The organism is [Bacillus] enclensis, assembly GCF_001456935.1.
Taxonomy (GTDB): Bacteria; Bacillota; Bacilli; order Bacillales; family Bacillaceae_B; genus Rossellomorea; species Rossellomorea enclensis.
On sequence record NZ_KQ758483.1, the window covers coordinates 519044 to 576714 of the forward strand.

Consider the following 57671-nt stretch of genomic DNA (forward strand, 5'->3'; position numbering starts at 1 on the left):
GGAAGAGCATCTCATTTTTATCTGCGGGCATTATGAGGGATATGATGAAAGAATCAGGGAACATGTCGTCACCGATGAGATTTCGATTGGAGACTATGTGCTGACAGGCGGGGAGCTGGGCGCGATGGTTGTCATCGACAGTGTCGTCAGGCTTCTCCCGGGGGTCCTGGGTAACGAAGATTCGCCTGTGAAGGATTCCTTCTCATCCGGACTTCTGGAGCATCCCCATTATACGCGTCCTGCTGATTTCAGGGGAATGAAAGTCCCTCCTGAGCTGATCTCCGGCAACCATCGCCTGATAGAAGAGTGGAGAGAGAAAGAAAGCTTCAGGAGGACATTTGAAAGAAGACCTGACCTATTGGAAAACCAAACTTTATCCGAAAAACAAAAACGATGGATAGAGGAATGGGAAAAGTCTAGATAATCTATTGCATCCTGATATTCAGTATGTTAATATATTCTTTGTGGCTTGAGGGCTATTTCTCAAATCACTGATCCCGATGTTCCGCTGCAATCCATCGCTTTTGTAAGAGCATCTGTTGGAAGGAGTTGAATAAGATGCACAAATTAATCGAAGATATTACTAAAGAACAGCTTCGCTCTGATCTACCATCTTTCCGTCCTGGTGATACAGTACGTGTACACGTTAACATCGTTGAGGGTACTCGTGAACGTATTCAGGTATACGAAGGTGTAGTAATCAAACGCCGCGGAGGCGGTATCAGCGAAACATTCACTGTTCGTAAAATTTCTTACGGTGTAGGTGTTGAACGTACTTTCCCGGTACACACACCTAAGATTGCTAAGTTGGAAGTTATTCGTCGCGGTAAAGTCCGTCGTGCGAAACTTTACTACTTGCGTAACCTTCGCGGTAAAGCGGCTCGTATTAAAGAAATTCGATAATCAAGATTGTTTGAAAAGGAGCTTGGAGACAAGCTCCTTTTCTTCTTGTTTAACCGCTCATATCTAAAGGGATGAGTCCGACGGGGGCCAGGTGCGCACCCTGCTGGACAGATCCGGTCTGCAATCGATGAACTGTAAGATTGGGGCTAATGGAGTAATTCCACCTTTTATAATGAGAAAAAAAGGATTTTCTAGTAGAATAGAAAAAGATAGGAAATTACATTGGGTGGTGGATGTGTTGGTTAAAGAGAAAAACGAATGGTGGGAGTGGATGAAAGCCCTCTTGATTGCGGTGGGTCTGGCAGCTATTATCAGATATTTTTTATTTGCACCGATCGTGGTAGACGGCTTATCTATGACACCTACTTTGGAAAATGGGGACCGTATGATTGTCAACAAGCTTGGTGATCCGGACCGTTTCGATATCGTCGTTTTTCATGCCCCGGAGCACAAGGATTATATCAAACGTGTGATAGGGCTTCCTGGAGATAAAATAGAGTATAAAAACGATACATTATATGTGAATGGCAAGGCTATTAAAGAACCTTATTTGCAAGAATATAAAGATCAGGTCAGCGAAGGGCCTTTAACGGAAGATTTCTCCCTGAAGGACATTATTGACAGGGAAACCGTACCGGAAGGCGAAATTTTCGTAATGGGTGATAACCGGAGATTCAGCAAGGACAGCCGTCATATCGGGACTGTTCCTTTTGAAGAGGTAATCGGCGACACCAAGTTCATCTATTGGCCTGTTAAAGATATAGGAATAGTGGAATAATAGTAAAAATGTAAGTTTGGAGGTGGTCATATGACGATTCAATGGTTTCCTGGACATATGGCTAAAGCCCGCAGGCAGGTAACAGAGAAATTAAAGCTGGTCGATATCGTCATCGAACTGGTGGATGCACGCATCCCTTTATCATCGAGGAACCCCATGATTGAAGAAATCATAGGCCAGAAACCGCGTCTGGTCCTGCTTAATAAAGCAGATATGGCCGATCCCGTGAAAACAGAACAGTGGATTACATATTTTGAGGAACAGGGCATCAAAGCACTTGCTGTCAACGCGCAGGGCGGTAAAGGGCTTCATTCCATCGTCCAGTCAGCGAAAGATATACTCAAAGAAAAGTTTGACCGCATGAAATCCCGCGGTATGAGACCGCGTGCCATAAGAGCGATGATTGTCGGTATACCCAATGTCGGTAAATCAACTTTAATCAATCGTCTGGCGAAAAAGAATATTGCCAAGACAGGGAATACCCCGGGGGTGACGAAAGCCCAGCAATGGATTAAAGTGGGCAAGGAACTCGAACTTCTTGATACCCCTGGAATATTGTGGCCGAAATTTGAAGATGAAAGAGTAGGCTATAAACTTGCTCTCACAGGGGCAATAAAAGATACGATTTTGAATTTACAGGATATCGCTTTATTCGGATTGAATTTCCTTGAGGCCAACTATCCTGAGCGCTTGAAAGATCGCTACAGCCTGGATGAGATACCCGAAGAGATCCTGGCGAAATTCGATGCAGTCGGTAAGAAGCGCGGATGCCTGATGGCTGGAGGAGAAGTTGATTATGACAAGACTTCCGAAGTCATCATCCGGGATATAAGGAATGTTCAGCTTGGTCCGATGACGTTTGACAAGATTGAAGAATTGGAAAGTGACGATATATAATAAACAGAGGCTCTTTAAAGAGATGAACGCTCTTTTTGGAAGCCTCTTTATTTTATTGAATCATTTCCGATAATAAGAAAAGGAGAACGACCTAATTGGATATCAACAGTATGACAATAAATGAAATCAAGTCGCTAGTGGAAAATATATCTTCAAATGATCCACTATTTGAGCAATTACATAGTGATAATAGAAAAGGTGTACAAAAAATTTTAGAAAGCCGTAATCGCAAACTCCAAAAGCTGAAAAAAGAAAAGGAAGAGTTTGTAAAGCTGACTTTATTTGAAAAAAAGCTTTTTAATGAAGGTTTTTCGTTGATTGCCGGTATAGATGAAGTCGGCAGGGGCCCGTTGGCAGGGCCTGTGGTTGCCGCTGCGGTTATATTGCCCGGCGAGTTTTATCTGCCAGGTCTGAATGACAGTAAAAAGCTGTCTGAATCAAAACGGGACGAGTATTTCCAAATCATACAGGAAAAAGCTCATTCCATTGGAATCGGAATGATTGAGCCAGGGGAAATCGATACAATCAATATTTATGAGGCGACTAAGAAAGCAATGCTTCTTGCCATTTCAAATCTTGATTGCAATCCTGATTATCTTTTAATCGATGCGATGAAACTTCAGACGCCATACCCGCAGGAATCGATCATCAAAGGTGATTCTAAAAGCATTTCAATCGCCGCAGCTTCGGTCATTGCCAAAGTCACACGTGACAATCTGATGAAAGAATACGCCGCGCAATACCCAGGCTATGGGTTTGAACAAAATGCAGGTTATGGGACGAGAGGGCATTTAGAAGGACTTCGTTTAAAAGGAATCACACCGATACACAGAAGGAGTTTTGCTCCTGTTAAAGATTATGAACTAAAAGGGTGAGGGAGTAATGAAAATGAATGATATTCAAGGCGCATACAATTCTCAAGCTTCATCCAAAATGACCAGCGGACCGTTTGCTCTTCAAAACGGAAGAATCCTTCATGTTACTGTAGGGAAGCTCCTTGGTGAAGGGATGGCGGAGGTGTCGGCAGCAGGACGGAAATTCATCGCGAAGCTCGATGCACCTCTAGAGGCAGGCAGGGAGTACTGGATGAGAGTACAACAGACCGAGGATGTATTGAGCCTGAATGTGATTCAACGAATTTCAGGAATGAAAGATAGTATGGAAGCGGCGCAAGCATTGATCCGTCAATTTCAATATCAGACATCTGACAAAACACTACTGGATTCAGTCAGTAAATTGATTGACAACGACATTCCGATCACAGGTGAATTGATGAAGTTTATATCTGAAAAAGTAAATGGGGAAAACGCGAATATAAGGCTTCCCGTATTGATGCATATGCTGAAAGCCCGTCTGCCATTGTCAGATAAGGTGTTGTTATCCCTTGAGGCAGGAAAGGGTCAGGAAACAATCAGCGGGCTCCTGAACAGACTGAAAGAACGTCTGTCAGCCTTGGGAGGCGCTCATGATACTCTGGAGCTGATTAAAAGGATCCAGAACCCACTGGGATCATACTTTTCCAAGCAAATGACGGTTAAAGCAATGGTGAATGCTTTGAATCAGTCTGAACCCTTTTCCGTAAGGCATGCGAGTTATGAATTATTACAATCCCTTGGTATCCTGCCCAAGGGTACAAGCTTTCAGAATATGGAAACAGCGTTGAACCATGCTCTTTCATCCTCCATTCAGAAAAACGGAGCAACTCCCAAACAGATTCTAGATTTAATCGGCAGCATGAGGGATCTGCTTTCTCACCCGCTGAATGGTGCCCGGCAGCATGATATTGATGGGGTGATTTCTGCATTAACCAAGGAATCCGGCAGGGGAGGCAAGGCAAATAAGGCCATGGTAGATCTAGCGTTGAACACCATCCACAGGCATTCACCCGCACTCTCAAAAGAAGGTGCAATGGAAAGGATTATCGGAAATTTAGTGGATTTGATGAAAGGTTCAGATAAGCAGCTTCTGGAAAAGAATTATTCTGCTATGCTTTTAAAATGGGAGATGAGTCCCTCTCTTTCGAATGAAGGAAAGATATTCAACATGCTGAATGCAGGTATTGAAGAAGGAATGATGTCCACCCTGAAAGGTAAAGAGCTGGGGCAGGTCTTAAAAAGGATGATTCAGACTCTCGGTTTGAATTTTGAATCACAGCTCCATAGTCAGCCGGATGCTGATTTTCAACCTCTTAAAGAGAAACTGATCAGGCTGATCATTCAGAACCCTGTCCCGGAAGTACGGGAGCTTGCAGAAAAGCTTGTCCATAAATTGAATCATCCTGCATTGGTGTCATGGGAGCAGTCATCCGTATTGAATATCATCCAGCAGTTCCCGCTCTATTTATTCGGTCGGCAGACAGATATTACTGTACAGTGGACGGGCAGGGAGAAGGAAAAAGGCAGGATAGACAGTGACCACTGCCGAATTCTGTTTTATCTTCATTTGGGAAATTTAAATGAAACGCTTGTTGATATGAACGTTCAAAATAGAATCATTTCCCTGACAATCTGGAATGAAAATGAAGGAATGAACGATTTAGCCCAATCATATATTCCAGTCCTTAAGGAATCCCTTCAACCGATGGATTATCAACTTACTTCAGTGAAATTCAAGAAAGTGAATGACCAGGACTCCATATCCCAAAAAAGAATACACGAGATGCAGGCAATCACTTATTCGGGAGTTGATATGAAAATATGACATCATTTCCAAGAAAAGAAGCAGTCGCACTCGGCTATGATCAATCCTCGGAGTCAGCGCCGAGAGTGTTGGCCAAAGGGAAAGGGATCATTGCCGAGAATATCATTTTGAAGGCAGCTGAAAACGGTGTTGCTATTCAGGAAGATGAAAGCCTGTTAGCATTGTTGGGCAAGATCGATGTCGGCGAATCGATACCTGAAGAGCTTTATGGGGCTGTAGCCGAGGTATTTGCTTTTGTATATAAATTGGATAAAGAAATCGGGAAAAGAAAAACCTGATAATTGGAAATAGTGAAAAAAAGGCGAAAAATAACTTTACAAGTATAATAAAATGCTGCAAAAATTAACTAATTAACCCGGTAAATATTGTGAAAAAGTGCAATCTCTGTTCAGAATTTTTAAATTAATATAATATTTTTAGCATAATGGTAGACAGATAATCTGTCATTTTATACAATGAAAGCGCAGTCTATTTTTTGAAGAGTTTGATAGGAGGATGGAAAATGAATATCCATGAATATCAAGGTAAAGAAATCCTCAGAAATTACGGGGTGTCCGTACCAAATGGTAAAGTGGCTTTCACTGCTGAAGAAGCAGTAGAAGCGGCTAAAACGCTTAATTCCAGCGTTTATGTAGTAAAAGCACAAATCCACGCAGGAGGTCGCGGGAAAGCTGGCGGTGTCAAAATCGCTAAGAGCCTTGACGAAGTGCGTACATATGCAGAAGAGTTAATTGGAAAGACTTTGGTCACTCATCAGACAGGCCCGGAAGGTAAGGAAGTAAAGCGCTTACTTATCGAAGAGGGCTGTGACATCAAGAAAGAATACTATGTCGGCCTGGTTTTGGACCGAGCGACTTCACAGGTTGTCTTGATGGCATCCGAGGAAGGCGGAACGGAAATCGAAGAGGTGGCGGCAGCTACTCCAGAAAAAATCTTCAAGGAGTATATTGACCCGGTGGTCGGGCTGACTGGTTTCCAGGCACGCCGTATCGCATTCAACATCAATATCCCAAAAGAACTTGTCAACAAAGCGGCTAAGTTCATGCTTGGACTTTACAACGTTTATATCCAAAAGGATGCTTCAATTGTTGAAATCAACCCATTGGTCGTTACAGGCGATGGAAATGTAATGGCTCTTGATGCGAAATTCAACTTCGATTCAAACGCATTATACCGTCAAAAGGATGTCATGGAATTACGTGACCTTGAAGAAGAGGATGCAAAAGAAATCGAAGCTTCTAAATACGACTTAAGTTATATTTCTCTCGATGGAAACATCGGCTGCATGGTAAATGGAGCAGGTCTTGCAATGGCAACGATGGATATCGTCAAGCATTATGGGGGAGATCCGGCTAACTTCCTTGATGTTGGGGGCGGTGCAACTGCTGAGAAAGTAACCGAAGCATTCAAAATCATCCTTTCAGATGAAAATGTGAAAGGGATCTTTGTCAATATCTTTGGCGGAATCATGAAATGTGACGTCATTGCCACTGGTGTTGTTGAAGCAGCTAAGCAAATCGGACTTGAAGTACCATTGGTTGTAAGACTTGAAGGTACAAATGTGGACCTTGGTAAAGAAATCCTTAATAAGTCCGGATTGAATATTATTGCAGCTGAATCAATGGCAGACGGCGCACAAAAAATCGTTGAGCAAGTAGGCTAAGAAAGGCGGGGGAAAAATGAGCGTATTTATTAACAAGGATACAAAGGTTGTTGTACAGGGAATCACTGGTTCAACAGCTCTATTCCATACAAAGCAAATGCTTGAATACGGTACACAAATCGTAGCGGGTGTTACACCTGGTAAAGGCGGAACCGAGGTTGAGGGCGTACCTGTCTTCAATACTGTGGAAGAAGCTAAGAAAGCTACCGGCGTCAATGCTTCGGTCATCTATGTTCCAGCTCCATTTGCAGCAGATGCAATCATGGAAGCTGTTGATGCTGAACTTGATTTGGCAATTTGTATAACAGAACATATCCCGGTACTGGATATGGTCAAGGTAAAGCGTTATATGGAAGGAAAGAAAACTCGTCTTGTAGGACCGAACTGTCCTGGAGTCATTACTCCTGAAGAATGTAAGATTGGTATTATGCCAGGATACATTCATACAAAAGGACATGTGGGAGTTGTTTCACGTTCCGGCACTTTGACGTATGAAGCAGTTCATCAGCTTTCACAGGCTGGCATCGGTCAGTCAACTGCTGTCGGTATCGGAGGAGACCCGGTTAACGGCACTGACTTCATTGATGTTTTAAAAGCATTCAATGAGGACGAAGATACCTATGCTGTCATCATGATCGGTGAAATCGGAGGAACAGCCGAGGAAGAAGCAGCTGAATGGATCAAAGCCAATATGACTAAGCCTGTTGTAGGATTCATCGGTGGACGCACTGCGCCTCCTGGAAAGCGTATGGGACATGCAGGTGCCATCATTTCAGGCGGAAAAGGAACAGCTGATGAAAAGATCCGCGTAATGAATGAATGCGGTATTCAAGTTGCTCCTACCCCTTCAGACATGGGAGAAACATTAATCAAGGTCCTTAAAGAAGAAGGAATTTTCGAAAAGTGTAAAACACATTAATTTTCATATAAGAGGCTGGGCCCTTAGCTTTCAGCCTCTTATTCCTATTTTGAATCAACTAATCAGCAGGAGGTTTTTAATGAAGGAAATCACACGTTTACTATTTCATATGCAGCACTGCAGGGGTCTTGGAATCAAAGGAACAAAACGACTGCTTTCGCAAATATCCGACCCGTTGATGATCTACAGTTTATCCTCTTCCACCATCAAGCGCTTATCAGGCTCCACAGCCCCTAATACTGAATTATTCCATAGCGATTTTCACAATTTCCAGATTGATCATTATGAAGAATACTACCAGAATAACGATATCCATTGGTTATCAATTTATGACGAAGATTACCCCGAATTATTAAAAAATGTTTATGACCCTCCTTTTGTTCTTTTTATTAAAGGCAGAAGGGAACTCCTGAAATTCCCCAATAAGCTTGCTGTGGTAGGGTCAAGGCAGGCCACCTCCTATACTGAAGATAATCTCAGGACTATGATGCCGGGGCTGGCAAGAAAAAATATAGTGATTGTCAGCGGCCTTGCCAGGGGTGCTGACACGATTGCACATAAAACAGCAATCCGCGCAGGCGCTCATACCATAGGGGTCATTGCAGGTGGATTCCACCACATATACCCCAGTGAAAACAACAAGCTTGCCGAGTACATGATGAAGCAGCAACTCCTCATTTCTGAATACCCTCCTGAAACGAAACCGCAAAAATGGCATTTCCCATTTAGAAACAGAATCATAAGCGGCCTTTCCCGTGCAATTTTGGTGACTGAAGCACAAAAAAAGAGCGGTACGTTTATTACAGCTGATTATGCTTTGAATGAGGGCAGGGAAATCCTGTGCATTCCGGGTTCAGTTAACCAAAAGCTCTCAGAAGGGACAAATGCCTTGATAAAAGAAGGAGCAAAGATGGTATTATCAATAGAAGATATTTTTTTCGAGCTCGATGTATAAAGTTACAGAAATTTATATACAATCATGTAATAAAGTTGCTGTTTTTCCATCAAATAGAGAAATTAACGCATTAATTTATACAAAAAGGTTGCAATTCTTTGTAAACTGTTATACATTTTGCAACAGGTATCGAAAACAATAGAAGAGAACTTAAGAAGTATACTGGAGCAGCGGCTCCGCACTGAATGGGTACTGTATAGAAGAATGTGAAACCGTTTACGCCGGTGTTTTTATACAGGTTTAAAAATAGACAGTGAATTATTTTCCTCTTCAAGGAGGCATATTGGATGGCAGATTATTTAGTAATAGTGGAATCGCCGGCAAAGGCGAAAACGATTGAACGTTATTTAGGAAAAAAATATAAAGTACGTGCCTCCATGGGACACGTAAGAGATTTACCCAAGAGTCAAATGGGTGTAGATGTCGAAAAAGAATTCGAACCTAAGTATATAACGATACGCGGGAAAGGCCCTGTGTTGAAAGAACTGAAAACGGCCGCTAAAAAAGCAAAAAAGATTTTTCTGGCGGCCGACCCCGATAGAGAAGGGGAAGCGATTGCCTGGCATCTCGCCCACAGTCTGGATATGGATACGGACTCACAGTGCCGGGTAGTTTTCAATGAAATCACAAAAGATGCGATAAAAGAGTCATTTAAGCATCCCCGCCCGATCAATATGGATCTTGTCGATGCTCAGCAGGCTCGAAGAATACTAGACAGGCTGGTCGGATATAACATCAGTCCCTTGCTTTGGAAGAAGGTAAAGAAGGGACTGAGTGCCGGCAGGGTTCAATCTGTTGCAGTGAGGCTGATCATAGACCGCGAAAACGAAATCAAAAATTTCGAGCCGGAAGAATATTGGTCCATCGAAGCAGAATTTAAAAAAGACAAAGAAACATTCCAGGCATCCTTCTATGGGATTGATGGAAAAAAAGTGGACTTGAAGACGGAAGAAGAAGTGAAGTCAGTACTTGCACAAGTAAAAGGGAAATCCTTTGAAGTGAACAAGGTGACGAAAAAAGAAAGAAAGCGTAATCCAGCGCCTCCTTTTACAACTTCCTCACTCCAGCAGGAAGCGGCAAGGAAATTGAACTTCCGTGCCAAGAAAACGATGATGCTTGCGCAGCAGTTATATGAAGGTATTGCGCTGGGCAAAGAAGGTACAGCCGGTTTGATCACTTATATGCGAACCGATTCTACGCGAACTTCAGAAGTGGCTCAAAAAGAAGCAAACGAATTCATCACCTCGAAATATGGTGCAGATTTTGTAAGACAATCGGAAAGAAAAGAAAAGAAACAGCAAAAAGCGCAGGACGCACATGAAGCAATCCGTCCTACAAGCACATTGAGGGACCCCGGTTCGGTAAAAGAGTTCCTTTCAAGAGACCAATACCGCTTGTATAAACTGATATGGGAACGTTTTGTTGCCAGCCAGATGGCACCCGCCATCATGGACACCATGAGTGTAGACCTGGTGAATGGACCAGTCTATTTCAGGGCAAACGGCTCAAAAGTGAAATTCCCGGGATTCATGAAGGTATATGTAGAAGGCTCTGACGACCAAAAGGAAGAAAAAGATAATCTACTGCCAGAGCTGAAAGAAAACGATAAAGTGAAGAGTGAATTAATCGATCCTAAACAGCACTTCACTCAACCACCTCCAAGGTATACGGAGGCAAGGCTTGTCAAGACGCTTGAAGAACTGGGAATAGGCCGCCCGTCCACTTACGCGCCTACACTTGATACAATCCAAAGAAGGGGATATGTCTCCCTTGATAATAAAAGGTTTGTTCCAACCGAACTTGGAGAAATTGTTTTAGAACTTGTAAGAGAGTTCTTCCCGGAAATCATTGATGTGGAATTCACTGCCAACATGGAAAGAAGCTTGGATGATATTGAAGATGGAAAAGTGAAATGGGAAAGAATCATTGATGAATTCTATAGGGATTTCGAGAAACACTTGGTCATTGCTGAAAATGAAATGGAAAAAATCGAGATCCGTGATGAGCCTGCAGGCGAAGACTGCGAGCAGTGCGGACATCCCATGGTCTTCAAGATGGGCCGGTATGGAAAGTTCATGGCATGCAGCAATTTCCCAGACTGCCGGAACACAAAGCCGATCGTGAAAGAAATAGGCGTTAAATGCCCTAAGTGTGAGAAAGGAAATATAATAGAAAGAAAAAGCAAAAAGAAACGGATTTTTTACGGATGTGATCAATATCCGGAATGTGATTTCCTTTCATGGGATAAACCAATCGAAAGAAAATGTCCGAAATGCTCTGAACTGCTTGTTGAGAAGAAGCTTAAAAAAGGTAATCAGATACAGTGTACAAACTGCGATTACAAGGAAGAACCGCAAAAATAAGAAGGAAGTCAGCAAAAAAGTTTGCTTCTTTCCTGCGGTACTTATACAATGTAACGAGGGACTGTCCCAAAAGGCAATCATTCAATTGCCTGCCGGGTCAGTTCTTTTCTGTTTTGATTATGTTGTAAATGAATTATCATTTTTGTAGAAATTATACAAAAGGCATTCCTTGATCTTTATTCCCTATTTCAGTGAGGGAGTTACAGCAAGTAAAATGACAGAATGCTTTTAAGTTTTTAAACCATTTATGTTGTTATACAATTCAAATTGGATATGATGAAATTATGGGAATGCGCAGAAGAGCGGTTTACCCGAGGGTGTCGGAAACAATTCAGAACTTTGTGAAAAAAATGTAAAATTAATTGCATGGGCAGCAAGGTTGTGTTACTATTTAGTAGCCCTTGTGAGGTGTTCACTATATGTCAAATACTTTATCTGAACAATTACAGTCTTTTATTGAATATTTACAAATAGAAAAGCAATATTCCACCTATACTTTTGAACAATATCGTCATGATATAGAGGAGTTCTACGTATTTATGAAAGAACAGGGTCTTCATTCCCTGAAAGATGTGGAATATTCAGATGCGAGGCTCTTCTTAACCGTCCTTCATGAACGAAAGCTGATGAGAGCCTCCATTTCAAAAAAAATATCGAGCCTCAGAAGTTTTTACCGATTTCTTAATCGTGAAGAAATGCTTGAAACAAACCCTTTTTCTTTTGTCAATCTTCCCAAAAAGGAAAAGCGGCTCCCAAGATTCTTTTACGAGGAAGAAATACAGGTCCTGCTGGAGGCTTGTAACGGAGAATCGTTATTGGATCTCCGCAACAAAGCACTCTTTGAACTTTTATACGGAACCGGGATCCGTGTGAGTGAATGTGCGAATCTTCAGATGAAGGATGTAGATCTGGCATTATCCACGATCCTTGTAAAAGGGAAAGGGAATAAAGAAAGGTATGTCCCTTTCGGTAGCTTTGCTCAAGATGCATTGACTGCATACATAAACCAATCACGGCCATCGCTTATGAAAGATCAAATTCATTCAGCCGTATTTGTCAATCATCGGGGCGGGGCCCTTACTTCAAGGGGAATCCGGCTTATCCTGAATAAGATCATTGAAAATGCATCCTTAAAAGGCAAAATCACTCCGCATAAATTAAGACACACTTTTGCTACTCATTTATTGAATAATGGCGCGGACCTCAGGTCTGTGCAGGAACTTTTGGGGCATGCTGATCTATCTGCAACCCAGGTCTACACGCATGTGACGAAAGATCAGTTAAGAAAAACATATCTGGCACATCATCCGCGTGCTTAATATTGGAGGTCATACAATGGAACAATTCCACGCAACCACTATCTTTGCTGTACAGCATAAAGGCGAGTGTGCCATGTCCGGAGACGGCCAGGTGACATTCGGAAATGCAGTCGTGATGAAACACACTGCAAAAAAAGTGCGCAAACTGTTCAATGGGAAAGTGCTGGCCGGCTTTGCCGGCTCGGTTGCGGATGCTTTTACATTGTCTGAGAAGTTTGAAGGGAAACTCCATGAATTCAACGGCAACTTGCAGCGTGCTGCTGTAGAGCTTGCAAAGGAGTGGCGCAGTGACAAAGTATTGAGAAAGCTTGAAGCAATGCTGATTGTCATGGATGAAAAACACTTGCTTCTTGTATCCGGAACAGGAGAAGTCATTGAGCCGGATGATGGGATCTTAGCGATTGGTTCAGGCGGGAATTATGCATTATCAGCGGGACGTGCATTGAAGCAGTATTCTGGAGAGCACCTGTCTGCAAGAGAAATTGCGAAAGCATCCCTGCAGATCGCAGCTGATATATGTGTTTATACCAATGAACAAATCATTGTAGAAGTGTTGGAATAGCTCAAAAAAATTTTTTCACACGATAGAAAAGTTAGGAGTGTGTCATTTGAAAAATAATGCTGAGCAATTGACCCCAAGACAGATCGTTGAAAAATTAGATCAATATATTGTAGGGCAAAAAGATGCGAAGAGAGCTGTGGCGGTCGCGCTAAGGAACCGTTACAGAAGAAGTCTTCTGACAGAAAACATTAAAGATGAAGTAATTCCGAAAAACATCCTCATGCTTGGCCCCACAGGGGTAGGTAAAACGGAGATAGCAAGAAGGATTGCTAAATTGGTACGTGCCCCTTTTGTGAAGGTTGAAGCAACAAAATTCACTGAAGTCGGCTATGTAGGCCGTGACGTGGAATCGATGGTAAGGGACCTTGTAGAAACGGCTGTAAGGCTTGTTAAAGAGGAGAAGATGGCAGGAGTACGCGAGCGTGCTGCTGAAAACGCTGAAATCCGCCTTGTTGAACTGCTTGTCCCTTCAAAGAGGAAGTCGTCTTCCTACAAAAACCCTTTTGAAATGATTTTTGGAGGCAACGGAAACGGCCAGCCTTCCGATGAAGATCAGGAAAAGCAGGAAGAGTTGTCTTTGAGGGAGCAAAGAAGAAGGGCAGAACAAAAGCTGAAAAACGGCGAGCTGGAGGAGGAGTTCATCTCCGTTGAAGTGGAAGAACAGCAAGCTTCCATGTTTGACATGCTTCAAGGTTCGGGCATGGAACAAATGGGCATGAACATGCAGGATGCCTTGAGCAGCTTCATGCCCAAGAAAAAGAAAAAGAAGAAGCTTAAGGTTAAGGAAGCGAGGACAGTCCTTATTAATGAAGAAGCTCAGAAGCTGATCGATATGGATGAAGTTACTCAGGATGCCCTCATCAGGGCTGAGCAGTCCGGTATCATCTTCATTGATGAGATTGATAAAATTGCAAGCAAAGGGTCTGGCCAGTCATCGGCTGATGTATCGAGGGAAGGTGTTCAGCGTGATATCCTGCCGATCGTAGAGGGGTCGACGGTCGTGACTAAATACGGTTCGGTCAAAACCGATTACATGCTTTTCATCGGTGCGGGGGCCTTCCACATGTCTAAACCTTCAGACCTGATTCCGGAATTGCAAGGGCGTTTTCCGATCCGGGTGGAACTTAAGAAACTGTCGACAGAAGATTTTGTACGGATTCTAATTGAACCTGATAATGCCATCATCAAGCAATATATTGCTTTAATGGAAACAGAAGGTATACAAATTGAATTTTCTGACGATGCTATTCGTAGGCTGGCAGAAATAGCCTTCGAAGTGAACCAGAATACAGATAATATCGGTGCTCGCCGACTTCATACCATTATGGAAAAACTGCTTGAAGATTTATCCTTTGAAGCACCTGAAATTACGTTGGAGACAATTAAAATCACTCCTCAGTATGTGGATGATAAATTGGGCGCCATTTCAAAAGATAAGGATTTAAGCCAGTTCATCCTTTAAGTTTTTATTATCGATGATATGGGTATAGAAAAAAAGATTAGCGAATGAAGTAAAACTTATAAATAAAACAATAGATACAATTCAGTTGTACTAGGAGGAAATGAAAATGAACTTATTAGGAAAAACAAGAACAATCAATGCCATGCTTCAAAAGGCTGCCGGCAAACCGGTTAACTTTAAAGAAATGTCAGAGACCCTCAGCGGTGTAATCGAAGCAAATGTATTTGTGGTAAGCCGCCGCGGAAAACTTCTTGGATTTGCAATCAATCAGCAGATAGAAAACGAAAGAATGAAGCAGATGCTTGAAGACCGTCAATTCCCTGAAGAATATACTCAAAATCTTTTCAATATACAGGAAACATCTCCAAACCTTGATGTTGAAAGTGAATATACTGCCTTCCCGGTTGAAAACAGAGAGCTATTCAAAAACGGTTTAACTACAATCGTACCGATTATCGGCGGAGGAGAGCGTCTCGGGACCCTGATCCTTGCAAGACTGCAGGCAAGCTTTGAAGATGATGATTTGATTCTTGGCGAATACGGAGCAACAGTTGTAGGTATGGAAATTCTCCGTGAGAAAGCAGAAGAAATTGAAGTGGAAGCTAGAAGCAAAGCGGTCGTTCAAATGGCTATCAGTTCCCTGTCGTATAGTGAGCTGGAAGCGATTGAACATATCTTTGAAGAACTGAATGGAAACGAAGGCTTATTGGTAGCTTCTAAAATTGCTGACAGAGTGGGTATCACCCGCTCGGTCATCGTAAATGCCCTTCGTAAACTTGAAAGTGCCGGAGTAATCGAATCCCGTTCATTGGGCATGAAAGGGACATACATCAAAGTCCTTAACAATAAATTCCTGCTCGAACTAGAAAAACTTCGTACAAATTAATGATTAGTGATAAAAAATCTAAATCCGTTATTCCTTTCATGGAATGACGGATTTTTTTATTTATGGAAAAGAATAAGCCTGGGTGTTCAGATGTTTAGCATAATATAAAAAAATTCCTCAATGGTGCTAAAATTATCTTTTATTTGAACAGCAGACCGTCTTGCTCCTGATTGGAGTATCAATTCAGGAAATAATCAGCTGATTGTGCAGGAATTAAGCTGTCTGATGAAAAGGTTGTATACATAGACAATTATTAGGTAGTAAATAAGCCGAAAGGACTATAAAAGGACAAGTGATGGGTCTTGTCTTCTATAATATGGGTAGTAAAATTAAGATGTTACATTTCTATTGCGACTTTTTTCGACACCATTACAACGGCATCGAATAAGTACAATGAAAACATTCAAAAGTAATAAAAATCATAGAAATTGTGTCTTGAAATGTCGATTAATTGGAAAAATATTCAGCTAGAGGAAATATGGAGACGCTGATAAAATTAACCATGTAAAACTTTGTAATGTTATGTAATTGAAATGAAACACTAAGGTAATGATGAATAAAAATAGTTTCCAAAAAAAGGTCATTTTATAGGTTCAAAGTCATTAATTCTTCATTTTTCGACGATTTTCGTTAAAAAATACTGAATATTCATAGACACTATTCGACCTAAACATTACAATAAGGACGGAAAGAAGTTATATTTGTAAAAATATCCGGATCTTACTAATTATATGGATAGAGGTGCTTCAGGTGAAATTATTTTCCAATACGATTACAAGTCTAGAAAGGGGCCTGGACTATGCCTCTTTAAATCAGAAAGTAATCTCTCAAAACATAGCAAATGTCGATACTCCAAACTACAAAGCAAAAGAAGTAGATTTTAAGACCGTTCTGAATCAAACTATGCAATTGGATGCAAAAAGAACAGATTCAAGGCATTTCACATTTAAGTCTGCTGATACACATCCTGCTGTGAAGTCGAGGAACGCCTATCAATTCAACCATAATGGAAACGGGGTTGACCTGGACAAGGAAATGTCAAACATGGCAGAAAACCAAATTTACTTCAATGCGCTTTCAGATCGGATCAATGGAAAGTTCAACTCTTTGAAAACAGTTATCAGGGGAGGTAAGTAGCATTGTCCATTTTCACTAGTTTAAACACTACATCTTCCGCACTGACTGCTCAGAGATTAAGAATGGATGTCATATCATCCAATATGGCAAATGCAGATTCCACGAGGGCAAAGGTAAATGCAGATGGTGAGTGGGAGCCGTATAGAAGAAAATCGGTTGTAATGGAACCTAAGGAAGCGGGTTTTTCATCCTTTCTTAATGCAGCCGTTAATAAAGGGGCTCATTCGGTTGGACAGGGTGTCAAAGTATCCAGGATACAAGAGGATGATACGACTCCCTTTAAAATGGTCTATGACCCGGAACACCCGGATGCTGATGAAGAAGGGTATGTAGAGCTTCCCAATGTCGACCCTCTCAGGGAAATGGTCGACCTGATCTCAGCTACACGCTCTTATGAAGCAAATGTCACTGTGTTCAATGCAAATAAATCGATTCTGATGAAATCACTTGAAATAGGTAAGTAGGGAGGAAGCACTCATGGCCATACATAGTATAAGTTCGGTCAATCCGAATTTTTTAAGTCCGTCGTTAAGCAAAAAACAAATTTCACCTTCAGATGCCACAACTAATTTCGGGCAATTGCTGAAAAAATCAATTGAAGAGGTCAATCAAACACAGATTCAATCAGATAGAATGACAGAAAAGCTGGTGCGTGGTGAAAATGTCGATCTTCATCAAGTAATGATCGCTTCGCAGAAAGCAAGTATCACTCTTCAGACAACAATGGAAGTACGTAATAAAGTGGTTGAGGCGTATCAGGAAATAATGAGAATGCCAATGTAATAGAAACGTGTAGTCGAGTACCGGAGGATTGTAATGAATGAATCGTTTAAGAACTATACAAATCAAATAAAGACATATTGGACAAGCAGAACGAGAAAGCAAAAAGCCGGCATGGGAGCTGTATTGCTTTGCAGCATCATTATCATAAGCGCTGCCGTTTTTTTTATGACAAAAACACCGATGGCGCCCTTGTATAAGAATCTGTCCCCATCAGAGACAGGCTCCATTAAGGAAAATCTTGATGGCAGGGGAGTTCCATCCCAGATTACAGAGGGAGGGACTGCCATTCTCGTTCCTTCTGAACAGGTAGACACTTTAAAAGTGGAGCTTGCAGCTGAAGGAATTCCAAATTCCGGCAGCATAGACTACTCTTTTTTTAGTAAGAATGCCGGTTTTGGAATGACAGATAATGAATTTAACGTAATGAAGCTTGATGCAATGCAGACAGAGCTTGTAGATCTGATTAAAGGGATAGAAGGCGTAAAAGATGCAAAGGTCATGATTAATCTGCCGGAAGAGCAGGTGTTCCTCAATGATGATGACCAGAATGCATCTGCATCTATTGTTCTGAATACGAATCCTGGATTTAATATGGACCAGCGTCAGATAAAATCTCTGTATCATCTAGTATCGAAGAGTGTTCCAAACCTGCCTACTGAGAATATCGTCATCATGAACCAGTTTTTTGAGTATTTCGATTTAGAATCTCAAAATAATTCCATGAGCGGAAACATCGCCCAGCAAATGGATGTGAAAAAGGAAATCGAACGGGATATCCAGCGTCAGGTTCAGAATATGCTCGGTACACTGATTGGTTTTAATAAAGTAGTGGTTTCAGTATCGACTGATATTGACTTTACCCAGGCGAACCATGAAAAAAACATGGTAACGCCTGTTGATGAAGAAAATATGGAAGGAATCGCCGTAAGCGCACAGAGAATCACGGAAACCTTTTCGGGAGAAGGTGCAGGTCCAGGAGGTGTGCCTTCAGGAGAAGACACAGATGATACCCTCGATTCCTATCAAGAAGGAACTGGATCAAACGGTGATTATGAAAGAATGGAAGAAACGATCAATAATGAGGTCAATCGGATCAGGTCCGAAATCGTAGAGAGTCCATACAAAATACGGGACCTGGGGATACAGGTGATGGTGGAGCCCCCGAACCCCGAGGACGAGAATTCACTTCCCCAGGACCGGATTGATGATATACAAAAGGTTCTATCAACCATCGTGAGGACTTCCATCGATAAGGAAGCTTCCCCGGAACTGACAGACGAAGATATAGAAGATAAGGTTGTCGTTTCAGTACAGGAGTTTAATGGAAAGATGGAATTTGAAGATGATACGAAGCAAGGAATTCCTTGGTGGGTATATGCCATTGGCGGCATCCTGCTGGTCGTCATTCTATTGCTGATATTCTTCCTGCTGAAATCACGCAAGAAGAAGGAAGAGGAATTGTACTTTGAAGAGGAACGCATCCCTGCTGAAATCCCTGAAATCGAACCAAAAGAAGAAACGGATGGTTCGATCAGACGTAAGCAGCTTGAGAGAATGGCAAAAGAAAAACCGGAAGAGTTCGCCAAATTACTTCGAACTTGGTTAGCTGATGAGTAGAAGGGTGAGGAAATGGCTAGAAGAGAAAAAGATTTAACAGGTAAACAAAAAGCGGCTATCCTCTTGATTTCACTTGGACCCGATGTGTCGGCATCAGTCTATAAACATTTATCTGAAGAAGAGATAGAGAAGCTTACGTTGGAGATATCCGGGGTGAGGAAGGTCGAGACTGAAGCAAAAGAAGATATCTTAGAAGAATTTCACAGTATTGCAATTGCACAGGACTATATTTCCCAGGGCGGGATCGGTTACGCGAAAACAGTCCTTGAGAAGGCACTTGGTGCGGATCAGGCTGCAGCGATCATCAACCGCCTGACTTCATCATTACAGGTGAAGCCCTTTGACTTTGCCCGGAAAGCTGATCCGGCTCAGATATTGAACTTTATACAAAATGAACATCCGCAGACGATTGCCCTGATTCTATCATACTTGGATCCTCAGCAATCTGGACAAATTCTATCTGAGCTTCCTCAAGACGTCCAGGCTGATATAGCGAGAAGAATTGCGATAATGGACGGTACCTCACCGGAAGTGATCAGTGAGGTCGAAGCCATTCTTGAAAGAAAGCTGTCCGCTACAGTTACGCAGGATTACACACAAACCGGCGGAGTGGAAGCTGTCGTTGAAGTTCTGAATGGTGTAGACCGTTCCACGGAAAAAACGATTCTGGATGCTCTTGAAATACAGGATCCGGAACTTGCGGAAGAAATCAAGAAGAGGATGTTTGTATTTGAAGATATCGTTACACTGGATGGCCGTTCCATCCAACGAGTAATCAGAGATTGTGATAATGAAGACCTCCTTCTGTCTCTCAAGGTATCGAGCGACGAGGTCAAGGAAATTGTATTTAAGAACATGTCAAATCGTATGGTGGAGACCCTCAAAGAAGAAATGGAATTCATGGGGCCGGTCAGACTGCGTGATGTAGAAGAAGCTCAATCAAGAATCGTAGCAATCATCAGACGATTGGAAGAAGCCGGGGAAATCATCATCGCCCGGGGTGGAGGAGACGATATCATTGTCTAGGATCATTAAGTCTTCCGCAGCTCAAACTCGCGGTGATAATAATAAGATCATAGCCCTTAAGAACATTCGTTCTTCAATGACGGAACTTTCAGAAGAGGATCTTTCCAACCAACAGCAGCTGAGGTATACAGAGATAGAAGATTTAATCACGGAAGCCAAGCGTGAAGCTGAGAAGATTTTATCCGGGGCTTTTGAAGAAAGGGACCGTATTAAAAACCAGATTCAACAGGAAAAAGATAACTGGCTGACTGAACGTGAGCTGCAATTTCAAGAAGCCTATGATGCAGGATTCCTAAAAGGCGAAGAAGAGGGTATGAAAAAAGGATATCAGGAGTATACCAGACGGTTGGATGAAGCAGATCGAATTACAGAGTTAAACAAACAAGAATATTATTCATATCTGGAAAATGCACAGGAAGTGATTGTTTCACTTGCCATTGCAAGTGCTGAAAAAATCATCGGAAAAAAGATTGAAGATAATCCGGATACATTTACTTCAATTGTCAAAAGGAGTTTGAAGGAAGTCAGGGAATTACCTGAGGTTCAAATTCATTGCCATCCTTCTAAATATAAGAATCTGGCGGAAAATAAAAAGGAAATCGAAACCGTATTTCCCGCAAATGTACAATGTTTTATTTATGCTAATGATGACTTGGAAGACGAGCAATGTTACATAGAGACGAATCAAGGAAGGATCATCGTAAGTATTGACTCACAGCTGTCTGAATTAAAATTGAAACTGTTTGCGATGCTGCAGGGGGATGGGACATGAAAGCAATAGATTTACTTCCGCTTATCCCGCAGGTAAATACGTTCAAGAAATACGGGAAAGTAAAGCGGGCTGTCGGACTTATGATTGAGTCGCAGGGTCCCGAGAGTTCTGTCGGGGAGGTCTGTTATATCCATATCACCAGCCGCGGAGTTCCGAAAATCATTCTGGCAGAAGTGGTGGGGTTCAATGGACAGCTTGTCATCCTCATGCCCTATTCCAACATGCAGGATATAGCACCGGGAAGTCTGGTGGAAGCTACCTCAAAGCCTTTAGAGGTAAAAATAGGGCCGGCATTGATCGGTAAGGTCGTGGACTCGCTGGGCAAGCCGCTGGACGGAAGTATGCTGCCTGGCGGCCTGGCGGCTACCCACACAGACCAGGAACCGCCAAATCCCCTTTCAAGGCCACCGATCGATGAGCCGATGGAAGTAGGAGTGAAAGCAATCGATAGTATGCTGACGGTAGGTAAAGGTCAGCGTGTCGGGATCTTTGCCGGGAGCGGCGTAGGAAAGAGCACCTTGCTCGGAATGATTGCAAGGAATACGAAAGCTGATTTGAATGTCATTGCATTAATTGGGGAACGCGGCAGGGAAGTCAGGGAATTCATAGAGAGGGACCTGGGCGAAGAAGGTTTGAAAAGAACGATTGTTGTTGCTGCCACTTCGGATCAGCCTGCTCTGATGCGGATCAAGGGTGCCTTTACAGCCACGGCAATCGCTGAATATTTTCGCGACAAAGGCTTGAATGTAATGTTGATGATGGATTCTGCTACACGCGTGGCAATGGCGCAGCGGGAAATCGGCCTGGCTGTCGGTGAACCTCCTACAACAAAGGGGTATACTCCTTCAGTATTTGCGATACTCCCGAAGCTGCTTGAAAGGACGGGAACCAACCTAAAGGGAAGCATTACGGCGTTCTATACTGTGCTCGTGGATGGCGATGACCTAAATGAACCAATTTCCGATACAGTCCGGGGAATTTTGGATGGACATATTGTATTGGATCGAAAAATAGCCAACAGGGGGCAATTTCCGGCTATCAATATCTTGAAAAGCGTCAGCCGCCTCATGAATCATCTGGCCTCGGATCAGCACCTGGAGGCTTCAGTAAGGTTAAGGGAGCTCTACAGCACCTTTATCGAATCTGAAGATCTCATTCAAATCGGTGCCTATAAGAAGGGTTCTTCTAAAGAAATAGACGAAGCCATTAACTACTATCCCAAGATCATTTCTTTTCTTAAACAAGGCGTTTATGAAAAAATATCGCAGGCTGAAAGTATCGACCGACTTATACAGCTGGCAGAAAAAGGTGACGTGCGGTCATGAGTTATCAATATCGATTTGAACGGATCTTGACCCTCAAGGAAAAAGAGAAAGATGAATTGAATGAGCAATATAAAGGAGCTATCTCAAAGTTTGAAAAGGTGGCCGAAATGCTTTATGGATTTTTAAAGAAAAAGGAAGATTTGGAATTCCACCAAGCCGGCCGACTTCAAAACGGCCTCTCGGTTCAGGATATACGCCACCATCAACAATTCATTACTAACCTGGAAAAAACGATTTCCTATTATCAGGAACTTGTGATCCAAGCACGTAATCGTATGAACTGGTATGAAGAAAAACTTGTTGATATGAACATGGAAGTGAAGAAATACGAAAAAATAAAAGAAAAGGACTCAAGCGTTTTCCTTCAAAAATTGAAAGAAGATGAAAACAAACAATTGGATGAAGTGTCCGTTGTTCAATACATGAATCGAGGAATCAGGTGATAGAATGCCAAAAACGATTGCAGAAGAGAAAGAGACCAAAGAAACCAGCCGTTTTCAATGGATTGTATTTGTAATCTTCATTCCTCTATTATTTGCGATTACCATCGCCTTGATCGTCATGACAGTTGCAGGGATCAATGTGTTTGAAAAAGCACAGTCCGTTCCTTTCATTTCAAAAGTGCTTCCATCAGCGAGTGAGGAGGGGAAGGAGCAGCTGGAGAGCCGGATTGTTTCGTTACAGACTTCCATTGAGGATAAAGAAGCGCAAATCTCCCAGCTGCGAAGTGAAATTGACGGCAGGGAAAAGGACAATGAAAAACTCCAGGCAACAATCGAGCAGCAGAAGCTTGAGCTTGAAGAGCTGAGACAGATAGGGGAAGAAAATAAACGGGCTTTTAAAGAAGTAGTAAGCACATTCGAGTCCATGTCCGCCAAAAGTGCCGCCCCGGTCTTGATGAAGATGGAGGAGCAAGAAGCACTTAAAATACTTTCCAGCATAAAACCGGATGATTTAGCAGACATACTTGAGAAAATGCCTCCTGAGGATGCCGCAAGATACACAGGTTTATTGGCAGCAGATGAGAGTTAGAAGATAAATGCATTGGGAAGGGGGTGAAGGAATGGAAATCGCACCAACACAAGCCATTCAGGTAAAAGGGGTATCTGTCAACGGAATGAGTTCATTCAAGCGGGGCAGCGCTTCATTCTCCCAGCATCTGCTTGGAAGTTTAAATAGTTCAATTCAGCAAAAGACCATAAATGTTAATGACATATCTCCGGCGCTTGAACTATTAAATCGTTTGCTCAGTGCGCAAGGTTTGGTGGATTTGGGACTCACTGATGAACAAATTGAAGCCTTCGGGAATTTGGTCGAACTGGACATTGAAGACATCGCCGGTGTAATGAATATTGACTTAGAAGAAATCATAAAGCTGCAAGACAGTCTGCAGGCAGGCTTACCCGCCAGCTTAAAGAAAGAAGAGAGCGAAATAGAAATGTCCCTGGAATCAATAGTGGACTTATTACATTTTGTACAACTCTCCATCAATAAAAACAAAGGGGATTTGGTAAATCCTCAAGCAGCAAATCAGCTCGTGAAGATGGCTAAAGCACTTGTGTTCATTGCAGCTCAAAAAGACCTTCCGATGGGGGAAGCTCAAAGAGTGTCTGAGATGAACGAATTATTGAAACAGCTTCAGCAAAAAACAGAAACGGTACTTCAGGTCAGCGCTGCCTTGAAGCAAGGGAACAAGGAAGAAATCATAAGGGCTGCATACATTCGGCATTCATCTATGGAAATGACGGAAGCTGTTAAACCCGAGCAGAACAAACTTATGCTTTCCGTGCAGGGGAATAACCTTCATACCCTTGTTCACAAGTCTGAATCATTCACTATGAACATGGGCCAGACAAAGGGTGCACTGCAATATGAACAATTCGTCAAGGAACTTCAAACAATATTGAGCAGATCCAATTTCCAGACACAGCCTAATATGAATAAGCTGTTAATTAAATTATATCCTGAACAACTTGGCTCCCTGAGAATCGAAATTCTACAAACCAATGGAATCATGACAGCCAGGATTCTTGCTACAACATCGGCCGCAAAGGAAATGCTTGATTCGCAGCTTCAAGGTTTGAAGCATGCATTTACATCCCAGAATCTGCAGGTTGATAAGATTGAAGTTTCACAGGCACTCGCCGATCCCGAACGTCAGTCAAAAGGCCAGTCACATCAGCAGAACGGGCAGTCAAAGCAAGCACCCGAAGATACTCATAAGGATAATGAGGAACAGGAAGCAGCAGGCTTTAAAGAATATCTCGTGAGCAGCGAAGTATAGGTGATGAAAATGACAAAAATAGATCCGAATTTACTTTATTCATCCTTGCAGACGAAGAAACGTGAAGGCGGGAATGATATTTTAGGGAAAGATGATTTCCTGAAAATCTTGATGACACAGCTTCAAAATCAGGATCCAATGAACCCGATGCAGGATAAGGATTTCATTGCTCAAATGGCAACTTTTTCGTCCTTGGAGCAAATGACGAATCTCACTAATACGATGGAAAAATTCGTAGAGAACAAAAATCAATCCCAATTGATTTCTTATAATCAATTTGTTGGAAAACAGGTTACCTGGCATAAGATCAGCAATGCGGATACAGATGAAGCACCTGAAATCACAGAAGGTCAGGGAATCGTGAAAGGCATACGTTTTAAAGAGAATAATGTTGAATTCGTCATGGAAGACGGTACGATCCTCACGCCGGGTAACATCTCACAAGTGAATGATGTGACTGCCTCCGATGTATCTTTGGTAAATGCGTCAATGTTGATTGGGAAAAAAGTGACTTGGGAAGATGAAGAAGGAGAGAAGACCGGCACCGTTCAATCTGTTTCCTCCAAAGACTCTCATATTTGGGTCCATACGGATGGCGGCGAAAGAATCAAGAGCGGAAGCCTGACTAAAATCGAATCTTAACAAGGAGGGGGCGTATGGATAAAGCTTTCTTGCATCGCATTCCACCTAAGCCATTACCAACAACCATAATGCCGAGAACTGCCCAATCCGATCTCAGAGGGAATACTGCTTTTTCAGCCGAACTGGATAAAGTGCTCACCCGTTCCCCGGGTCTTCAGATCAGTAAACATGCCAAGAGCAGAATGGAACAAAGAGGTATTTCCATCACACCGCCACAATGGGAAAAGATTGCGGAAAAAGTGAATGAAGCTAAATCCAAGGGAGTCCATGATTCGCTGGTGCTTTTAAAAGATGCTGCCTTGATCGTCAGTGCGAAAAATGAAACAGTCATAACAGCATTGGACAGGCAGGAAGCAAACTCGCAGATTTTCACTAATATTAATGGAACTATATTAATGGATTCATAGGCTGGACCTTTAAAAGGAAGCCTGACAGCTGTGGAATGATTGAAGCAGCTCACTAAGAAAGGGGTAAAAAGAATGCTACGTTCAATGTATTCAGGTATAAGCGGGATGAAGAACTTTCAAACAAAACTAGATGTCATTGGGAACAATATCGCGAATGTGAACACTTATGGTTACAAGAAGGGACGCGTAACGTTTCAAGACCTTATGAACCAGACGGTATCCGGAGCCAGCAGGGCAACTGACAACCGCGGCGGCCAAAATGCGATGCAAGTCGGTTTAGGTTCCACGTTGGGTTCGATTGACAGTATCCAGACTCAAGGAAGCCTGCAAACAACAGGAAGGTCACTTGATGTAGCAGTTTCCGGGGACGGCTTCTTCATGGTCAGACAAGGGAATAACGCACTTTATACAAGAGCCGGAAACTTCTACTTGGATTCGAACGGAAGTCTTGTGACAGGCGGGGGAGCCCTGGTACAGGGATATCCGGTTGATGCCGATGGAGTGGTCAACCGTTCAGGTGTAGCGGATATTAAAATTGATACTGACACAACGATGGCACCGCAGGCTACAACTAAAGCTGCATACAATGGGAATTTAAAAGCGACTGCTGCAGCCGGGACCGAAGTGGAAATCGAAACTAAGGTGAAGGATTCCCAGGGGAACGACATCAGTTTGAACATTACTTTGACAAAAGAGGCTGGTAATAACTCATGGACCGCAGATATTTCGAGCCTGACCAATGGAGTGACTGTTGCTGGAGGGGGGAATCTATCATTCAGTTTCGATGCAGATGGGAAACTGACGACTGCCATGCCGCATAATCTTTCTCTCACTAATTCTAACGGGGCGAATGACTTGGATATCAAGATGGATTTTTCCAACATCACTCAATTCGACAGTTCCTCATCCGCAAATACGGATACCGTGAACGGTAACTCGGAAGGGTACCTCGAGAGTTTTAATATCGGATCTTCAGGGGAAGTGAACGGCGTCTTTTCAAATGGCGAAGTAAGAGTGCTCAGTCAGCTGGCATTGGCGACATTTTCAAATCCAGGCGGTTTGACAAAGGCAGGGAATAATTTATTCCAGGAATCAAACAACTCAGGACTTCCAAATATGGGAACGGCAGGAGATGGAAGGGGATCTCTTCAATCCGGTTCCCTCGAAATGTCAAATGTCGACCTATCGGAAGAATTCACTGAAATGATCACGGCCCAAAGAGGGTTCCAGGCGAATACCAGAATCATCACCACCTCGGATGAAATCTTGCAGGAACTGGTTAACTTGAAGCGATAATTCGTCAGTAAGGGAGGAAGGGGGCTGGCTCTTGCTATAAGATACCTTTATATCCAGCGGGAGTCAGTTCCACATAATATGATTACGTTAACTAGATTGAATGGTAAACCCTTTACTCTCAACGCCTTTTATATTGAGACTGTTGAGGCATTCCCGGATACAACGATCCAATTGACCAACGGCCGGAAATATGTGGTGAAAGAGTCGGTAGATGAGGTTGCCGGATATACTCTTGCTTTTTTCCGCACTGTCAACCTTCTTGATCCGGCGTTCAAAGGAGGCGGCACAGATGAAAAATAAATTCTTGACCATCATGTTGATCCTTCTGGTGACAATCACGTTGGCGGGTGTGATTGCCCTGGTTGTCATTTTGAAATTTTCAGGTGATGAAGAAACAAAGGAACCATCGATTGAAGAGGTTATCGAAGCATCAGTCGATATCCCTGAAATAACAACAAATCTATTAAGCAATGATTTTATACGTATTTCTTTCAAAGTTCAAACCGACAGCAAAAAAGCAAAGGAAGAGTTGGAGAAAAGAGATTTTCAAGTGAATAACATCATTATAGAAGAACTTTCTGAAATGAAAGCAGATGAACTTCAAGGGAAGAAGGGCAAAGAAATAATTGAGGCCAAGGTCAAGGAAAAGGTGAATGCCCTGATGCAAGAAGGAATGGTCGAAAAAGTGTACATCACCTCTATGATGATTCAATGATAATGGAAAAATGCATGGGCTGGGGGTGAAGAAATGGCAGATGTTTTGTCACAAAGTGAAATAGATGCCTTGTTATCTGCATTGAACACTGGCGAAATGAGTGCAGACGATTTTAAGAAAGAAGAAGAAGAAAGAAAAGTAAAAGTTTATGATTTTAAAAGGGCTTTACGCTTCTCAAAAGATCAGATAAGAAGTTTGACCCGTATTCATGAGAACTTTGCGCGGATTTTGACCACTTATTTTTCCGCACAGCTTCGTACATACGTACAAATCAACGTTGCATCTGCAGATCAGATTCCTTATGAAGAATTCATTCGTTCGGTACCGAAAATGACCATCTTGAATGTATATGAACTTCCCCCCTTGGACGGAAGGATCCTGATGGAAATCAATCCGAATATCGCTTATTCGATGATGGACCGGGTGATGGGCGGTAAAGGGGTCAGTGTCAATAAAGTGGAGAACTTGACGGAAATAGAGACAACGATCATGTCACAGCTTTTTGAGCGGGCTTTCGAAAATTTAAGTGAAGCATGGAGTACAGTGGCAGACGTTGATCCGGTATTTGCGGAGTTTGAGGTCAATCCCCAATTTCTCCAGATGGTTTCCCCGAATGAAACCGTCGTGGTCATTTCTTTGAATACTACGATTGGAGAAACAAGCGGGATGATAAATATTTGTATCCCTCATGTAGTACTTGAACCCATCCTTCCGAAACTGTCGGGGAGTTACTGGATGGAAACCAAGAAGAAGGACATCAAGCCGGAAGAAACGGCAAACCTTGAAAAAAGAATTAAAACCGCAAACGTCCCGGTTGTAGCAGAGCTGGGAATTTCAGAAATTTCCATAGAGGATTTTCTGATGCTTGACAGCGGGGATGTCATTCAACTAAATGCCAAAATCGATGATCCGCTCACCATTAAGATCGGGGAGATCCCGAAATTCACAGGTCAGCCTGGTAAATCGAATAATAAACTTGCAATCCAAATTTTAGAAACATTGAAAGGGGGAGACGACGATGATGAGTGATGATATGTTGTCACAAGATGAAATCGATGCGCTCCTTAGGGGTTCTGCAGAACCTGAAGAACAGGATCCGGTCGAAATCAACATAAATGATTATATCAGTACCATGGAACAAGATGCTCTAGGGGAAGTTGGGAATATTTCTTTTGGCAGTTCTGCAACAGCATTATCCACATTGCTTAATCAAAAGGTTGAAATCACAACTCCCCAAGTGTCCATTGTGAATAAAAATTCATTGGAGGAAGAATTCCCTCATCCATACGTTGCAATAGAAGTTCAGTATACAGAAGGGTTTTCCGGGGCAAATCTGCTGGTGATTAAACAGTCCGATGCTTCAATCATCGCTGATTTGATGCTTGGCGGTGACGGGCAGAATCCTTCAGGGGAACTTGGCGAAATTCAGCTCAGTGCGGTTCAGGAAGCGATGAATCAAATGATGGGTTCCGCAGCTACGTCCATGTCGACGGTTTTCAGTAAGAAGGTCGATATCTCACCTCCTTCCATTGATTTAATGTATATACCGCAGGGGGAAGGACAGGAAAATATCCCGGACCAGGATCTGCTGGTAAAGGTTTCTTTTTCACTGAAGATCGGAAATCTCATCGATTCAAGCATCATGCAGCTTCTTCCGTTAAGCTTTGCGAGAAGCCTTGTCGATGAGCTGATGAATGGAAGCGGGGAAGAACCGGTTGTGGAAACAGATATCCCTGCAGAAGATATTCAGCAAGCTCTGCCTGAAAAGCATATGGGTAAGCAAGCACCTGCAAAAGAGGCACCTAGTGCAACTGCTGACATACATGCCCAGACCGGGGAGCAGCAATCACCGCCACAGCATTACCGAGGCTATGGATATTCCGGACAGCAGCAGGTGAATGTACAGCCTGCCACTTTCTCTGAGTTTCAGCCTGGCGGGTTGGGCCAGCAGGAATCGAAAAATCTTGATATGCTCCTTGACATCCCGTTACAAGTGACAGTGGAACTAGGCAGGACGAATCGTTCCGTAAAGGACATATTGGAAATGTCTTCGGGTTCGATCATTGAACTCGATAAATTAGCAGGCGAACCAGTTGATATCCTGGTGAACAGCAGACTGATAGCAAAAGGTGAAGTGGTTGTAATCGATGAGAATTTTGGTGTCCGCATCTCGGATATCGTAAGCCCTAGTGACCGTTTGAACAAACTCAGGTAATTATAAATTAGAGCAAGTACCATAGATCATATAAGCAGTTAAAATAAATATTTGATAATTGGAGGATGACGTCGATGGCAAATAAGATTTTGATAGTAGATGATGCAGCTTTTATGCGGATGATGATTAAAGATATTCTAACGAAAAATGGATTCGAGGTAGTGGGTGAAGCTGCCGATGGAGCCCAGGCAGTAGAGAAGTACAAAGAAGTACAGCCTGACTTGGTCACAATGGATATCACCATGCCTGAAAAAGATGGCATCGCAGCATTGAAGGATATCAAAGCGATGGATCCCGGGGCCAAGATCATTATGTGTTCAGCAATGGGCCAGCAGGCGATGGTCATCGATGCAATCCAGGCAGGCGCAAAGGATTTCATTGTCAAACCGTTTCAGGCCGACCGTGTAATCGAGGCGATACAGAAAGCTTTAAGTTAACTGTTTTTAAGAAGGTGTATGTATTGAAGAAGCTTCAACTAGTAATGAGTGTTTTATGTATTCTCTTCCTGGCATGTACCGGTGTGTCACCGGCACATGCCAACATGAAGTCAGTGGATGATTGGTATGAAAACCCTGAAAGCGGCGAAAACGGAAACAAAGATGTGAAACCTTCCGATAAGGGAGAGATTTCGGAAACTCAAACAGCGGGCGTCACTTTCTTTGATTATGTGAAAATGATCTTTGCATTGATATTTGTAGTAGCACTTATCTATTTCCTGTTAAAATTCATTAATCAAAAAGGAAGATCGTTTCAACAGACAAAGATGATCAACCATTTAGGGGGGGCCCCCCTTGGGGGAAACCGCTCCGTACAGATTGTCAAAGTAGGGAACCAAGTGCTGGTATTAGGGGTTGGAGAAGATATCCAGCTGTTAAAAGAGGTACATGATGAAAAGGAAAAAGAAGAGATTCTGGCTTATTATCACAATGGGACCGAGCAGATGCGAGATGCAAAGACAGTCGTTTCGAATCTGCTGACGAAGGTTAAAGGCGGTACGGGAAATTCTGTACAAGGCTCCTTTCAGTCACATTTCAAAAAGCAGCTGGACGAAATGAGTAAAGGGAGAAAAAGGATGCTTAAAGATTTGAAGGACAAGGAGAACCGCTCAGATGAATGAATTTATGGAATTTTTCAATGGAAGCCCAGCGGACTCCGTTTCCACCAGTGTAAAGCTTCTGCTGTTATTTACAGTCCTGTCACTGGCTCCTAGCATCCTTATTCTAATGACGTCTTTTACCCGTATCATGATCGTCCTCTCCTTTGTAAGGACTTCACTGGCAACCCAGCAAATGCCGCCGAATCAGGTGTTGGTAGGGCTCTCCTTATTCCTGACCTTCTTTATCATGGCTCCGACGTTCCAAGAGGTTAATGATAATGCTTTGACACCTCTTTTTAATGAAGAAATCAATCTGGAGGAAGCGTATGAGAATGCTGCTGTCCCTTTTAAAGAATTCATGAGTAAACATACAAGACAGAAGGATCTGGAGCTCTTCTTAAGCTACTCCGGTGCTGAAAGACCCGAATCAATCGCAGATATACCGATGACCTCTCTAGTACCGGCATTTGCGTTGAGCGAAATCAAGACAGCCTTTCAAATCGGCTTTATGATTTTTATTCCGTTTCTTGTCATAGATATGGTGGTGGCCAGCGTCTTAATGTCAATGGGGATGATGATGCTTCCACCGGTAATGATCTCGCTTCCGTTCAAAATTTTACTATTTGTACTGGTAGATGGCTGGTACTTGGTCGTTAAATCTCTTTTAGAAAGTTTTTAAGTAGGTGATTTTATGAATGCCGAATCTGTTATTGCGTTAGCCGAACGCGGGGTTTATATAACTCTGATCGTATCCGGTCCATTGCTGCTGCTTGCACTTGTAGTTGGATTGATTGTAAGTATCTTTCAGGCAACCACTCAAATTCAGGAGCAGACGCTTGCGTTTATTCCGAAAATCGTCGCGGTGCTGATCGGGATCGTGTTTTTCGGGCCGTGGATGCTGACGAAAATAGTCACCTATTCATCCCAGATCTTTTCTGACTTAACAAGGTTTGTAGGGTAATAGAATGTCAGAGCTTGTACCTGTATTATCGGTATTCTTACTCGTTTTTGTTAGGGTTTCAGCTTTTTTTGTCACAATGCCTTTATTTTCATACCGCAATATCCCTGCCCAGCATCGCCTTGCCTTTTCGCTTGTGCTTTCGTGGGTGATGTATTATACGGTCGAATCAAAAGCATTTGAGATCAACGGGCAATACATCCTTCTGGTGATGAAAGAAGCAATGGTGGGTCTGTTAATAGGGTTTGTTGCTTATATGATTGTTTCCGCCATCCAGATAGCCGGGGGGTTCATTGATTTTCAGATGGGGTTTGCCATTGCGAATGTCATCGATCCCCAGACGGGTGCACAAAGTCCGTTAATGGGGCAGTATCTGTACACTTTTTCATTACTTTTACTCTTAGCACTGAATGGCCATCATTTAATTCTTGACGGCATCTTTTACAGCTATCAGCTAATACCGGTCGACAGCCCCTGGATCCCTTTTGGAGATGAAAATTTGATTGACTATATTATAAAGACCTTTAATTCGATGTTCATCATCGCTTTTCAAATGTCGATTCCGGTTGTAGCGACTCTCTTCCTTGTGGATGTAGCTTTGGGGATTGTTGCAAGGACCGTTCCTCAGCTGAATGTATTCGTTGTAGGATTCCCCATTAAAATAGCAGTCTCATTTATTGTTCTATTTATCGTAATGGGCGTCATGTTTGCCGTCATGCAGCAGCTATTTGAAATGATGTTCATAACAATGCGGGATTTAATGAAGTTAATTGGGGGCGCGTAAGGTGCGGCGGTTATCATTAGATTTACAATTCTTCAGTGGTGAAAAAACAGAAAAAGCCACTCCTAAAAAAAGGGAGGACGCCAAAAAAAAAGGCCAGACTGCTAAAAGTCAGGATGTCAACACAGCGATCATCCTGTTGGCGGTATTTTTATTCTTCACCTTCGGATCCTCATATATCGGCAACATTGTGTTTGATTTATTCCGTCAATCCTTTCAGGAATATATGCTGATGGAGGTGACAGAAAATACTGTCCAGGTCATCACGATGGACCTTATGAAGGAACTTGCGCTTCTACTGGGACCGATTATGCTCGTTGCGATGGTGGCAGGCATTGCGGCCAACTATATACAGGTGGGTGTCATGTTCACCACCAAGCCACTGGAACCGAAATTGGAAAAGATAGACCCGATAAAAGGTTTCAAGCGCATTTTTTCACTCAGGGCCATCGTGGAACTGCTGAAGTCGATTCTGAAAATTTCATTCATTGGAGCCATTACCTTTGTAGTTCTCTGGACGAATATAGAAGAAGTACTGAGTTTATCATTCAAATCTGTCGGGGATTCCTTGATTGTCATGTCAAAATTGGCCGTGCAGATGGGAATAGCTGCTTCACTTGCTCTACTGTTTCTGTCTGTATTTGATTATCTTTATCAAAAATTCGATTTTGAAAAAAATATCCGGATGTCAAAACAAGATCTGAAGGATGAACATAAAAACATCGAGGGTGACCCTTTGATTAAATCCAAAATAAAGCAAAGGCAGCGGGAAATGGCCATGCGCCGGATGATGCAGGAAGTCCCGGAGGCAGATGTGGTGATAACGAATCCGACCCACTTTGCCATTGCCCTGAAGTATGATGAAACGAAAAGAGATGCTCCCTATGTTGTTGCTAAGGGAGTGGATTACCTGGCACAGAAAATAAAATATATCGCCAAAGAAAATGATGTAGTGATGGTGGAGAACCGTCCGCTGGCGAGATCATTGTATGATGCAGCAGAGGTCGGGGATACCGTACCGGAAGAGTTCTTTAAAGCTGTGGCTGAAATTCTCGCGTATGTGTATCGAATTCAAAACAAACTGTAGGAAAGTTAGGAGAGTTATAGTATGTCAGCAAGAGATTTATCCGTATTAGCCAGTGTCATATTGATTGTAGCCATGCTTATCATCCCATTCCCTTCCTGGATGTTGAGTGTGCTTATTATTGTAAATATTTCACTTGCTCTTTTAGTACTCCTAACCTCGATGAATATGAATGAACCGCTCCAATTTTCCATTTTTCCATCGTTACTGCTATTGCTTACGCTATTTCGCTTAGGTCTAAATGTTTCCACAACGAGGTCGATTCTCAGTAAGGGAGAAGCAGGGGGCGTTGTGGAAACATTTGGAACATTTGTAGTTGGAGGAAATGTATTAGTCGGTCTCGTCGTTTTCGTGATCTTGATTGTCATTCAATTCATTGTCATTACCAAAGGATCGGAGCGTGTATCCGAAGTAGCTGCAAGGTTTACGCTTGATGCCATGCCAGGTAAACAAATGAGCATCGATGCCGACCTGAATGCTGGAATGATTTCCGAACAAGATGCCAGGCACCGGAGGGATAAGATCAGCAGGGAAGCAGATTTTTATGGGGCGATGGATGGTGCTTCAAAGTTCGTAAAGGGTGATGCTATTGCAGGAATCGTGATTGTCATGATCAACTTAATTTTCGGGATCATCATCGGGATGACACAGCAGGGACTGCCGATCGGGGAGGCGGCCACCCGCTATTCACTCCTTACGGTCGGGGATGGGATCGTCAGCCAGATTCCGGCATTATTGATTTCAACTGCTACAGGGATTGTGGTGACAAGGGCCGCATCAGAAGGGAATCTCGGCCAGGATATCATGAACCAGCTTTTGGCTTATCCGTTTATGCTGTATGTAGCAGCGTTCACCATTTTCATGCTTGGTGTGGCAACTCCGATAAACGATCTATTGACCATCCCCATTGCGGCAGCGATGGCAATCGGAGGATTTATGCTTTCACGTACCCCTGTCGAAAGTGAAGCCGAAACGGCTGCAATGGACGAAGAAATAGAGACGGAAGAGATGAAGAGCCCAGAAAGCGTAGTCAATCTCCTTAATGTAGATCCGATAGAGTTTGAGTTCGGCTACGGGTTGATCCCGCTTGCCGATACCAACCAGGGAGGCGATCTGCTTGATCGGATCGTCATGATCAGGAGACAGCTTGCAATTGAGCTTGGGTTAGTGATTCCGGTCGTAAGGATCAGGGATAATATCCAGCTTCAGCCCAATGAATACCGGTTGAAAATCAAAGGCAATGAAATGGCACGGGGAGAACTACTGCTTGATCATTACTTAGCCATGAGTCCCGGTGTCGAGGATGATTCAATTGAAGGGATCGACACCGTTGAACCTTCATTTGGCCTTCCAGCCAAATGGATTTCAGAGGATATGAAGGAGCAGGCGGAAATATTCGGTTACACAGTGGTGGATCCACCATCCGTGGTTTCAACTCATATTACAGAAGTGATTAAGACGAATGCCCATGAACTCCTTGGCAGACAAGAGACGAAACAATTAATCGATCATCTTCAGGAATCTTATCCGATTCTGGTTGAAGAGGTCACCCCGAACCCGTTATCAGTGGGAGAAGTGCAAAAAGTGCTGGCCAAACTGTTAAAAGAAAATGTGTCAGTCCGAAATCTTCCAGTCATTTTTGAAACCCTTGCTGATTTTTCTAAAATGAGCTCGGACACGGACCTGCTTGCTGAATACGTAAGACAGGCACTTGCCCGTCAAATCACGAATCATTTTGTTCAGGAGAATGGGAATCTTAAAGTGGTCACAATGTCCGGCAAGGCAGAAAAGCTGATTGCAGATTCCATTCAGCAGACAGAACACGGGAATTATTTATCGATGGATCCAACTGATTCACAGCGTCTGCTCGAAACCATCGCAAGCCAGATCGAACAATTATCTTTAATGGAAGAATCACCGATCATCCTGTGTTCACCTGCTGTCAGAATGTACGTACGGCAATTGACAGAACGTTATTTCCCGCAAGTGCCTATTCTCTCATATAACGAATTGGAAGCGAATGTAGAAGTACAAAGTGTTGGGGTGGTGAATGTAGATTGAAAGTAGTGAAATATGTAGCACCCAGTATGAGTGAAGCTATGAAAAAGGTCAGGAGCGAGCTGGGGGAAGATGCAGTCATCTTAAACTCAAAGGTGACACATACTGGAGGCATACTGGGGCTGTTCAAGAAAAAGATGGTCGAGGTCGTTGCTGCAGTCGATCCTATGGTCGAAGCTGAAAAAGCAGAAATGAAAAAACTTCGTCATCAGCACAAAATATCGAAATCAGCTCCCGACAAATCAGTTAAAGAAAAAACGTCAATTCCTGAAGACTATGTTCAGCAAGAGTTGAAGGAATTAAAAAATATGATTGCTGCTTTTACGACTGCAAAACAATTCGAGCAGTATGATGAAAGAATCCGGAGAATACTGACTCATTTACAAGAGCAGGGCCTTAAAGAGGCACTGCTCGTTAAAGCAGGAAGCTATCTTGATGACAAATTAAAGCTTGCTAAAGACACAACAAACAATGTCGAAAATGATTTGCTTGTATGGGCAAAACAGTTTATAAAAAACGAAATCATTGATATTCAAATGTCGGGAATAAGCTATAAGAAAAAATATATCAATGTTATCGGGCCGACCGGTGTGGGGAAGACGACCACTCTCGCGAAAATGGCTGCAGAGGCAGTGATTGACAAAAGAATGAAGATAGGATTCATTACGACGGATACATACAGGATCGCGGCCATTGAGCAATTAAAGACATATGCGGGACTCCTGAATGTGCCGGTGGAAGTAGTTTATAAAATTGAAGACTATAAAAAAGCCATCGATAAATTCACTGATTTCGACCATGTATTCATAGATACCGCAGGAAGAAATTTCAGGGAAAAGAAATATGTAGAAGATATGCGAAAAATCATAGACTTCGAGCGGGACATGGAAACATTCCTGGTGTTATCCCTCACAAGCAAGGAAACGGACATGAAAGAAATCATCGCCCAATTTTCTTCCATAGATATATGCCGTTATATTTTTACGAAATTGGACGAAACATCAAGTTATGGTTCGATGATGAATGTCATAAAGGAGACACAGAGGGGAATTGCTTATATAACAACAGGCCAGGATGTGCCTGAAGATATCAGTGAAGTAAATGCCGAGGAAATCGGAAGACTGCTTCTGAAAGGATTCAGTTATGAAAGATCAAGCATATCATCTTAGGCAAAAGATGCTTCTGAATTCACATCCCCATGCGAAGACGATTGGGATTGTCAGCGGTAAAGGGGGAGTAGGGAAATCAAACATATCAACCAACCTGTCGATATTACTAGGGAAGGCACATAAGAAGACCTTATTGTTCGATATGGATATCGGGATGGGGAACATCCATATCCTCCTGGGCAGTCATAACCGTTCATCAATCATGGATTTTATCAGGAATAAAGACCTGGATATCAATGATGTCATATGTGAAAATGTTCATGGAATTTCCTATATTAGCGGAGGGAATGGCCTTGATAGTGTAGTAGAGTGGAAGGAAGAGCAGCAAGAACGCTTTTTTGAAGCGATGGATCAATTGGTTCTAAAGTATGATTGTATCGTTTTTGATATGGGAGCGGGAGCAACCAAAGGAACACTGGATTTCCTAATGACGATGGAGCAGATTATGGTCGTCACCACCCCTGAGCCGACTTCGATAACCGATGCATATTCCATGATGAAATATATCCACTTGAGGGATGAAAGAAAAGAATTCTACCTTGTGTGTAACAGGGCAGAGAGTAAGCAGGAAGGATTGCTCACCCTTTCAAGGCTCCAGGAAACAGCCAGGAAGTTTTTGAAAAAGGAAATAATCCCATTGGGGGTTTTGCCAGAAGATCCCGCAGTAAGAAAAGCGGTCAGCGTTCAGGTTCCCTTGATTAAAAGCTTTCCGCGTTCGCAAATTTCAATGGGCTTGGATTCTCTTGCAAATCGTTTTCTCAATGAATCTGACAAATTTGAATTTCAAAACGAAAAACCTTCGTTCTTGAAAAATATAAAGAGTTTATTTTTCAGGAGGTAAAGAGATGAAGAAAAAAGTGCTGGTGGTCGATGATTCTGCATTTATGAGAAAGTTGATCAGTGATTTCATATCTGCTTCAGAAGAAATGGAAGTAGTGGGGATTGCCCGCAACGGAGAGGACGCGCTGGTGAAGATAAAAAAACTTTCACCCGATGTCATCACCCTGGACGTTGAAATGCCGAAAATGAACGGCATAGAGGCATTAAAGAAAATAATGTCCGAATGTCCCGTTCCGGTTGTCATGCTTTCTTCCACTACCAAAGAAGGGGCAGAGGAAACCATTAAAGCGGTCCAGTATGGTGCGGTGGATTTTATTGCAAAACCTTCAGGTACGATTTCACTGGACCTGCATAAGATTCAGGAGGAAATCGTACGCAAGGTGTATTCAGCAAGTCTAGTGCCGATTTCCAAGCTGCTTGGGAATCCTTTTTCAAGCAGCAATTATCCGGAAAAAAGGAATCGTCATAAAGAAATGGCAAATCCCGCTTTAAAATGTGAAGCTGCTCCACAAATGAATGACAAACAAAACCCTGCGCTTATCCTGATCGGCACCTCAACGGGGGGACCAAGGGCTCTGCAGCATGTGCTGACAAACCTGCCATCCACCCTGGATGCACCTGTCGCGATCGTACAGCACATGCCTCCCGGATTTACGAAATCCCTGGCTGACCGCTTGAACTCGCTGGCCCGTATAACGGTAAAAGAAGCAGAACATGGGGAGTATCTCGAGAAGGGTACGGCCTATATTGCCCCGGGTGGATTTCATATGAGGATAATGAACGATGAATCAAACCTGATGGTCCATTTAACCAAGGAAGAACCTTTGAGAAACGGGCACCGTCCATCGGTTGATGTCTTATTTGAATCAGCAGGAAATCTCGGCGGCTGTAATACAGTTGCGGTAGTGATGACGGGAATGGGATCTGACGGTACAGAAGGCCTGAGGAAGTTGAAAGAGAACGGAAACGTTACAGCGATTGCAGAATCACATGAAACTTGCATCGTTTACGGAATGCCTAAATCTGTAATAGCTGCAAAGCTTGCAGACGAAGTCGTCAATGTAGAAGGAATTGGTCACTCGATAATGAAGTACATGAGGTAGAGAGGTGTAGAACATATGGAAATGAGCCAATATTTAGAAGTCTTTATTGAAGAAAGTAAAGAAAATCTGCAGTCATGCAATGAACAATTGCTTAAATTGGAAAAGAATCCTGAAAATCTATCAATCGTAAATGAAATTTTTCGTGCAGCCCACACCTTGAAAGGTATGTCTGCAACGATGGGATATGAAGATCTCGCAAACCTCACTCATAAAATGGAGAATGTCCTCGACGGGATCAGAAACGAGAAAATATATGTTTCTCCTGAGGTGCTGGATGTGGTCTTTAAATCGGTGGATGATCTTGAAGCGATGGTCCTTTCCATCTCAAACGGAGGAGATGGGAAACGAGATGTAACGGAAGTGGTTGCTTTACTGAATGCCATTGAAAAAGGTGAAGGAATTCCTGCCATCCAAGCGGCTGCTCAATCAGAGACAGCTTCAGCCGTTGCACAAGAAAAAGCTCCGATTGAATATGAAGCCTACGAACAGACCGTAATCGAACAGTCATATGAACAGGGAATGCAATGTTTTGAACTTTCCGTATCATTGAGGGAAGACTGCCTCCTTAAAGCAGCAAGAGTTTATATGGTCTTTGAAGTGTTGGAGAAAAGCGGGGAAATCATTAAATCAGAACCGTCAGTGGATAAGCTTGAAGAAGAGCAATTTGATCAATCTTTTACCGTTACGCTTATTACGAATGAAGATGCGGCAAGCCTGGAGAAAAAGGTAATGAAAGTTTCAGAAGTGGAAAAAGTTGCCCTTTCGGAAGTAACGCCTGCTGCTCTTAAGGGAAGTAATTCATTACATACAGATGAAGCAAAGACTACGAGAAAAGAAGAAGGGGATGCACTCGAGAAAGAGAAGTCCCCAAAAGAATTGCAGCCTTCCGCTGCTTCTCCAAAATCCGGTCCGGCAAATAAAACAATAAGAGTGAATATCGAGCGTTTGGATATCTTGATGAATTTATTTGAAGAACTCGTCATTGACCGGGGAAGACTGGAACAGATTTCCCAAGACCTCGGAAATCCTGAATTGAATGAAACGGTTGAAAGGATGACTCGTATTTCCGGGGATTTACAAAATATCATCTTGAATATGAGGATGGTTCCTGTTGAAACAGTATTCAATCGGTTCCCTAGAATGGTACGCCAGCTGGCAAGGGATTTAAATAAAAAAATCAATATTGACATTATCGGAGCTGAAACCGAACTTGACCGTACTGTTATTGATGAAATAGGAGATCCGCTGGTCCACCTGATCCGTAATGCAATCGATCATGGAATCGAGAAGCCGGATATCCGCTTGAAGAATGGAAAACCGGAAGAAGGTACAGTAAAGCTCAAAGCTTATCACAGTGGAAATCATGTATTCATTGAATTGGAAGATGACGGTGCCGGCATCAATAAACATCGGGTCCTTGAGAAAGCGGTTCAAAAGGGAATCGTCAGTGAAGAAACCGCAGATACACTCACTGATCGTCAAATTTATGAATTGATTTTAGCTTCCGGGTTTTCCACTGCAGAACAAATTTCCGATATATCCGGAAGGGGAGTCGGCCTGGATGTAGTCAAAGCGACGATAGAATCCCTGGGCGGATCAATTACCATAGATTCTACTGAAGGAAATGGGTCATTGTTTTCCATACAACTGCCGCTTACCCTCTCTATCATTTCGGTTATGCTGGTTGAGATCGAGAAGGAGAAATACGCGATTCCTTTATCATCCATTATTGAAACAGCCATCGTGAAAAAAGAGGAAATCATGAATGCCCATAATCAAAAAGTGATCGACTTCCGCGGTAAAGTAGTACCGCTTATCTTCCTTGAGGATATTTTTGAAGTGCCAAAAGAAAAAATGGAAGAGGAAGACTATTATTCGACTGTGATCGTTCGCAAAGGGGAAAAGATGGCGGGACTTGTAGTAGATTCCTTTGTCGGACAGCAGGAGATTGTGCTGAAATCACTGGGCAATTATTTAACCGATGTATTTGCCATTTCCGGCGCGACCATTCTCGGAGACGGACAAGTGGCATTGATTGTTGATTGCAATGCATTAATTAAATAGGGAACAGGGGGCAGTCAAAAATGAATGAGACGACTACAATAACAGAAGATCTTAAACTTATCGTATTTCAATTGGTCGATAAGGAATATGCCATTCCTGTCAATCAAGTGCGGTCAATCGAAAAGCTCGAACATATAACGAGGGTTCCCAAGACTCCCGCATATGTAAAGGGAGTCATAAATTTACGCGGAGTCGTCACCCCTATCATCGACTTGCGATCCAAGTTCGGGCTGAGCGCATCGATAACGACCGAGAGCACCAGGGTCATCATCGCTGGGTCTGAGGACAAAGAAGTAGGTTTGATTGTAGATGCAGCCAATGATGTACTGGATGTTTCAAAGGAAGCGGTAGAACCGCCCCCTGAAGTAGTAGGGGTGGTGGAAGCAGAATACATCGGCGGAGTAGTAAAAAAAGACAGAAGGCTGCTTATTTTACTTCACCTCGATAAAATCCTTGAAGCATTGTAGGAGGATTCCATGGGATATGAACGTACTGTAAACTCATTTCATCTCGATTTACTAAAAGAGATAGGCAATATCGGAGCCGGACATGCAGCCACAGCATTATCGGTATTACTGGATAAACAGATTGATATGAAAGTCCCCAGTGTTAAAATCGTTTCTTTTGATGAAATGATGGAAATGGCCGGCGGTGCCGACAATGTGGTGGTAAGCATCTTTCTGAGGATAGAAGGCGACGCTCCGGGCAGCATGTTTTTTATTCTCTCCCTCGATCAGGCAGAAGCTTTTATACAATCCATGCTCCGCGATGATCAATTTTCTTTTGAAGACAGAAACCCTTCCGAACTGGGCCTGTCGGCCATGCAGGAATTGGGAAATATACTTTCCGGATCTTATCTTTCTTCACTGGCGGACTTTACACAGCTGAACCTGCAGCCTTCTGTACCATCTTTGACAATGGATATGGCAGGGGCAGTCATTAGTTTCGGCTTGATCGAAATCTCTCAGGTGAGTGATTATGCAATTGTAATCGATACTGCCATAAAAGAGGTGGGAGCGGGATCTGAAAGTGTGAACGGTCATTTCTTCCTGCTTCCCGATCCCGATTCACTTCATGTCATATTTCAATCGCTTGGAGTAAAAGGATGACACTGATAGAAACTGTCGTAAAAGTAGGCATCGCTGATTTGAATACTGTAAGGCGCATCGGTTCGATACGAACTACGGGATTGGGTTCTTGTGTAGGGGTCGTTTTATATGACGATACCGTACGGATTGCCGGCATGGTGCATGTCATGCTCCCAAGTTCCACGATTGCCAAAGAGAAGCCGCTGAACTCAGCTAAATATGCAGATTCAGGCGTGGAGGAATTGATTCGCAGACTGAAGGGGATGGGGGCTGCCATCCACCGGCTGAAGTGTAAAATGGCCGGAGGAGCCCAGATGTTTCAGCTCTCATCAAAGAGCGACTTGATGAGAATTGGTCCCCGGAATGTAGAAGCTGTGAGAGAAATACTTGAGAAAAACAACATACCCGTCATCGGGGAGGATGTAGGAGGAAGCAAAGGGAGGACAATTGAATTCTTTGTTTCGGATTTCACCCTGCAGGTAAGGACCGTGAATGAGGGAATTAAACTATTGTAGGTCAAAAATTTATGGAGGAGGAGTCTTATGTCTCAGCAGCCCGCTCGAACCGAGGAACAACACTATTGGGATAAATGGATATCAAACCGTGATACAGAGGCGGGTGATTTGTTGGTGAAGAAATATATGCCACTTGTGTCCTACCATGTCGCGCGGATTTCAGTCGGTCTGCCTAAAAACGTCTCGAGAGAAGATATTAAAAGTCTCGGGTTGATGGGATTACTCGACGCCCTTCAAAAATTCGATCCTTCCAGGGATTTGAAATTTGATACATATGCTTCATTCCGGGTAAGGGGAGCAATCCTCGATGGTTTACGGAAAGAAGATTGGCTCCCCCGATCGACACGGGATAAAGCCAAAAGAATCGAATCGAAAATCCTTGAACTTGAACAAAGGCATCTCAGACATGTAAGTGCAGAAGAAGTAGCAAGGGAATTGGAAATGTCAGCAGAGGATGTCTATCAGACAACCAATGAACATTTTTTTGCCAATGTATTATCCATGGATGACCAGCTGAAAGATGAAGAGCATGAGACCCAGAGTTATTCATTGAAGGATCATAAAACACTCTCCCCCGAAGAGGAAATCTTAAAAGGGGAGAGTTTGACAGAGCTGGAACTGACCATTGGAAAACTATCAGAAAAAGAACAACTTGTGTTAAGTTTATTTTATAAAGAGGAATTGACGCTGACAGAGATCGGTGAAATCATGAAACTTTCGACGTCCAGGATTTCACAAATACATTCAAAAGCCATTTTTAAATTGCGAAACCTTCTTGACTCCTGACTGTCTGAAAGGAGTAATAACAGAGTAGATTTGTGAGACTGAAAGGCTGTTCCTGTCTTCTTATGAAAAAGGACAGTCTTTTTTATGCCAAAATTAAGAAAAGGTGATATCATGTCCACTTTTTTGTTGTTTGTATCGTTTCTCCTCAATATCATTTGTCTCCTTGCCATCGTCATTCTCTATACAAGGCAGAACAGGTATGTTGATTTGGAAAGGCGCCAGGGGAAAATGATTGAAGAGATGGAAGAAACGATATCAGCATACCTCATAGAAATGAAAGAAGAGAATGATGCTTTTATTGAAAGTTTCCATAAACGGGAAGGCAGCAGTGCTGCAAGAGGTACAGACCCTGAGGGACATACCGGAGCTCATTCTGCTGATGAAAAACCCTTTTCACCCGCCAATAAACGCCTTAATGCTGCAAAAGCGTATAAGAATAATTCTTCAGGCGAAGTGTCGGATCCCGGGGAAGGCTGGTCCCCGCCGCTTCCTGACTCATTTGGAACAGACGAAGAAGGAACCCTTACAGCGCAGGTATTAAAGTTTTACGAAAAGGGACAGTCGGTTGAAGATATAGCAAAAAAACTCGGAAAAGGAAAAACCGAGATTGAACTTCTTATTAAATTTAATCAAAAGTCGTAATAAATCCTTGATTGGGCAAAAGAGGTATGCTATAGTATTCATGGTGTGACTACACACGTTTCTCGATTGAGTGGATGGTGCTATTCAGCAGGATAGTTTCTGCTCCAAGATGACGGAAACGGAGGAGAAAAATTAAAACCATTAGGAGGAAACACACATGTCAGTAATTTCTATGAAACAATTACTAGAAGCTGGTGTACATTTCGGACATCAGACTCGCCGTTGGAACCCGAAAATGAAGAGATACATCTTCACAGAGCGTAACGGCATCTACATCATCGACCTTCAAAAGACAGTTAAGAAGGTAGAAGAAGCTTATAACTTCGTAAAAGAATTAGCTGGTAACGGCGGTAAAGTTCTTTTCGTTGGAACTAAGAAGCAAGCACAGGAATCTGTTAAAGACGAAGCAGAACGTGCAGGCATGTACTACATCAACCAACGCTGGTTGGGTGGAACACTTACTAACTTTGAAACAATTCAAAAGCGTATTGCACGTCTTAAAGAAATCGAAAAGATGGAAGAAGACGGAACATTTGAAGTGCTTCCAAAGAAAGAAGTAGTTCAACTTAAGAAAGAACACGAACGCTTGGTTAAATTCCTAGGCGGAATCAAAGATATGAATACACTGCCTGATGCACTATTCATCATCGACCCTCGTAAAGAGCGTATTGCTGTAGCAGAAGCTCGTAAATTGAACATCCCAATCGTGGGTATTGTTGATACTAACTGTGACCCGGATGAAATCGATGTTGTCATCCCTGCGAATGACGATGCGATCCGTGCAGTTAAGCTTCTTACGGGTAAAATGGCAGATGCTATTTTAGAAGCTAAGCAAGGTGAAGAAGCAGCTGTAGCAGCTGAGTAATCATTAGAAGGTGATAAGAGGGACTTACCCTTATCACCTTTTTTTAAAGAGTATGCCCCTTCGATATTCGTTAATCAACGGGATATCGGTTCACGACAGAAGTCTTGAAGGCAGTGGAATGAACATGCGTCCTATCGCTAATACTGACTACTGACGAACAAGATGTTTACTGTCTACATAGTTAAACTAAGGAGGAAACCCACTATGGCAATTACTGCACAAATGGTTAAAGAACTTCGTGAAAAAACCGGCGCTGGTATGATGGATTGTAAAAAAGCGTTAACTGAAACTGACGGAGATATGGACAAAGCAATTGATTTCCTTCGTGAAAAAGGAATCGCGAAAGCAGCTAAAAAAGCTGACCGCATCGCTGCAGAAGGTACTACTTTCATTACAAGTGAAGGCAACACTGCAATCATCCTTGAAGTGAATGCTGAAACCGACTTCGTTGCAAAGAACGAAAACTTCCAAAAATTAGTAAGTGAACTTGCGGAGCATTTACTATCTGAAAAACCTGCATCTGTAGAAGAAGCTATGGATCAAAAGATGAAAAATGGTTCTACAGTTACTGAATTCATCAACACAGCAATTGCAAAAATCGGTGAAAAAATCACTTTGCGCCGTTTTGAAATCCGCACAAAAGGCGATAATGCAGCTTTTGGTGAGTACCTGCACATGGGAGGCCGCATCGGCGTTCTTTCTGTAGTTGAAGGTACAACTGATGCAGATGTAGCGAAAGACGTAGCTATGCACGCAGCTGCTTTAAATCCTAAATATGTTTCTCGTGATCAAGTATCTGCTGAAGAAGTAGAGCGTGAGCGTGAAGTTCTTAAGCAGCAGGCACTTAACGAAGGCAAGCCTGAAAATATCGTTGAGAAAATGGTGGAAGGCCGCCTTGGGAAGTATTTTGAAGATATTTGTATCCTTGACCAGGCTTTCGTTAAGAATCCTGACCAAAAAGTACGCCAATATCTTGAGTCCAACAAAGCTACTTTAACAGACTTCATCCGTTACGAAGTTGGTGAAGGTCTTGAAAAGCGTCAAGACAACTTTGCTGAAGAAGTAATGAGCCAAGTTAAGAAGTAATCGGATTAAGGAAGTTATACATCTCTAAGTAGGGAACACCTGGCGTGTTCCCTATTTTTCAAGAAAAATTCTATTACATATGGAGGTTCCCATGAGCGTTCCTAAATACAAACGTGTCGTTCTTAAACTGAGTGGAGAGGCTCTTGCCGGTAATGACGGCTTTGGCATCAATCCATCAGTGATTAAAAACGTAGCAGAAGAAGTGAAAGAAATTGCCGAGCTGGGTGTGGAAGTTGCCGTTGTGGTTGGCGGGGGAAACATCTGGCGTGGTAAAATAGGTAGTGAAATGGGAATGGATCGTGCATCGGCAGACTATATGGGGATGCTTGCGACCGTCATGAATTCCCTTGCCCTTCAGGACAGCCTGGAGCAGATCGGAATCGAAACCAGAGTCCAGACTTCGATTGATATGCGTCAAGTTGCAGAACCTTATATCAGAAGGAGAGCCATACGTCATTTAGAGAAAAAACGGGTTGTCATCTTTGCAGCAGGTACGGGGAACCCTTACTTCTCAACTGATACAACAGCAGCTCTGCGTGCAGCTGAAATCGAAGCCGAAGTAATCCTTATGGCGAAAAATAATGTTGACGGTGTCTATTCCGCAGATCCTAAAAAGGATGAATCAGCAGTCAAGTATGAGGAACTTTCTTACTTGGATGTACTGAAGGAAGGACTTGCTGTTATGGATTCCACTGCATCATCCTTATGTATGGACAATGACATACCACTTATTGTATTTTCTATTATGGAAGACGGAAATATCAAAAGAGCCATTACAGGTGAAAATATTGGAACAATCGTTAGGGGGAAAGCATAATGCCGAATACAATCATTGCAAATGCAAAGGAAAGAATGACAAAAGCCATTCAAACATTTTCCCGGGAATTGGCGAGCATCCGTGCGGGAAGAGCCAATGCTTCGTTGCTTGATAAAATCACAGTTGATTATTACGGTGCTCCGACGCCCGTAAATCAATTGGCTGGTATCTCTATTCCAGAAGCAAGAATGCTTGTTATTCAACCGTATGATAAATCAGCGTTGGGCGATATCGAGAAGGCAATACTGAAGTCAGACTTGGGAATCACACCGACTAGTGATGGTAATATCCTTCGCATCGTGGTTCCTGCATTGACGGAAGAGCGCCGTAAAGAACTTGTCAAACTGGTTAAAAAAGAAGCAGAAGATGCAAAAGTAGCAATCCGTAACATCCGTCGCGATGCAAATGACGATTTGAAAAAGAAAGAGAAAAATGGGGATATCACGGAAGATGATCTTCGCGGATACTCTGACGATGTGCAAAAAGCTACAGACGAAAGCATTGCAAAAATCGATAACATTGCAAAAGAGAAAGAAAAAGAAATCTTAGAAGTCTGATCCGTTTATAAAATGAAGGGGCTGTCCAATAAGCGAACTCAAATTCCTTATCGGACAGCCCTTTTTAATACATAACATTTAAATGAATAAATTTCCAAACTAATTATCTCTGATTCCTGTACATTCCAGCTTTTGATTGGAGTGCAAGACGAAGACTCCTATAAGAAAAGAGGAAGGGCTTTGAAGAGAAGCGTGTGGCATAAGACGAATTGGCTTAGAAGGCGTTCTTTACCTTCTTGGCGGTTTGACTTATGACATGTGCCTCTAAGCCCTGCAGCTGGACAAAAAGAAAAGCGGAGGCGGCTTGCTCAGCCCTGACAAGCATAAGATGAATGGGCCGGAAAGGCGTTTTTTGCCTTTTTGGTCCATTCATCTTATGACCTCGAGGGGCTAGCCGCCGGAGCTGGACAGGAAACTGTTGCGAGAATGCCAGGAGGCTCACGGGTCACCCGAGGAAAGCGATGTCCTGCACGGAAATCAACAGCGGAGTTCAAGGGAAATTCTAAATATACTCAACAAGTAGATAATGATGCATAAAGGATTTTCTTGAAGATATCTTCTTTGTTTTTTGATATGATAGTATAGGTAAATATTTTTTGGATTGTTGGTGGAGGAAATCTTATGCTAAACAAGCTTAAACAATGGAAACGACAACAAAATAGTGAAGATGTTGATGAACGCTTCCAGGAACTGGTGAAGCATCCCATCCCGGGACATGTTGCCATCATCATGGACGGCAACGGCCGCTGGGCTCAGAAAAGAGCTCTACCAAGAGTTGCGGGTCACCACGAAGGGATGAAATGCGTACGCAGAATTACGAAACTGGCAAATGAGTTAGGGATAGAAGCTTTGACTTTATATGCATTTTCGACCGAAAACTGGAAACGTCCCAAGATGGAAGTAGAGTTTCTTATGAAACTTCCGGAAGAATTCCTGGGCACGTTCCTGCCTGAACTGGTTGAAGAAAATGTGCAGGTGAAGATGATGGGAAATAAAGAAGATATCCCTCCGCATACATTAAAAGCAGTAAGCAAGGCAATTGAAGCGACGAAGGACAATGATGGCCTTATTTTGAACTTCGCCTTGAATTATGGAAGCCGTGCAGAAATACTTGATTCGATTAGACATGTCTTAAATGACATTCAAAATGGCATACTAGATGAAAAACAATTGAATGAGGAAATTTTTTCAACTTATTTGATGACCAAAGAGTTGAAAGATCCTGATCTGCTGATCCGTACAAGCGGTGAGATTCGATTGAGTAATTTTATGCTTTGGCAGCTGGCATACACGGAATTTTGGTTTACTGAGTGTTTATGGCCGGATTTTGGTAAAGAACAGTTTACTGAAGCAATTGAAGCGTATCAAGGTCGTTCAAGAAGGTTCGGCGGTATAAAAAGTGAGGAATCATAATGAAACAAAGAATCATCACTGCAATCATTGCAGCAGCGGTATTTTTACCCATCATCCTTTATGGTAAATCTCCATTTATCATATTGATGTACCTGATTGCGTCAATAAGTCTCTATGAAGCACTGAAGATGAGAGGGTTTAAAATCTATTCCATACCGGGATTGATATCTCTGGGAATATTATGGGTATTCTTAATACCCGATCTATACATAGGGGTCATCAGCAATATCGGCTATTCGAAGATTGAGCTTTCTTTTTTCGCAGTCTTGATATTTCTGACTTTTACAGTCATTACAAAGAATCGATTTACTTTTGATGATGTGGCTTTTGCGTTACTGAGTGTTTTGTATGTCGGGATCGGATACTATTATTTCATGGAGATCCGACTTGAAGAGGGCGTTCAGTTTGTGTTTTATGCCCTGTTCATTATCTGGGCTACTGACTCAGGGGCTTACTTCATCGGTAAGGCGATCGGAAAGAAAAAGCTTTGGCCCCATATCAGTCCCAATAAAACGATCGAGGGATTCCTCGGCGGAGTGGTATGTGCCATCATCGTCGGGGTCATCATGACTTTCTTCAGTGACTTGGATATGTCGATACCAAAATTGATCGTGGTCACGGCCATACTATCAATTTTTGGTCAGATGGGGGATTTGGTAGAGTCAGCGTTGAAACGTCATTATAAAGTGAAGGATTCGGGTCACTTATTACCGGGACACGGAGGAATGCTGGACCGGTTTGACAGTCTATTATTTGTTTTACCCCTTCTTTATTTCCTTTTATAAAAAGATATGAAGGGCACGAGCGGGAGGAGAGTAAGTATTGAAAAAAATTAGTTTGATGGGCGCAACGGGTTCAATCGGGACTCAGACCCTTGAGGTAATAAGAGAACACCCTGAAGAATTCAAGCTGACTGCTTTTTCAGCAGGGAAGAATATCGATGAAGCAAGAAAGATGATTGCAGAATTCAACCCCCTTCTGGTATCTGTTCAGCTTAAAGAAGATGCTGACAAACTTAGGAATGAGGTTTCTGCAGGCGTTAAAATTTTATCGGGGGAAGAAGGACTGGTTCAGGTGGCATGCCATCAGGATTCAGATATCCTTGTTAACGCGGTGCTTGGCAGTGTCGGGCTCTATCCGACGCTTCAGGCAATTGAAGCAGGCAAAACAATTGCAATCGCCAATAAAGAGACGCTGGTAACAGCCGGCCATATTGTGATGGAAGCAGCAAAAGAAAAGGGTGTGGCATTATTACCTGTCGACAGCGAACACTCTGCGATCTTCCAAGCACTTCAAGGGGAAAAAGAAAAGAATATCGATAAATTGATCATCACCGCTTCAGGGGGAAGCTTCAGGGACCGTTCACGGGAAGACCTTGTGGGGGTCACGGTTAAAGAGGCACTCAATCATCCGAACTGGTCGATGGGTGCTAAAATCACCATTGATTCTGCATCGATGATGAATAAGGGGCTTGAAGTGATAGAGGCACATTGGCTGTTCGACATGCCTTACGATAAAATAGACGTATTGCAGCATAGGGAAAGTATCATTCACTCAATGATACAATTCCACGATACTTCCGTCATGGCCCAGCTGGGCACACCGGATATGCGCGTCCCGATCCAATACGCTTTGACATACCCTGACCGCTTGGAACGCAACGAAGCAAAGAGGCTGGATTTGGCTGAGATCGGGAAACTGCATTTTGAGAAAATGGATTTCGAACGTTTTCGATGCCTTAAATTTGCTTATGAAGCAGGACGTACCGGCGGGAGCATGACAACGGTTTTGAATGCAGCCAACGAAGCGGCGGTTTCCTTATTCCTGGAAGAGAAAATATCGTTCCTCGGTATTGAAGATTTGATTGAAAGAGCTTTAGATGAGCATGAAGTGATTCAGAATCCAGATCTCGAGACCATTCGCGAAATTGATGGACAAACAAGATCAGCCGTTTCACGGTGGATTTAAATAACAGGCTTGTGCATGATTGCTTGTACATTGACGTAGTATTATAAGAGACATTTTTTCGTTGAACATTTGTACTTATCAGGCCTGAAGAGACCAGGTTATTAAAAGGTGGTTTTTTATTTGCAAACAGTAATTGCCTTTATCGTTATTTTTGGCGCTTTAGTTTTCTTTCATGAACTTGGCCACTTGATTTTCGCTAAGCGTGCAGGCATATTATGCCGTGAATTTGCGATAGGTTTTGGCCCTAAAGTGTTTTCTTTCAAAAAAGATGAAACGACATACACAATCAGACTCCTGCCACTCGGAGGTTTCGTCCGTATGGCCGGTGAAGACCCGGAAATGGTTGAATTGAAGGCTGGACATCGAATCGGTCTTGTGATGGACGGAGATGAAAAGATAAAAAAAATCGTCCTGAATAATAAAGACCGATACCCGAATATACGGGTAATCGAAGTGGAAGATGCTGATTTGGAGCATGGATTGTTTATCCGGGGATATGAGGAAGATGAAGCTGAAATCCTGAAGAAATTTGACATTTCCCGGGAGGCTGTCTTCGTTGAAGACGGTGTTGAAACACAAATTGCACCATGGGACCGGCAGTTTGCTTCTAAATCCCTGCCGAAACGGGCAATGGCCATTTTTGCAGGTCCACTATTCAACTTTATTCTGGCATTCTTTATCTTCCTGCTTGTCGGACTCCTGCAGGGCGTGCCTACAAATGATCCGGTACTGGGGAATCTGACTGACGACGGAGCAGCCAGGGAAGCGGGACTTCAGAAGAATGATGTTGTCCAAAGCATCGATGGTAAAGAAATTTCTACCTGGGAAGACATCGTGACTGTGATCCAAAAGCACCCCGGCGATGAACTAAACTTCATCGTTGAGCGAGGCGGAACTACAGAAGAGCTTTCCGTCACACCTAAACCCCAGGAAGTAGAAGGTAAAGAAATTGGTATTATAGGGGTGCACAGTCCAGTTGAGAAATCTCCTTTGAAAGTGGTAACCAATAGTGCAGAGCAGACGTATGAATGGACAAAGATGATATTCGTCCTGCTTGGAAAGCTTGTGTCGGGTGAATTCTCGATCGATGCGCTGTCAGGACCGGTTGGAATTTATCAGTCTACAGATGTTGTAGCCAAATCCGGAATTTTCTATTTGATGAGATGGGCAGCTATTTTGAGCATCAATTTAGGTATCATGAACTTACTCCCGATACCTGCTCTTGACGGCGGACGACTTCTTTTCTTTGCAATTGAAGCGGTACGTGGAAAACCGGTCGACCGTCAAATGGAAGGGATGGTCCATTTTGTAGGGTTCGCTCTCTTGATGGTGCTCATGCTGGTTGTCACGTGGAATGATATACAACGATTCTTTTTGTAAGAAATACCATTCTTTAAGGATATCGGAAGACTCACAGGCAGTTTCTACCTCTTTCTACTAAAAATGAGGGTAGTACTGCCTGTTCATTTAAGATAAAATGGAGAAGGGAATGGAGAGTGTTTCTCCGTTCTTTTCTTATGAATTACATATTTTCATTTTCAAATATATTATCTGGTAACTGAGGTGCTAATAAATGAAGCAACGTAATACTTTGATCCCTACCTTGAAAGAAATTCCGGCAGATGCTGATATAAAAAGTCACCAGCTTTTGCTGCGTGCAGGATACATCCGGCAAAATGCAAGCGGAATATACAGTTTTCTTCCTCTAGGTAAAAGAGTATTGAAAAAAGTTGAGGAAATTGTCCGTGAAGAATTAGATGCCGTCGGGGCAGCAGAACTATTGATGCCCGCACTCCAGCCATCCGAGTTATGGAAAGAGTCAGGAAGATGGGGCACATACGGACCTGAACTGATGCGCATGAATGACCGCCATGATCGTGAGTTCGCACTTGGGGCAACCCATGAAGAAATGATTACTAGTATCGTAAGAGATGAAATAAAGTCCTATAAGCGGCTTCCTCTTACGCTTTATCAAATCCAGACGAAATACAGGGATGAAAAGCGTCCGCGTTTTGGATTGCTGCGCGGACGGGAATTTGTGATGAAGGATGCCTATTCATTCCATTCATCAGCAGAAAGCCTCGATGATACGTACGAGCAAATATTCCAGGCCTATACAAATATTTTTACGCGCTGCGGGCTGAATTTCAGGGCGGTAATCGCCGATTCCGGTGCAATGGGCGGTAAGGACACTCATGAATTCATGGTTCTGTCTGAAGTCGGAGAGGATACGATTGCCTATTCTGATCAATCCACATACGCGGCAAACATCGAAATGGCTGAAGTAATTGATTCGTATTCATCTTCAAATGAGGACATGAGGGACACAGAAAAAGTCTCGACCCCGGGTGTCAAGACGATAGAAGAAGTGGCTTCTTTCCTTGAAGTATCTAGAGAGAATTGCATCAAGTCACTGCTCTTTAAAGTGGACGAAGAATTTGTATTGATTCTTTCACGCGGTGATCACGAAATAAATGACATTAAAGTGAAGAATTTCATGAATGCCGAATCAGTGGAACTTGCTTCTGCTGAAGAAACGAAAGAAATCATGGGGTGCACTGTCGGTTCGATCGGCCCTTGTACTGCAGGGGACAAGATAAAGATTGTCGCAGACCAGGCTGTCAAATATGTCCGCAACGGTATTGCGGGTGCGAATGAGGAAGGGTATCACCTGGTCAATGTGAATCCTGAGCGTGACTTCCAGGCTGCAGTATTCGGTGACTTACGTTTCATCCAGGAGGGTGACCCTTCACCGGATGGAAAAGGTACCATTTCATTTGCAAAGGGAATCGAAGTAGGCCACGTCTTTAAGCTTGGCACAAGATATTCAGATGCCATGAACAGTACGTATCTTGATGAAAACGGCCGTGCTCAATCCATCATCATGGGCTGCTACGGCATCGGGGTTTCACGTACTCTTGCAGCGGTGGCAGAACAATATAATGACGATAGAGGTCTGGTGTGGCCATCCGATTTATCACCATATGATCTTCATTTGATTCCAATCAACATGAAGGATGAGCATCAAGCCAATCTGGCAAACGAACTTTATGAAGAGCTTAGAAAGAACCGTTATGATGTTTTGATGGACGATCGTGCCGAACGTCCCGGAGTCAAATTCGCCGATTCAGATCTGATCGGGCTGCCAATCCGTATCACTGTCGGTAAAAAGGCATCAGAAGGCATTGTTGAATTAAAAGTTAGAAAAACAGGCGACATGCATGAGGTTCACAAAGATGATCTTTTATCGACTCTGATAGATATATTCAAAACACTTTCTTAATATAAAAGGGCTGAACCATTAGGGAAGCAATGATCCTTATCGTCAGCCCTTTTCTTCAGTTATCAACGTTACAAATAATTTATAGAAGTGGGGGAAAGGGAAATGGATGAAAAGTCCCTCGGCAAAAAAGAAAGATTTCAACTGCTGTTGCAGCAGCTGGGTCTGACGGAAGATGCATTCGTTAAATACTTTAACAATGCAGAGATAGAAAAACTTTCAGTTTACCGAAGCGAACGGAAGTGGCATTTCAGTTTTACGCTTGAAGAAATGATTCCATGTAAAGTCTGGAGCCGTTTTTCTATGGCCCTTCAGACATCTTTCAAGCATATTGCCAATGTGAGCTTCAGTTTAAAAGTGCTCAATATGGAATTAACCGAACAAGCCATACTTGATTATTGGAGCGAGTGCGTAAAAGAAATCCAGGGGATTTCCCCTCCCCTATTGAAACTGCTCAATACTCAAAAACCTGAAATAATCGGGAACAAAATTGTTGTTAAGGCATCAAACGATACCGAAGCAGCGCAATTAAAAAGAAAGTACGGGGAAATCATTTGTTCAGCATTCGAAAATTTCGGCTTTCCGAGACTTGTGCTTGATGCTGAAGTTGCTAAAATGGATGAACAAAATAATGACTATGAAAAATTCCTTCAAGAAAAAATGAAAGAAGATCAGGAGAGAGCAAAGCAGGCTCTCATTGAAATGGAAAAAGCTGAGAAAGAAGAAGCTTCAGATGCTCCAAGCGGCCCATTCATGCTTGGTCTTTCAATTAAAGATGATGCTGACTTCAGGAAGATTGAAGATATTTACGATGAAGAAAGACGCATTGCGATTGAAGGGTATGTCTTTGATTGTGAAACAAGGGAACTCAGGAGCGGCAGGACGCTCCTTACCTTCAAAGTAACAGACTATACGAGTTCAATCCTTGTCAAAATGTTCTCCAGGGATAAAGAAGACGCAGCTGTCATGAATAACATGAAAAAAGGTATGTGGGTGCGATGCCGGGGAAGTATCCAAAACGATACATTCGTCAGGGATCTTGTCATGATTGCCAACGACGTTAATGAGATCAAACCTGTACTTCGCCTTGATACTGCCCCATCAGAAGAGAAAAGGGTAGAGCTGCACATGCATTCCCCGATGAGCCAAATGGATGCCGTCAGCTCTGTTTCAAGTCTTGTTGCACAGGCAAAGAAATGGGGACATAAAGCAATCGCGATAACGGATCATGCTGTTGCACAATCATTCCCTGAGGCTTATAGTGCAAGCAGGAAGAATGATATCAAGGTTTTATACGGACTTGAAGCTAACCTCGTGGATGACGGTGTGCCGATCGGATACAACGAAACCGACCGTCCGCTTGAAGATGCCGTTTATGTTGTTTTCGACGTTGAGACTACTGGGCTTTCAGCGGTATACGATACAATCATCGAGCTTGCAGCCGTTAAGATCAAGGACGGCGAGATCATCGATCGTTTCGAGTCCTTTGCGAATCCGCACCATCCGCTGTCTGCAACCACGATTGATTTAACAGGCATCACAGATGATATGGTCCAGAATGCACCGGAAATCAACGATGTCCTTCATGATTATCATGAATGGGTCGGCGATGACATATTGGTCGCCCACAACGCTTCGTTTGATATGGGGTTCTTGAATGCAGGATATCAAAAGGCAGGTCTCTCCAAGGCGGCTAACCCGGTAATCGATACTTTGGAACTTGCCAGATTGTTATACCCGCAGTTCAAAAACCATCGATTGAATACATTAGCCAAGAAATTTGATGTGGAATTGACCCAGCATCACCGGGCGATCTACGATGCGGAAGCTACCGGATATCTATTATTGAAGATGCTTAAAGATGCCTTTGAAAAAGGCATTGTCAATCATAATCAATTAAACGATTATATGGGTAAAGGCGACGCTTATAAACGCTCAAGACCTTATCACTGCACATTGATTGCCCAAAATGAAGAAGGACTTAAAAATTTATACAAATTGGTGTCCATTTCTCATATGCATTACTTCTACAGAGTTCCGAGAATCCCCCGTTCCCAGCTGCAAAAGTACCGTGCAGGTATTCTGGTGGGATCAGGCTGCGATAAGGGCGAAGTGTTTGAAGGCATGATGCAGAAAGGAAAAGCGGAAGTCGAAGACACAGCTGAGTTTTATGACTACTTGGAGGTACATCCGAAAGAGGTCTATCAACACTTGATAGAACTCGATCTGGTGCAAAGTCAGAAGAACCTGGAAGACATCATCAAGAATATCGTTGAGCTTGGAGAAAAGCTCGATAAGCCGGTTGTAGCGACGGGGAATGTTCATTATTTGAATGAAACAGATAAAATATACCGCCAGATCCTTGTAGGGTCTCAGGGCGGGGCAAATCCGTTAAATCGACATTCGCTGCCGGATGTGCACTTCAGGACAACCAATGAGATGCTTGATTGCTTCTCTTTCCTTGGCAAGGAGAAAGCGAAGGAGATTGTCGTTGAAAATTCCAATAAGATTGCGGATATGGTCGATGTGATCAAACCTATCAAAGATGATTTATATACACCAAAAATCGAAGGTGCAGATGAAGAAATGCGCCGGATGAGTTATGCGATGGCGAGGAGCATATATGGAGAAGAACTGCCGGAAATTGTGGAAGCCAGGCTTGAAAAAGAACTCAAGAGTATCATCGGCCATGGATTCGCGGTCATTTATTTGATCTCACATAAACTGGTTAAAAAATCGCTGGATGATGGATATCTTGTCGGCTCCCGGGGATCTGTCGGTTCTTCCTTCGTAGCGACAATGACAGAAATCACCGAAGTAAACCCGCTTCCTCCGCATTATGTGTGCCCTGCATGCAAGAAATCGGAGTTCTTTGATGATGGTTCTGTCGGTTCAGGCTTTGACCTGCCGAATAAAGACTGTCCTGAGTGTGGACACGCATATAAAAAAGATGGACATGACATTCCGTTTGAAACCTTCCTTGGTTTCAAGGGGGACAAAGTCCCGGATATCGACCTGAACTTCTCGGGTGAGTATCAGCCTCAGGCTCACAATTACACGAAGGTGCTGTTCGGGGAAGATAATGTCTACCGTGCAGGGACAATCGGAACCGTTGCAGAAAAAACTGCCTATGGATATGTCAAAGGCTACGCGAATGACAATGCATTGCAAGTCAGGGGAGCGGAAATAGACAGGCTGGTAAGCGGATGTACAGGGGTCAAACGGACGACAGGCCAGCATCCCGGCGGGATCATCGTAGTCCCGGATTATATGGATATCTTTGATTTCTCCCCAATCCAATTCCCGGCAGATGACAAGAATTCAGAATGGAGAACGACTCACTTTGACTTCCATTCCATCCATGATAACTTGCTGAAACTGGACATACTGGGTCACGATGACCCGACTGTCATCAGAATGCTGCAGGATTTATCCGGGATCGACCCTAAAACGATTCCAACCGATGACCCGGAAGTAATGAAAATTTTCAGTGGAACAGAGTCATTGGGTGTTACAGAAGATCAAATCATGTGTAAAACCGGAACACTCGGGATCCCTGAATTCGGTACCCGGTTTGTACGTCAGATGCTTGAAGATACAAAACCTACTACGTTCTCGGAACTTGTCCAGATTTCAGGACTTTCACACGGAACCGATGTATGGCTTGGGAATGCCCAGGAATTGATTCACAACAATATATGCAACCTGAGTGAAGTAATCGGCTGCCGTGACGATATCATGGTGTACCTAATCTATCAGGGGCTTGAGCCGTCCCTTGCGTTTAAGATCATGGAATTCGTGCGTAAAGGAAAAGGCCTGCAGGATGAATGGGTAGAGGAAATGAAGAATAATGGTGTCCCTGACTGGTATATCGA

58 protein-coding genes (2 of these 58 running past the window's edge) are annotated in these 57671 nt (G+C 43.0%); all 58 read left to right on the forward strand.

Annotated features, from left to right (window positions below):
• Positions 1-424, forward strand: partial view of a tRNA (guanosine(37)-N1)-methyltransferase TrmD gene (gene trmD, locus AS034_RS10265; RefSeq protein ID WP_141687712.1) — the 3' portion only. The gene continues 311 nt to the left of window position 1, outside the view; only the last 424 of its 735 coding nucleotides appear in the window; its start codon lies off the left edge, out of view; its stop codon occupies positions 422-424.
• A 134-nt stretch (positions 425-558) separates the two neighbouring features.
• Complete coding sequence (gene rplS / locus AS034_RS10270; protein ID WP_032088854.1) at positions 559-903, forward strand: 50S ribosomal protein L19; 345 nt, start codon at positions 559-561, stop codon at positions 901-903.
• A gap of 238 nt (positions 904-1141) precedes the next feature.
• Positions 1142-1681: a signal peptidase I gene (lepB, locus tag AS034_RS10275; protein WP_058298734.1), complete on the forward strand. Its 540-nt coding sequence runs from the start codon at positions 1142-1144 to the stop codon at positions 1679-1681.
• A 30-nt stretch (positions 1682-1711) separates the two neighbouring features.
• On the forward strand, positions 1712-2578 hold the full coding sequence (ylqF, locus tag AS034_RS10280; RefSeq protein WP_058298404.1) for a ribosome biogenesis GTPase YlqF: 867 nt from the start codon (positions 1712-1714) through the stop codon (positions 2576-2578).
• A gap of 101 nt (positions 2579-2679) precedes the next feature.
• A complete protein-coding gene (locus AS034_RS10285) occupies positions 2680-3453 on the forward strand; it encodes a ribonuclease HII (RefSeq protein WP_098151237.1) in 774 nt (257 codons plus the stop codon).
• Positions 3454-3466: 13 nt separating this feature from the next.
• Complete coding sequence (locus AS034_RS10290) at positions 3467-5278, forward strand: hypothetical protein (RefSeq protein WP_141687702.1); 1812 nt, start codon at positions 3467-3469, stop codon at positions 5276-5278.
• Positions 5275-5556: an EscU/YscU/HrcU family type III secretion system export apparatus switch protein gene (locus AS034_RS10295; RefSeq protein ID WP_032088851.1), complete on the forward strand. Its 282-nt coding sequence runs from the start codon at positions 5275-5277 to the stop codon at positions 5554-5556. Before AS034_RS10290 ends, AS034_RS10295 begins: the two co-directional genes overlap by 4 nt.
• A gap of 224 nt (positions 5557-5780) precedes the next feature.
• Positions 5781-6941, forward strand: a complete 1161-nt coding sequence (gene sucC, locus AS034_RS10300; protein WP_032088850.1) for an ADP-forming succinate--CoA ligase subunit beta — start codon at positions 5781-5783, stop codon at positions 6939-6941.
• A gap of 16 nt (positions 6942-6957) precedes the next feature.
• Positions 6958-7860, forward strand: coding sequence for a succinate--CoA ligase subunit alpha (sucD, locus tag AS034_RS10305; RefSeq protein ID WP_032088849.1), 903 nt, complete (start codon positions 6958-6960; stop codon positions 7858-7860).
• A 79-nt stretch (positions 7861-7939) separates the two neighbouring features.
• Positions 7940-8815 (forward strand): DNA-processing protein DprA, encoded by an 876-nt coding sequence (gene dprA / locus AS034_RS10310; protein WP_058298406.1) that lies wholly within the window; start codon positions 7940-7942, stop codon positions 8813-8815.
• A 287-nt stretch (positions 8816-9102) separates the two neighbouring features.
• Positions 9103-11178: a type I DNA topoisomerase gene (topA, locus tag AS034_RS10315; protein ID WP_032088847.1), complete on the forward strand. Its 2076-nt coding sequence runs from the start codon at positions 9103-9105 to the stop codon at positions 11176-11178.
• A 419-nt stretch (positions 11179-11597) separates the two neighbouring features.
• The gene (xerC, locus tag AS034_RS10320; protein WP_058298407.1) at positions 11598-12497 is read left to right on the forward strand and encodes a tyrosine recombinase XerC; all 900 of its coding nucleotides are present in this window, start codon (positions 11598-11600) and stop codon (positions 12495-12497) included.
• 16 nt (positions 12498-12513) lie between these two features.
• Complete coding sequence (hslV, locus tag AS034_RS10325) at positions 12514-13059, forward strand: ATP-dependent protease subunit HslV (protein ID WP_058298408.1); 546 nt, start codon at positions 12514-12516, stop codon at positions 13057-13059.
• Between the two features lie 46 nt (positions 13060-13105).
• Positions 13106-14521, forward strand: a complete 1416-nt coding sequence (gene hslU / locus AS034_RS10330; protein WP_032088844.1) for an HslU--HslV peptidase ATPase subunit — start codon at positions 13106-13108, stop codon at positions 14519-14521.
• A 106-nt stretch (positions 14522-14627) separates the two neighbouring features.
• The gene (gene codY / locus AS034_RS10335) at positions 14628-15407 is read left to right on the forward strand and encodes a GTP-sensing pleiotropic transcriptional regulator CodY (protein WP_058298409.1); all 780 of its coding nucleotides are present in this window, start codon (positions 14628-14630) and stop codon (positions 15405-15407) included.
• A gap of 750 nt (positions 15408-16157) precedes the next feature.
• Positions 16158-16544: a flagellar basal body rod protein FlgB gene (flgB, locus tag AS034_RS10340; protein ID WP_032088842.1), complete on the forward strand. Its 387-nt coding sequence runs from the start codon at positions 16158-16160 to the stop codon at positions 16542-16544.
• Positions 16545-16546: 2 nt separating this feature from the next.
• On the forward strand, positions 16547-17008 hold the full coding sequence (gene flgC, locus AS034_RS10345) for a flagellar basal body rod protein FlgC (protein ID WP_032088841.1): 462 nt from the start codon (positions 16547-16549) through the stop codon (positions 17006-17008).
• Positions 17009-17021: 13 nt separating this feature from the next.
• Entirely contained in the window at positions 17022-17327 is a 306-nt protein-coding gene (gene fliE, locus AS034_RS10350; RefSeq protein ID WP_052011639.1) for a flagellar hook-basal body complex protein FliE, read from the forward strand.
• Positions 17328-17360: 33 nt separating this feature from the next.
• Positions 17361-18944, forward strand: a complete 1584-nt coding sequence (gene fliF, locus AS034_RS10355; RefSeq protein WP_058298410.1) for a flagellar basal-body MS-ring/collar protein FliF — start codon at positions 17361-17363, stop codon at positions 18942-18944.
• A gap of 12 nt (positions 18945-18956) precedes the next feature.
• Entirely contained in the window at positions 18957-19970 is a 1014-nt protein-coding gene (gene fliG / locus AS034_RS10360) for a flagellar motor switch protein FliG (RefSeq protein ID WP_032088839.1), read from the forward strand.
• Positions 19963-20742, forward strand: coding sequence for a flagellar assembly protein FliH (gene fliH / locus AS034_RS10365; RefSeq protein WP_058298411.1), 780 nt, complete (start codon positions 19963-19965; stop codon positions 20740-20742). The genes fliG and fliH overlap by 8 nt, the downstream gene beginning before the upstream one ends.
• Positions 20739-22067, forward strand: coding sequence for a flagellar protein export ATPase FliI (gene fliI / locus AS034_RS10370; protein ID WP_058298412.1), 1329 nt, complete (start codon positions 20739-20741; stop codon positions 22065-22067). Before fliH ends, fliI begins: the two co-directional genes overlap by 4 nt.
• Entirely contained in the window at positions 22064-22510 is a 447-nt protein-coding gene (gene fliJ, locus AS034_RS10375; protein WP_058298413.1) for a flagellar export protein FliJ, read from the forward strand. Before fliI ends, fliJ begins: the two co-directional genes overlap by 4 nt.
• Before the next feature lie 4 nt (positions 22511-22514).
• Positions 22515-23099, forward strand: a complete 585-nt coding sequence (locus tag AS034_RS10380) for a MotE family protein (protein WP_032088835.1) — start codon at positions 22515-22517, stop codon at positions 23097-23099.
• A 31-nt stretch (positions 23100-23130) separates the two neighbouring features.
• A complete protein-coding gene (locus tag AS034_RS10385) occupies positions 23131-24351 on the forward strand; it encodes a flagellar hook-length control protein FliK (protein WP_058298414.1) in 1221 nt (406 codons plus the stop codon).
• Positions 24352-24360: 9 nt separating this feature from the next.
• Positions 24361-24993, forward strand: coding sequence for a flagellar hook assembly protein FlgD (gene flgD / locus AS034_RS10390; RefSeq protein WP_058298415.1), 633 nt, complete (start codon positions 24361-24363; stop codon positions 24991-24993).
• A gap of 14 nt (positions 24994-25007) precedes the next feature.
• Positions 25008-25400, forward strand: a complete 393-nt coding sequence (locus AS034_RS10395) for a TIGR02530 family flagellar biosynthesis protein (protein ID WP_058298416.1) — start codon at positions 25008-25010, stop codon at positions 25398-25400.
• Positions 25401-25472: 72 nt separating this feature from the next.
• The gene (locus AS034_RS10400) at positions 25473-26696 is read left to right on the forward strand and encodes a flagellar hook protein FlgE (RefSeq protein WP_058298417.1); all 1224 of its coding nucleotides are present in this window, start codon (positions 25473-25475) and stop codon (positions 26694-26696) included.
• 78 nt (positions 26697-26774) lie between these two features.
• A complete protein-coding gene (locus tag AS034_RS10405) occupies positions 26775-26996 on the forward strand; it encodes a flagellar FlbD family protein (RefSeq protein WP_032088831.1) in 222 nt (73 codons plus the stop codon).
• Complete coding sequence (fliL, locus tag AS034_RS10410) at positions 26986-27411, forward strand: flagellar basal body-associated protein FliL (RefSeq protein WP_032088830.1); 426 nt, start codon at positions 26986-26988, stop codon at positions 27409-27411. Before AS034_RS10405 ends, fliL begins: the two co-directional genes overlap by 11 nt.
• Positions 27412-27444: 33 nt before the next feature.
• Positions 27445-28440, forward strand: coding sequence for a flagellar motor switch protein FliM (gene fliM / locus AS034_RS10415; RefSeq protein ID WP_058298418.1), 996 nt, complete (start codon positions 27445-27447; stop codon positions 28438-28440).
• Complete coding sequence (gene fliY / locus AS034_RS10420) at positions 28430-29626, forward strand: flagellar motor switch phosphatase FliY (protein WP_058298419.1); 1197 nt, start codon at positions 28430-28432, stop codon at positions 29624-29626. Before fliM ends, fliY begins: the two co-directional genes overlap by 11 nt.
• A 74-nt stretch (positions 29627-29700) precedes the next feature.
• A complete protein-coding gene (locus AS034_RS10425) occupies positions 29701-30063 on the forward strand; it encodes a response regulator (RefSeq protein ID WP_032088822.1) in 363 nt (120 codons plus the stop codon).
• A gap of 23 nt (positions 30064-30086) precedes the next feature.
• Positions 30087-30743: a flagellar biosynthetic protein FliO gene (locus tag AS034_RS10430; protein WP_058298420.1), complete on the forward strand. Its 657-nt coding sequence runs from the start codon at positions 30087-30089 to the stop codon at positions 30741-30743.
• Entirely contained in the window at positions 30736-31401 is a 666-nt protein-coding gene (gene fliP, locus AS034_RS10435) for a flagellar type III secretion system pore protein FliP (RefSeq protein WP_058298421.1), read from the forward strand. Before AS034_RS10430 ends, fliP begins: the two co-directional genes overlap by 8 nt.
• A gap of 12 nt (positions 31402-31413) precedes the next feature.
• Positions 31414-31683, forward strand: a complete 270-nt coding sequence (gene fliQ, locus AS034_RS10440; protein WP_032088820.1) for a flagellar biosynthesis protein FliQ — start codon at positions 31414-31416, stop codon at positions 31681-31683.
• A gap of 4 nt (positions 31684-31687) precedes the next feature.
• Positions 31688-32464: a flagellar biosynthetic protein FliR gene (gene fliR, locus AS034_RS10445; RefSeq protein WP_032088819.1), complete on the forward strand. Its 777-nt coding sequence runs from the start codon at positions 31688-31690 to the stop codon at positions 32462-32464.
• 1 nt (position 32465) lies between these two features.
• Positions 32466-33548: a flagellar biosynthesis protein FlhB gene (gene flhB, locus AS034_RS10450; protein WP_058298422.1), complete on the forward strand. Its 1083-nt coding sequence runs from the start codon at positions 32466-32468 to the stop codon at positions 33546-33548.
• A gap of 21 nt (positions 33549-33569) precedes the next feature.
• Entirely contained in the window at positions 33570-35606 is a 2037-nt protein-coding gene (gene flhA / locus AS034_RS10455) for a flagellar biosynthesis protein FlhA (RefSeq protein ID WP_058298423.1), read from the forward strand.
• Positions 35607-35611: 5 nt separating this feature from the next.
• Positions 35612-36772: a flagellar biosynthesis GTPase FlhF gene (gene flhF, locus AS034_RS10460; RefSeq protein WP_336433369.1), complete on the forward strand. Its 1161-nt coding sequence runs from the start codon at positions 35612-35614 to the stop codon at positions 36770-36772.
• The gene (locus AS034_RS10465) at positions 36747-37613 is read left to right on the forward strand and encodes a MinD/ParA family protein (protein WP_058298425.1); all 867 of its coding nucleotides are present in this window, start codon (positions 36747-36749) and stop codon (positions 37611-37613) included. The genes flhF and AS034_RS10465 overlap by 26 nt, the downstream gene beginning before the upstream one ends.
• A gap of 4 nt (positions 37614-37617) precedes the next feature.
• Positions 37618-38715, forward strand: coding sequence for a protein-glutamate methylesterase/protein-glutamine glutaminase (locus AS034_RS10470; protein WP_058298426.1), 1098 nt, complete (start codon positions 37618-37620; stop codon positions 38713-38715).
• Positions 38716-38730: 15 nt separating this feature from the next.
• Complete coding sequence (locus tag AS034_RS10475; protein WP_058298427.1) at positions 38731-40779, forward strand: chemotaxis protein CheA; 2049 nt, start codon at positions 38731-38733, stop codon at positions 40777-40779.
• Positions 40780-40799: 20 nt separating this feature from the next.
• Entirely contained in the window at positions 40800-41246 is a 447-nt protein-coding gene (locus AS034_RS10480; RefSeq protein WP_032088812.1) for a chemotaxis protein CheW, read from the forward strand.
• Between the two features lie 9 nt (positions 41247-41255).
• Positions 41256-41888, forward strand: coding sequence for a chemotaxis protein CheC (locus AS034_RS10485; RefSeq protein WP_032088811.1), 633 nt, complete (start codon positions 41256-41258; stop codon positions 41886-41888).
• Positions 41885-42382 (forward strand): chemotaxis protein CheD, encoded by a 498-nt coding sequence (locus AS034_RS10490; protein ID WP_032088810.1) that lies wholly within the window; start codon positions 41885-41887, stop codon positions 42380-42382. The genes AS034_RS10485 and AS034_RS10490 overlap by 4 nt, the downstream gene beginning before the upstream one ends.
• A 27-nt stretch (positions 42383-42409) precedes the next feature.
• Positions 42410-43168 (forward strand): FliA/WhiG family RNA polymerase sigma factor, encoded by a 759-nt coding sequence (locus AS034_RS10495; protein WP_032088809.1) that lies wholly within the window; start codon positions 42410-42412, stop codon positions 43166-43168.
• A gap of 84 nt (positions 43169-43252) precedes the next feature.
• Positions 43253-43810, forward strand: coding sequence for a DUF6115 domain-containing protein (locus AS034_RS10500; RefSeq protein WP_058298428.1), 558 nt, complete (start codon positions 43253-43255; stop codon positions 43808-43810).
• Between the two features lie 157 nt (positions 43811-43967).
• Positions 43968-44675: a 30S ribosomal protein S2 gene (gene rpsB, locus AS034_RS10505; RefSeq protein ID WP_032088808.1), complete on the forward strand. Its 708-nt coding sequence runs from the start codon at positions 43968-43970 to the stop codon at positions 44673-44675.
• A 204-nt stretch (positions 44676-44879) separates the two neighbouring features.
• On the forward strand, positions 44880-45761 hold the full coding sequence (tsf, locus tag AS034_RS10510; protein WP_032088807.1) for a translation elongation factor Ts: 882 nt from the start codon (positions 44880-44882) through the stop codon (positions 45759-45761).
• A gap of 91 nt (positions 45762-45852) precedes the next feature.
• Positions 45853-46578 carry a UMP kinase gene (pyrH, locus tag AS034_RS10515; RefSeq protein ID WP_032088806.1) on the forward strand — a complete coding sequence of 242 codons (726 nt, stop codon included), beginning with the start codon at positions 45853-45855 and terminating at the stop codon, positions 46576-46578.
• The gene (gene frr / locus AS034_RS10520) at positions 46578-47135 is read left to right on the forward strand and encodes a ribosome recycling factor (protein ID WP_032088805.1); all 558 of its coding nucleotides are present in this window, start codon (positions 46578-46580) and stop codon (positions 47133-47135) included. Before pyrH ends, frr begins: the two co-directional genes overlap by 1 nt.
• Before the next feature lie 621 nt (positions 47136-47756).
• Entirely contained in the window at positions 47757-48548 is a 792-nt protein-coding gene (locus AS034_RS10525) for an isoprenyl transferase (RefSeq protein WP_032088804.1), read from the forward strand.
• Positions 48548-49333, forward strand: coding sequence for a phosphatidate cytidylyltransferase (locus AS034_RS10530; protein WP_032088803.1), 786 nt, complete (start codon positions 48548-48550; stop codon positions 49331-49333). The genes AS034_RS10525 and AS034_RS10530 overlap by 1 nt, the downstream gene beginning before the upstream one ends.
• A gap of 37 nt (positions 49334-49370) precedes the next feature.
• Positions 49371-50516, forward strand: a complete 1146-nt coding sequence (gene dxr / locus AS034_RS10535; protein WP_032088802.1) for a 1-deoxy-D-xylulose-5-phosphate reductoisomerase — start codon at positions 49371-49373, stop codon at positions 50514-50516.
• A gap of 120 nt (positions 50517-50636) precedes the next feature.
• On the forward strand, positions 50637-51896 hold the full coding sequence (gene rseP / locus AS034_RS10540; protein WP_058298429.1) for an RIP metalloprotease RseP: 1260 nt from the start codon (positions 50637-50639) through the stop codon (positions 51894-51896).
• A 193-nt stretch (positions 51897-52089) separates the two neighbouring features.
• Positions 52090-53799 (forward strand): proline--tRNA ligase, encoded by a 1710-nt coding sequence (locus AS034_RS10545; protein ID WP_058298430.1) that lies wholly within the window; start codon positions 52090-52092, stop codon positions 53797-53799.
• Positions 53800-53901: 102 nt separating this feature from the next.
• Positions 53902-57671 carry the 5' portion of a PolC-type DNA polymerase III gene (locus AS034_RS10550; protein WP_058298431.1) on the forward strand. 550 nt of this gene lie beyond the right edge of the window, so the window shows 3770 of its 4320 coding nt (coding positions 1-3770); the start codon lies at positions 53902-53904; the stop codon falls past the right edge of the window.

Coding starts and splice junctions, on each gene's coding strand:
- rplS (WP_032088854.1), top strand. CDS start 559: ATGCACAAATTAATCGAAGATATTACTAAAGAACAGCTTCGCTCTGAT.
- ylqF (WP_058298404.1), top strand. CDS start 1,712: ATGACGATTCAATGGTTTCCTGGACATATGGCTAAAGCCCGCAGGCAG.
- AS034_RS10290 (WP_141687702.1), top strand. CDS start 3,467: ATGAATGATATTCAAGGCGCATACAATTCTCAAGCTTCATCCAAAATG.
- AS034_RS10295 (WP_032088851.1), top strand. CDS start 5,275: ATGACATCATTTCCAAGAAAAGAAGCAGTCGCACTCGGCTATGATCAA.
- sucC (WP_032088850.1), top strand. CDS start 5,781: ATGAATATCCATGAATATCAAGGTAAAGAAATCCTCAGAAATTACGGG.
- sucD (WP_032088849.1), top strand. CDS start 6,958: ATGAGCGTATTTATTAACAAGGATACAAAGGTTGTTGTACAGGGAATC.
- dprA (WP_058298406.1), top strand. CDS start 7,940: ATGAAGGAAATCACACGTTTACTATTTCATATGCAGCACTGCAGGGGT.
- topA (WP_032088847.1), top strand. CDS start 9,103: ATGGCAGATTATTTAGTAATAGTGGAATCGCCGGCAAAGGCGAAAACG.
- xerC (WP_058298407.1), top strand. CDS start 11,598: ATGTCAAATACTTTATCTGAACAATTACAGTCTTTTATTGAATATTTA.
- hslV (WP_058298408.1), top strand. CDS start 12,514: ATGGAACAATTCCACGCAACCACTATCTTTGCTGTACAGCATAAAGGC.
- codY (WP_058298409.1), top strand. CDS start 14,628: ATGAACTTATTAGGAAAAACAAGAACAATCAATGCCATGCTTCAAAAG.
- fliE (WP_052011639.1), top strand. CDS start 17,022: ATGGCCATACATAGTATAAGTTCGGTCAATCCGAATTTTTTAAGTCCG.
- fliF (WP_058298410.1), top strand. CDS start 17,361: ATGAATGAATCGTTTAAGAACTATACAAATCAAATAAAGACATATTGG.
- fliG (WP_032088839.1), top strand. CDS start 18,957: ATGGCTAGAAGAGAAAAAGATTTAACAGGTAAACAAAAAGCGGCTATC.
- fliI (WP_058298412.1), top strand. CDS start 20,739: ATGAAAGCAATAGATTTACTTCCGCTTATCCCGCAGGTAAATACGTTC.
- fliJ (WP_058298413.1), top strand. CDS start 22,064: ATGAGTTATCAATATCGATTTGAACGGATCTTGACCCTCAAGGAAAAA.
- AS034_RS10380 (WP_032088835.1), top strand. CDS start 22,515: ATGCCAAAAACGATTGCAGAAGAGAAAGAGACCAAAGAAACCAGCCGT.
- AS034_RS10385 (WP_058298414.1), top strand. CDS start 23,131: ATGGAAATCGCACCAACACAAGCCATTCAGGTAAAAGGGGTATCTGTC.
- flgD (WP_058298415.1), top strand. CDS start 24,361: ATGACAAAAATAGATCCGAATTTACTTTATTCATCCTTGCAGACGAAG.
- AS034_RS10395 (WP_058298416.1), top strand. CDS start 25,008: ATGGATAAAGCTTTCTTGCATCGCATTCCACCTAAGCCATTACCAACA.
- AS034_RS10400 (WP_058298417.1), top strand. CDS start 25,473: ATGCTACGTTCAATGTATTCAGGTATAAGCGGGATGAAGAACTTTCAA.
- AS034_RS10405 (WP_032088831.1), top strand. CDS start 26,775: ATGATTACGTTAACTAGATTGAATGGTAAACCCTTTACTCTCAACGCC.
- fliL (WP_032088830.1), top strand. CDS start 26,986: ATGAAAAATAAATTCTTGACCATCATGTTGATCCTTCTGGTGACAATC.
- fliM (WP_058298418.1), top strand. CDS start 27,445: ATGGCAGATGTTTTGTCACAAAGTGAAATAGATGCCTTGTTATCTGCA.
- fliY (WP_058298419.1), top strand. CDS start 28,430: ATGATGAGTGATGATATGTTGTCACAAGATGAAATCGATGCGCTCCTT.
- AS034_RS10425 (WP_032088822.1), top strand. CDS start 29,701: ATGGCAAATAAGATTTTGATAGTAGATGATGCAGCTTTTATGCGGATG.
- fliP (WP_058298421.1), top strand. CDS start 30,736: ATGAATGAATTTATGGAATTTTTCAATGGAAGCCCAGCGGACTCCGTT.
- fliQ (WP_032088820.1), top strand. CDS start 31,414: ATGAATGCCGAATCTGTTATTGCGTTAGCCGAACGCGGGGTTTATATA.
- fliR (WP_032088819.1), top strand. CDS start 31,688: ATGTCAGAGCTTGTACCTGTATTATCGGTATTCTTACTCGTTTTTGTT.
- flhA (WP_058298423.1), top strand. CDS start 33,570: ATGTCAGCAAGAGATTTATCCGTATTAGCCAGTGTCATATTGATTGTA.
- AS034_RS10465 (WP_058298425.1), top strand. CDS start 36,747: ATGAAAGATCAAGCATATCATCTTAGGCAAAAGATGCTTCTGAATTCA.
- AS034_RS10470 (WP_058298426.1), top strand. CDS start 37,618: ATGAAGAAAAAAGTGCTGGTGGTCGATGATTCTGCATTTATGAGAAAG.
- AS034_RS10475 (WP_058298427.1), top strand. CDS start 38,731: ATGGAAATGAGCCAATATTTAGAAGTCTTTATTGAAGAAAGTAAAGAA.
- AS034_RS10480 (WP_032088812.1), top strand. CDS start 40,800: ATGAATGAGACGACTACAATAACAGAAGATCTTAAACTTATCGTATTT.
- AS034_RS10485 (WP_032088811.1), top strand. CDS start 41,256: ATGGGATATGAACGTACTGTAAACTCATTTCATCTCGATTTACTAAAA.
- AS034_RS10490 (WP_032088810.1), top strand. CDS start 41,885: ATGACACTGATAGAAACTGTCGTAAAAGTAGGCATCGCTGATTTGAAT.
- AS034_RS10495 (WP_032088809.1), top strand. CDS start 42,410: ATGTCTCAGCAGCCCGCTCGAACCGAGGAACAACACTATTGGGATAAA.
- AS034_RS10500 (WP_058298428.1), top strand. CDS start 43,253: ATGCCAAAATTAAGAAAAGGTGATATCATGTCCACTTTTTTGTTGTTT.
- rpsB (WP_032088808.1), top strand. CDS start 43,968: ATGTCAGTAATTTCTATGAAACAATTACTAGAAGCTGGTGTACATTTC.
- tsf (WP_032088807.1), top strand. CDS start 44,880: ATGGCAATTACTGCACAAATGGTTAAAGAACTTCGTGAAAAAACCGGC.
- pyrH (WP_032088806.1), top strand. CDS start 45,853: ATGAGCGTTCCTAAATACAAACGTGTCGTTCTTAAACTGAGTGGAGAG.
- frr (WP_032088805.1), top strand. CDS start 46,578: ATGCCGAATACAATCATTGCAAATGCAAAGGAAAGAATGACAAAAGCC.
- AS034_RS10525 (WP_032088804.1), top strand. CDS start 47,757: ATGCTAAACAAGCTTAAACAATGGAAACGACAACAAAATAGTGAAGAT.
- AS034_RS10530 (WP_032088803.1), top strand. CDS start 48,548: ATGAAACAAAGAATCATCACTGCAATCATTGCAGCAGCGGTATTTTTA.
- AS034_RS10545 (WP_058298430.1), top strand. CDS start 52,090: ATGAAGCAACGTAATACTTTGATCCCTACCTTGAAAGAAATTCCGGCA.